The organism is Cytobacillus sp. QJM3NY_8, from assembly GCF_056173585.1.
The window spans coordinates 1-57,671 of record NZ_JBWBUY010000003.1 but is presented as its reverse complement, the minus strand read 5'-3'; the positions used below and the strand labels follow the sequence as shown (position 1 = coordinate 57,671).

Here is a 57,671-nt window from a genome sequence, read left to right as displayed (position 1 = left end):
AAAAACATGCTAATTTTAGAAAAGTTGCTTGAGTTTCATCCAGCTTTTGCAAAGCTTCTTCCGATAGAAAAATGTTCTCATAATCATTCAATTTTTCTTCAAGATTAGGGAACATTTCAATGATACGTCTGGTTGCTTTCTTCATCAAAAAACCTCCTTGTATATCATGTATACATAGTATATCACATAAAGTATACAATGTATACATGAATGAGAAAAAAAAGGGAGATTTCTCTCCCTTCTGCTACATCTGCCCTTTTTCTCTCATACTGTAGTATTCAGCTTTTGCATTGACGATAAGGTGATCCAGTACTTCTATATCTAAGATGCGTCCGCATTCCACCAATCTTTTTGTTACGGAAATATCTTCGCTGGATGGGCTTACGTTCTGACTTGGATGCTGATGCGATACGATGATGGATGCGCTGTTATTCAAGATGGCACTCTTAAAGACTTCGCGCGGCGCAACGACACTCATGTTTAGACTCCCAACATGGCAGCGATGGACGGCGATCACCTGATTCTTGGTATTCAGGCACATAACAAAGAAAACTTCACGGTCCTCATCTCCAATAAAGTTCGCTGCCACTTTCGCTCCATCTTCTGGAGAACGTACGATAAACGTCTCATCTGCTTCCACCTCTTTGATTACCTGCTTGATCTTTACTACTTCATAAACTGTTTCCATTTCCATGTTAACCTCTCCTTTCTTTGTTCGGGAACACCTGAACAATTCGCGCAAACAGACGGAAGGGTTCGCTTACGAAGAAGCGAACCCAACGCAATGGCGAATGCGGATCGCTACATAAGCACACATGAACTTATTTTCCATCATCCATCCGGTAGGAATGTTACGGTTATCATTAAAATTGAATACTGCAAATGCCTTCCTGAAGGTGCAGCTGCTGCCTGGGGGGTTGTATTTGATGAAAACGGAAAAGTAATTGAACGAAAGATTGAAGTTGGCGACAAAATCATGAAAGTAGACTTTCAAAATAAAACGCTGCTCCACTTTGATATTGGAGCCGGTACAACGGAAATCGTTGTAACAGAAGGGATTAAATTTAATCCAAAGCTTTCGGAAGGGTTAAATTATGGAGTTAAACAAACAATCTTAGAAATTATCAAACGCTGGAACCGTAATCACCCCCGTAAATCGATTGATAGCATGGCTGAATTTAACGAAATTTATTTTGATTCGGAACACCCTCGCCATAATGATTTAAAACGGGAATCACAAACGGGAATGTTACAGCTGGCACAAAGAATAAGCAGCGCCATCATTAATAAAATTGATGAATTGAAAGATGATCCGTTTGTTTTTATTTATGGCGGCGGCGCAGCTGTCTTAAAAGATTATCTACAAAAAATCCTTGATACAAAAGGACGTACAACAAATGTAACCTTCCTGGCTGAACCTATGTTTGTCAATGCACGCGGCTTGTTGGTTTATACTTGCTCTCCACGTTATGAACAGCAAAAAGAGAAGAAATTAGGTGTTACACCAAATGGCGCGAAAGCGGAATAAAATTTACAAGCCCGGAGATAGAATCAATATTTATTTAAGCCAAGATGTGACTTCCGAGTTCATGGATTGGATCAATAGTCAATCAGATTTATCAAGTTTTTTCTTATATGCGGCTCAAAAGCTGTACGATCAGACTGGGTTAATTGATGTTTCTGAAATCATACCAAGAAAGATGAATTTTAACCTTTCTTCGGCTGATAGGCCAATACCTCAAATTCCACAGAAAGCAATTCATGAACCAGTTTATGATATTGAAGAATCAGACAATGAAGGCATCTTTGAAGACGACGAACAGGAAAAAGACAAACTCTGGTCTAACATTGAAGACCTTGACGATCCATTCGCTTAATTACTAGCCCACCTTAAGGTGGGTTTTTTATTTTTTCTTAAAGGAAATTTCACTTGTCCTCTAGAACGTATAAAAGAACGTGACTAGGGAGTGAAAAGGAATGGATAATACATTCGAAAAGGCTTACACGCCAAAAGAAGTAAATATAACCTTAGAAATTAGTGATAGCGCATTAAGAAAATGGTGTCTTGCTCTGGAAAAGAACGGGTATACGTTTATAAGGAACGACCATAATCAACGGGTGTTTGTTGAAAATGATTTAGTCGTATTGCGGCATTTTCAAAATCTAGTGAAACACCATAACATGCAGCTTGAGAACGCAGCGGCACTTGTTGTTGATCGTTTTGGAAAAGGGGCGTTCGAAGTAGGAACGGGGGTCGTTCCAGTAAAAAAGGAAGAAAAACAACCTGAATTACAACATGATTTTATACGTTCTTTTGATGACAAACTGACTTAGTTATTGGAACGTGTAAAAACACAAGAAGAAGCCAATAACGAGGTATTAAATCGCCTGGGTCAGCAAGAGAATTTTAACAGGGAGTTAGTACAGCGATTGGAACAGCAGCAAAAATATATAGAAGAACGCCTGGAACAGCGGGACCGGAAGTTAATGGAATCATTAAGGGAATCACAAGAGGTAAAACAGCAGCTTCTTCAAATCGCAGCGGCACAGGTGGATGAAAAGAAAAAAGGGTTTTTTGCTCGCTTGTTTAGTAAATAAAGGAAAATGTTGTTAGCCTAAATAAATCCCGTCAAGACAAGAATCGAAACCATAACAGTTTCTTAACAAAAGAAAGGATTCTTTTCTTGTTTATTTTCAAATAATTCCACCTCATGATAAAGTAATAGAATATAAACATAGTAGGGGGATGAATAATGTCTACTACAGCACAAAAGCCGCAACAAAAAACTAAAAAACACCTCATCACGTTCAGAAACGTCTGTTTGACAAGTTTCTAAAACAATCTGTAGTGATCCATTTAACTTCAGGTGTAAAAGTTAAAGGAAAGTTAACTGAATATGATCAATACACACTTGCTGTATCTGTAAAAAATGATGAAGTGATGATTTTTAAGCATGCTATTGCTCTAATTCGTCCAGATCGAACCGAAGTAGAAGAGTGATTATTACAGAAAAAAAGACCGTAAAAGTGCAACAGACGCACACAACGGTCTTTTTTGTACATAAATCTACATAAAAGCTAACACTTAACCTTTTACCTATGAGTTAATCGTTATTATATTGTTTCTTTTTCTACTTCCAGCTTAAATACGCCGACAATCCCATTTATTGCTTTATACATAACATATAGCTTGGGAATACAGCAGCACTTGTTTTTAATCGTTTCGGAAAAGGGGCGTTCGAGGTAAGAACGGGGATCGTTCCTGAGAAAAATAAAAATAACCTGGATTACATACGATTTTATACGTTCTTTTGATAATACAAATTTATGATGGGTTGTAATTCGGATTATATGAACTAGTCACAATTAAAAAACCGCATAAATAAATCAAGCATTTGCAAAAGAGGCAAATCTTTTTTGTTCATTATTCATTTTTTAACATGAATTTTCCCCTAACACATTTCAAAAGAATTCCCCTTAATACTATGCCAATCGACTTAAGAAAATTTGTGTATCAGCATAAGTCCTGGATCATATAAATATTAACATGGAGGTGGCGTATGGCAGTAGTAAAGGCTAGTGCATCAGATATTGATCTTTTGGCAAGGTTGCTTAGAGCAGAAGCGGAAGGAGAAGGAAAATTAGGCATGTTGCTCGTTGGAAATGTTGGCATAAATCGAATCCGAGCTGATTGTTCAGATTTTAAAGGGCTAAGAACAATCCCTCAAATGATTTATCAACCTCATGCATTCGAAGCCGTACAAAAAGGTTATTTTTATCAGGCTGCAAGGGAGTCTGAGCGACGTCTTGCACGAAAAGTGATTAAAGGAGAAAGATATTGGCCGGCGAAATTTTCCTTATGGTATTTCAGGCCAACGGGAGATTGTCCGCAAACATGGTATAATCAGCCTTTTGTTGGAAGGTATAAGCTTCATTGCTTTTATGAGCCAACGGGTGAGGAATGTGAAAATGTTTACAATACATTTTAATTCCTTTGAGTCATTTATATAAATTTTATAATTATAGAAATATTCTAAACGATTGACCATTAAAAACGTGTATGAACGAATAGTATATTCATTTATAGTTAACATAAAGTAACCAAGAGGTCTTTTGTTTTGCCAACTTCCTAGAAGAACGAATTACGATTAAACAAGGTTCCGAATTGGAATTAAATGTCGTAAACGGGAGAAAAATAATGTTTTTTCAATAAGGGACCTCCAGCATTTGGTTATTCCTTCAATGAGGCCGATATTAAATACGGTTTTATCGAAGGAGAGTTAGTTTTTCTTTGACACATGCGAATGATAAACTAACTGATAATCTCGTATTCCCCTTCGATTGATTCCATATATCTTCCGAAAACAAATATTCCTCAAAATCCCTATATTGTCTGCTGCCAACAATAGAAACATCTCCTGCCCGAACATGCTCCCGAAGTTCTGTTAAAACAGCCATTTCATAGTAATGACGATTAATTGTTGTACCATCATCCTCGTATAAATGCTTTTTCCATCGTTTTGAAATAAAATCCACAGGTGAGTCATCAGGCACTTTTCGCTTTCCGGATTCGTTCATTCCTCGTATAATCTCGACAGCCTGTAAAAGTGGCTCATTTGCCTTTGTAGAATGGAATTCCAATACTCTTAATAGCGTTGGCGTATATTTTCTTAGTGAATAAAACCGTTTTTGCAGTAAGTCCAAATAATCATAGTCGGCAGGACGTGCAAGCTCCTGAGCCTCTTCTACTGAAGAGACAAAGGTATTCCATTCAATAATCGATTCTAAAACCTTAAAAACGTCTAATTTTTCCTCTCTTGCTTTAATTAATGCTTGTCCGATGTTCGTAAAGTGTATAACTTTTTCATTTAGCTTTTTACCGTTTTGTTTCTGGATTTCCTCTTGGGCCTTACGACCTTTTGATAACAAACTAAGTATTTGCCTATCATGAATTTCAAACGCTTTATCTGTTAGCTCCTGAGTAAGTTGTAATAAATAGACGGTTAATATCGAATAACGTTTATTTTCTTGAAAGTCACGGAATGCATACGGCTCGTATCTTGAACCTAAGCGAGATAGCTGTAACAGACGATTGCGATGCAAATGGCTAATTTGTACCGTTTCTAATTCCATTCCTCGTATGTATTCAAGTCGTTCTATTACTTTTAGAAATGTTTCGGGTGAAGGATGACCCGGTGGTTCCTTTAACCAACCCAATATCGTTTTATTGGATTCGGATGGATGCTGCGAAGTAATGATCTCTTCAAGCTTTCCTTTTTGTTCATTTGTAAGAGATTGACTAACAGTATTAAACAGTTTCTTTTCAGCCATTGTCCTTGCCTCCCACACCATTCTTTCAAGTGTAGTAATAGCAGGCAGTATGATTTTGTTTTTTCTTAGAAAATCTATACATTCATGTAGTAGATGTATGGCATCGCCATTTTCAAAAGCTAATTGATGAAGATGCTTAAGTGCTATTCGATATTCTCTTAGAGTAAAAGTTACAAAGTCGTATTCACTTCGAAGTTCTTTCAAATGATCCCAAAGTGTATTTTCTCTTTGAGGATAAAGACTAATCGAAGATGGAGTGGCACCGATTTGTTTCGATATATAATGTATGACTGATTCCGGGATGCTTTTGATATGAGTGTATGGCCAACCGGGATACCGAAGAACAGCTAATTGAACAGCAAACCCTAAACGGTTTTCTTCTCTCCTTCGCTTATTAACTATTTCTAAATCCCGTTTGGAAAAAGTGAAGTAGGTCCCCAATATCCATTCATCTTCAGGGATTTGCATAAAATCCTGCCTCTGTTCCAGTGTAAGCAATTCTCTACCTCTCGCAATTTTCATTCAGTATCATCCCATTTCCATAATTATTCAGTTAATTAGTTCAATTATATATCAATAGAGTGTACTCTATTGATACAAGTGTGGTAGACTGATAAAATCATAGTTAAGAGCGTCTCATAAGACTTGTCTCAAAAACGAGGTGATATTTTGCGGAAAATCGGTTATATACGTGTTAGTTCGACCAGCCAAAATCCTTCAAGGCAATTTGAGCAGCTAAATGAAATTGGAATGGATATTATATACGAAGAAAAAGTTTCTGGAGCAACAAAGGATCGCGAGCAACTTCAAAAAATGTTAGAGGATCTACAGGAAGATGACATCATTTATGTTACAGACTTAACTCGAATTACTCGTAGCACACAAGACCTATTTGAATTAATCGATAACATACGGAAAAAAAAAGCAAGCTTAAAATCACTAAAAGATACATGGCTAGATTTATCAGATGATAATCCATACAGCCAATTCTTAATTACAGTAATGGCTGGTGTTAACCAATTAGAGCGAGATCTTATTCGTATGCGACAACGTGAAGGGATTGAGTTGGCTAAGAAAGAAGGAAAGTTTAAAGGTCGGTTAAAGAAATATCATAAAAATCACGCAGGAATGAATTATGCAGTTAAGCTATATAAAGAAGGAAATATGACTGTAAATCAAATTTGCGAAATTACAAATGTGTCTAGAGCTTCATTATATAGAAAGCTATCAGAAGAGAACAAATAGTCCTTCCTGAATATCCCGAAATGGGATCCTATATCTATCAACTATTGGATAAACAAGAAAAGAAAGAAATATTAGTCAACTCCAACTTACATGATTTTATAACCACACTATATGAAATTGGTATCGATCCTACCCTACCCATAATAAAAAATGCAAATGGGGTAGCACCTTCTATAGGTGGTGTTGCATTATTCAAAGATGATAAAATTATAGGGTCTATTTCGTTGATAAACACCTTTTACTTAAAATTATTCACAAATAATAAGGCATTTTTAGGTGATATAACTGTAGAGATTGCTGCTGAGGAACTAGAGAAAAGGGTTATGGCAAAACTCAACCTTCCTAAGAGTTATAGTTATAAGATTACACTTCATCCAATAAAGTACAAAGGAAACATTGAAATAAAGAACGAAGAATTTGTTCATTTAAATGCAACGATATCCGTTTCAACATTAGAATTTCAACCCACTACTTCTTTGAGAAATAAAGATTCACTAAAAAAAATGGAGCAACTAATTAGTGAAGCCCTAAACAAAGAATTTGGATATATACTTGAGGAATTAAAAAATTTAAATACGGATCCCATTGGCATTGGAAGAAAAATAAGAAGTGTTAGAAGATATTCCCATTTAGATGATGGAGATTTAAGACTAAAATATTCAACACTAAAGATAAAACCAAATATAAAGGTGGAAATTAAGCGAACTGGATCAGTTGATTAAGATCTTTTTAGGAACAAAATCTCTATGCGACTTAACCACGACCCAAGTCTTAAAGGCTAAAGTTACCTTTAACCCTCCAAGACTCGCTACGAGTGAATGGCTAGTTCTTGCTCGACGGGAATCCCACCCGTATTTAACATCTCGTAAGAAAATTAACCTTAGTCCAAAATTGACTAAGGTTTTTAAACTTTTTACATTTTTTCGACTATGCAACAAAATTAAATATGATAGTTAACCAATATATGTTGTTCATTTTTGTAAACAAAACCTTGATAGATTCGAAAAAAAGATGTTCTCCCAAGGGATTTTAAATATCATGATTCGACTAATGGAGTATAAAAAATAGTCTTCCCTTTTTGTCATACCTCAATAGGTAATAAGAACATACATTAACCTTTTAAAATAGGGGTTACTTTGTCGATAGCTTTTTGTAACTTTTCGCTATTTAACCCATACATTTGTTTAGCCTCTTTTGATTCCGTTCCAAGAGCAAATAGTTCTAAATCGGCCTGACATTTTTTCATAGTTGAAAGAATTAAAGGTCTTTCTTGAGGAGATGGTACTTGCAACTTATCATCAAAAAGATCAACTGTTAATTCTCCAAAAGAATTAATCTGTCCAAGAAATACATTTTCAACCGTAACACCTAATTTTTCTAACTCAGTGTGTAGCCAAGCCCGATTTCGTCCAATTGTAGCTAGCGGTTCGTCCATTATGACACCATCCATAATGACAGTCTGTGGTTCTTTGATGGGAGGAACGGATAAGTTTAAATCTTTTGCTGTTAATGGTTGGTTCTCTTTTTTTAACATAACGGATAAATCTCCCGTTGCCTCTAATACAGCAAATTCTACATCAGCTACCTGATAAACATCCTTCTTACGAAGTAATTCTAACAATTCATCTGTCGTGTATCTTTCTTTTTTCAAATTATCTTCCATGATTTTTCCATCTTTGATAAATACAGTTGCTTTCCCTTCTATAAAATTACGAAAACCTTTGCTTTTTAAGGAAATTAAACCAGCGAAAAAGGGGATAGCAGCAAAGATGACTATTCCAATGACTCCGTGAAAAATATTCCGTTCAAGTCCCATAGCTACTTCTGCTCCAATACTTCCAATTGACATACCGGTGACATATTCAAAGAAAGATAGTTCAGAAATTTGCTTTTTCCCTAACCACTTTGTAATGAAAAATAAAACAACAACAAAGAATGCTGATCGTACAGCTATATCTAACCATTCAGGCACTGCTTGACACCCCCTGTAAATATAGTTTATCTAGAAACCCTTGTACTGAAGTTCCTCTCCTTCTAACTCTCCGACTCTTTTTTTTAAATCTTTTGTTACTTCGTGTACGACCATCATAGTCTCATGTAAAGTTCGCTTCGATTTATCATCAAGAGTCCGTAAGGCTAAGCTCGAAAGACTTGCTTCTACCCCTTTTAGACTGGAAAAACACTGTTTAACATCTGAACCTACTGTCATCCAAATTCTCCTTATCCTTTTGGTTTAAAAATTAAAGCTCCTAACATGCCGAAAACAATGGCAGCTGAAATACCAGAACTAGTTACTTCGAACATTCCTGTCATCACACCCACTAACCCATGTTTTTCGGCTTCTTGCATCGCACCATGTACAAGAGAATTCCCAAAGCTTGTAATAGGTACTGTTGCCCCAGCCCCAGCAAAATCAATCAAGGGTTCATATAAACCAAACCCATCTAAAATAGCACCCACCACTACAAGGGTACTTAACGTATGTCCCGGTGTAAGTTTGAATACATCAAACATAATTTGCCCAATGATACAAATCAAACCGCCTACAACAAAAGCCCAAAAAATAGATCATATTTATTATTCACCTCCGTATTCAATCGACACTGCATGGGCAATACAAGGAATGGTTTCATTTTGCTGAAAGGACAATGGTGAGAGTAAAGCACCTGTAGCTACGACTAACATTTTTTTAAATTCTCCTTTTTTCATGCGGTTTAATAAATGACCATAAACGACCGTTGCTGAACAGCCTGCACCACTTGCTCCTGCTAAAACAGGTTGTCCCTCCCGATAAATCATAAGACCACAATCTTGGTATTTTTCTTCACTAATAGGGATTCCGTGCTTTTTAAATAGATCCATGGAAACTTCCTGTCCAATCTGGCCCAGGTCCCCGGTTACAATTAAATCGTAATAAGATGGCTCAATATTTCGTTCCTTTAAATGGGCTTCAATGGTATCAACCGCAGCTGGCGCCATTGCTCCTCCCATATTAAATGGATCTGTTAAGCCCATATCAATCACACGTCCAATTGTGGCAGAAGTGACACGAGGTCCTTCCCCAGAATCACATAAAAGGGCGGCACCTGCACCAGTAACAGTCCATTGTGCAGTAGGTGGTTTTTGACCGCCGTACTCAGTTGGATAACGAAATTGTTTTTCAACAGCTGTATCATGACTAGATGCTCCTGTTAATAAATATTTCGCTCCTTTCGTATTCACAATATAAGCACCTAGAGCCAGTCCTTCCATAGACGTAGAGCAGGCACCGAATAAACCAAAATACGGAGCTCCAATTGTTCGACTAGCAAAACTTGTCGGAGTTATCTGGTTGATCAGATCCCCAGCTAGGATAAATTGAACTTGATCTTTTTGGATGCCCCCTTTTTCCATGGCTTTTTGACAGGCTTCTTCAAAAAGGACTTTATGTGCCTTTTCATAGGAATCCTGTCCAAGCCATAAATCAGCATGAAGGAGATCGAAATCTTCTGCGATCGCTCCGTTTGCTTCAAATGGTCCTCCAACTGTTCCAGTTGAAAGTATCACTGGTTTTTGTTCAAAAATCCATGTACGATGACCTGCCAGCATTATAAACCACCCCACTGGATTAAAATGGTTTTGATGAGGGCAATGACAAAAGCAGAAAAAACACCAAATAAAATAACCGCCCCTGCTAATTTAAACATGTTGCCGCCTACGCCCAGTACAAATCCTTCGGAACGATGCTCAATGGCAGGTGATATGACCGCATTGCCAAAACCAGTTACGGGTACAGCTGTTCCAGCCCCTCCAAATTGGGCCATTCGATCATATACACCAAAACCAGTAAGAAGCATCGTAATAAAAATTAACGTACCCACTGTCGGATTTCCGGCCGTTTGCTCAGTAAAATCAAAAAAATAAATGTAGAAGTCAGAAATACACTGACCGATCAGACAGATAAGACCACCAGTTATAAAGGCCTTTATACAATTTTTAACAACCGGTCTTTTAATCTCTCGTTGTTTTTGCAATTTTTGGTATTCCTGTTGCACAGGAGTAAGTTGTTTCTTTTGATTATTAGACATAACTCGATCCTTTCTCTTTATGTTTGTTCCTTCATTAGACTTTTCAGTTTATTTAAATCCTTTTTTAAGTTTTTCTCATTCGTATCGTTTTTTTTCAGTCTCTGTTCTATGTTTTCAAGTTCCCAGAACATTTTTTTATCACTCGAAACAAATACATTGTGATCTGGATACATTTTTTTTAAGTCAGATTTAACTGACTTCTCGATATTTTTTAATCGGAAACGGTTGAAATTTCTGACTTTTATCGCTACTAAAAGCTCATTATTTGTATTCACAGCCTTTACATCCGAAATTTCTTCCTTAGTGATAATCTTTTCTTTAGCATGATTGGCAACAGATTGATCAATTGGTTTACTTGTATGTACTTGTGAAATACTCAAATCATTATAATTATCTAACTGATTTTGGTTTCCGTTACACCCTGAACCCATTCCGATAAGGATTAAAATGAAAAATAATATTTTCACTTTCATGAAATCACCTCCATGTTTTACCAGTATTGGGATGCTAAAAAAGGTTGGCCTCTCAACCAACCTTTTCGCCATACTCATTATTGTTGTTTGTATTGAGGTTCTTCTTGTTCGATTTGTTGAACACGTGGTTCAACATTATCAATAACAGATTGGGTTTGTGTAGCAGCATCTTGATAAAGTTGCTTAGCTTGTTGATTATCCGTACTGAGAGCAAATGTTTCAAAGCTAGCTTGAGCGCTTTTTAATCCTGCTAAAGCTGTTTTAACGTCATTGATGACTGTCATGAATAACACCTCCTATGGTTGACATTAATATGGTGCTAAATAAAATATATATTTATTCACACTAGTGTTGCGTTAATTTAATTTGACTATTGGAAATACTTAAAATGTTCAATTTTATTATTTTGTGCAAAGAAAAAGTCCTTTATAATGGATAAGTCAGGTGGTAACCCGTCCAAATCCACTATAAAAGGACATACGCATGGACAAGATTACACGAAAAAATTCATTTGGACAATGGTTTTCACCAATAAACCTTCAATTATTTGAAGAACAGGTGAAAACGATGAAATTAGATTACTATACGAAAAAACTAACGACTGAGTCATTCCTTAAATTACTACTTTTTGCGCAACTACAAGAAATCGAAAGTCTGCATGCACTAAGCGATAGTCTATTCGATGACCAGCTTCAAAAAGGAATCGACCTTGATTCTATCAGTATTTCTCAGCTGTCACGCCGATTGAATGGGATGAATCCAGATATATTCCAAAGGCTTTTCCTTGATTTAGTATCACAAATTCATACCAAAACGTACTATACGAAACTTGTGATGCCGTTAAAAATTATTGATTCAAGCACGCTGCCACTCAATTTAACCAATCATAAATGGGCAAAATTTCGCAAAACAAAGGCGGGAGTAAAGTTGCATCTCCGTCTTGTGTTTATGGAAAAAGGTACTTCCTATCCTGAAAAAGCCGTTATGACAACTGCAAAAGAACATGACCGTGGTCAGCTTGAAATCATGGTGGATGACAAGGAATGCATGTATGTGTTTGATCGTGGCTATCTAGACTACGAGCGCTTTGATCGCATGACTGATGATGGCTACTTTTTTCTTTCCAGACTACGTAAAAATGCAGTCATACGGGAAGTTTTCGATTTTAACCTACCAGAGAAAGCGGCTGTTTTGTCAGACCAAATGGTATTGATTGGTACGACTCAAAACCGTGCTGAAAATTACTTTCGCCTTCTAAAAGTGATGGATTCAAAAGGAAATGAACTCCAGCTTATTACGAATCGTTTTGATTTGAGTGCCGAAGAAATTTCGGAGATGTACAAATCTCGCTGGGCAATTGAGCTATTTTTTAAGTGGATTAAACAACATCTCAGCATCAAAAAATTCTACGGTCAAAGCGAATGGGCAGTTCAAAATCAAGTGTTTATCGCACTGATTGTTTTTTGCCTACATGTTCTCGTACAAATCGAAACAAAAAGTAAGCGAAAAACCTTACAAATTAGCCGTTATTTAAGGGCTGCATTGTGGAAACCAGCGAATATCTGGCTTCGAAAGATTGAAGGAAAAGCCATCCCTTAAATAAACAAATTGTCGTTGTCGCACAGGTCTAATTGTAAATAAAATCCAAATGGATGGAGCCACCTTTAATAGGGTATTTACCTTTTTGGCTCTAATCAAGAAAGATGATTAAACTGAAAATTATGACATTATTTATACAACACTAGTGATCAATATTAAAAAATTCAAATATGAAATATTTTAATGTTTTTGGTAAAAATACATTTTGTAAGTAAAACTCTGCGAGAGGAAGGGTAGTGAAAATTGAAAATCACGCTTTTTTACAAAAGTGATTAAAATTCAGTTGATTTATTCATGGTTACTGTGAGTTTTAGTCCAAACATAGACATATTTGCTTTTTGTTTTAGAAATGGAGTAATAGTTGCAGGTTTGTGTTATAAATTATTTAACATACGAAAGTGGAAAATTATCAAAGGAGAATAGGAAATATGCATAAAGATTATAGTGAAATGGTTTTAGGACCAAAACCACGGGCTAGACAAAAGAATTTTTTTGTAAGTTTAGAGGAGAGTTTTAAAAATCCTATTATACATAAGGAAATTCATGGCGATAAAGTGTATGTTCCCTTAGATCTAAGTAGGATTTGGGACAGGATACATTAAAATAAGCATATTCATTTGTGTATAGCAACTTCTAGGGTAATTGAGGGACAAGGTGAAAGGACACTTTCGTTTTAGGGTAATAGAATTATCCTAAGTGTTAGAGTAGCCAATAGGGACAATGCCCCTATGTCCCACCCACATACACTCAAGGACATTTACATCAATTTAAATAAAGGGTCTCAGAATCAATAAGAAACGCATTTTTTCTATTGGCTATCATAATCATATAATCATCCCGTCTTCCAAAAATGTAAGTAGGACATATTTTTGGAATAACAAAAGTTCCAACTTCAATTTTTAGCTCCTTCTGGCTACTTCATTCCTAAAATAGATAGTAACGCTCTTCCTAAAAGAAATAATCTTTTAAAAATAAATTTCCTCAAGAAAGAAGCCTCCTTACAAAAGCACTATATAGGTCACGCTGGTAAAACTTAAATCATACATAAGCCAATCGCTGCCCAATATGCTTGAACGAAAAATCAAGATTCTCTTTTTTTATCACTCATAGTATCCCCCTCACTTCCTCATCCTCCCTTATATACCATAATATTGTCCATCATAGTTAAGAAGTTAGTGTCACTAAGTCTCCTATATTCAGGGTTTCGATTTCTTCTTTCCCCTTTTGTAAAAGACCGGGTTAATTCCCTTATGAACTGATCTAGTTCATTTAGATAGATGTTTGCTAAAATCGAACTGATGATTCCACCCTGCGGAGTCCCGCTGAATGTGTGTTGTGATATATCCATTTCTCCTATAACCGGCACGTAAGAATTTCCAGATAAGGTGGATGAATTTTTCATCTTGGATTCTTCTTTTCAGAATATCTACCAACTTGTGATGATTAATGTTATCGAAGAAGCTTTCAATATCATAATCACATATCTAATTATCACCCTCAATATAGAGCAACAAATCAAACAACCATTTGAAATCACAAGTGTTAAATATTATTGCCCCTTTTGTAAAATATGAATTAGAAAAAGCAAAAGATACGTATATGTCCATGCATTGGAGGAAGTTGCTGCAATGACCTATTTAATTGGTAAAGGTATGGACCCACAGACCACTTATATAACGAATCGAATCTTGGGAAATTAATGAAATGTTTAAAAAATGACTAGTTGATATGATCCATGCTATAGAGGAAAAACTAGTAGAAATGATTTAAAATGTTTAAAAGTATTTTTAAACTGTCAGCTCGAAAACAGTGGACTTGATGTTTATTAGGAGGACATTTCTTTTATCTGGACCTAAGGAGAATTACATAATAAATAGAGTAATGGGCAGCTTTAAAGCTGTCAATTACTCTATTTCCCACTTTTGTCATCTTCTCCTACAAGAAGCAGTTCTAAACAAACGGTGTTGAAACTTATTACTCTATACCTTTTTAAATCATTATTCATCTATATCATCTGTGTCGTTTACATCTTTAGGATCTTCAATTAGTTCTTCAGCATCAGGCACTAAATCAGCTTCATCATCTTTATTTTCATCTACATTATCTAGGTCATTTGCATCTTTAGGATCTTCAATTGGCTCTTCTGTATCAGGGTCCACATCATTTTCATCTATATTATCCGGGTCATTTACATCTTCAGGATCTTCAATTGGTTCTTCTGTATCAGGTGGTGGTGGATCATTATCCTCTTCTACATTATTACACCCCATTAACATGATGGCAGATAGAAAAACTGCTGTTAATAGTCTTAACCACTTTAGATTCATTTTTTACCGCCCTTTCTATCGTCATTTATATTCCTAAATTATTTTCTCCGTTTATTATTTTTTTATTCTAATTTTTATTCTACAGGTTATAAGCATTACCCAAGCTAAGCCTCCATTAAGTTGGACAATACAATGAGGTGAAGTTTTGGGAGTAATTAATGCTAGGGAATCAGATATTGCCTCTTTTTAGGAAGATTATTAAGAGCTGAAGGTGATAAGGAGATGTTACTGTTACTAGTTGGGAACGTTGGAATAAACAAAAAAGGATATGATGATAAGTCATATTGTTAATAAAATGAAATTAGAAACTGAATCGTACTATAAGCTTTGAAAGCTTCAAAAAGGGGGGCCTGGATTTAAGATAATAAATTTGCCATTAAAGGGGGAATTTACCAGTTCAAATGCCTAATGCAGCACATACGGAGTATTAGGAGGAGGGTTAAACAGACAAATCATATATTTACGTCTTAAATCAGCAGCCATCGAACTGGAATATACTATACGTAAAATTACATAATAAAGTTTGTTTTTCATTCGCCATTTAGTTTGCTCCAAATTCAAGTACTTAGGATTTGTAAAATTCATTCCTATCAATCGGTTGAGGGGGTTTCTCCATCCATCCGCGTTCAACTAAAATGTTAAATCCTTCCCCACCGTACTTCATTACATCCACAACGAATAGGGACCACACAGCTGCTAAATCCTTTCTCATTGTAATAGATAGAGCGTATCCGAGAGCAGAAACACCAACTTGATTTGAAGAACCAATGAAAAACATAATTAACCTTTCGGAAAATGGTAATGTTGTTGAATCGGTTACCTCCATAGTCAGGGGGGTACCCATGAAATTATAATTTTCCTTCAAAAATTTTGAAAATGCTTCTATTTGTCTTTCAGTAAGTTTTTTTCCTTTTAATAAGTAATCTTTTATTTCTTTGTCTTTCATTACCTGTATTAATCCCATTAAAAGAACTAGACCAATTGTATTTCTTTCAACTGCTGCAAAAAGTTCTCCTATTTCTAAAGTATTTAAAGGTCTTTTCTCACCAAACCATGTATTTATTAACGATGGATTGTGTTGTATAAATTCTACACTTTTTGGGTATTCCATATTTGGTGGTCTATCATTTAAACCTTTTAAACTCATAAGATTTAACGCTTTCCCATGTAATTCTGTTTCACTATATGGGGTACAGCCAACATTTCGGAAATTTTGTACGCTAAGCAAATTTCAATCTAAAAAAGCCGATATCCTTGATGGATTCGACTTTTTTTATATGGATTTCTATTTGCTCCTAATTTTTTTAATTACAAATACTAAAACTGCAAACAGTATTACAAATATTATTATTGTTTTCATTTATATTCACCTCAAAAGAAGAAGCTATATACGAAGAAAAAGTTTCTGGAGCAACAAAGGATCGCGAGCAACTTCAAAAAATGTTAGAGGATCTACAGGAAGATGACATCATTTATGTTACAGACTTAACTCGAATTACTCGTAGCACACAAGACCTATTTGAATTAATCGATAACATACGGAAAAAAAAAGCAAGCTTAAAATCACTAAAAGATACATGGCTAGATTTATCAGATGATAATCCATACAGCCAATTCTTAATTACAGTAATGGCTGGTGTTAACCAATTAGAGCGAGATCTTATTCGTATGCGACAACGTGAAGGGATTGAGTTGGCTAAGAAAGAAGGAAAGTTTAAAGGTCGGTTAAAGAAATATCATAAAAATCACGCAGGAATGAATTATGCAGTTAAGCTATATAAAGAAGGAAATATGACTGTAAATCAAATTTGCGAAATTACAAATGTGTCTAGAGCTTCATTATATAGAAAGCTATCAGAAGAGAACAAATAGTCCTTCCTTACCCCATATTCCAGAAAAGGCCATATAGTTGAATAAACAACTTTTTGTCACGTGATTTTTGATTCCATCACGAGTGATTTCTTAAAAGTTAACAACTATTTTTTGAATGAGCTGCATTTTTCAACGGAAGGATGAGGCTTCTAACCGTTAAAAGTAAACATATTCAGCTTGTGGTGCATATACTGGATTGGTCCTTTATATAGGGTAGTAAATAAGATATCTAATCCTTTATTCTTCAGAACATAAACTTTAAATTTAGGGGGAGATTAGTATTGCAAACTGCACAGCAAACAATGGTTAGTATTCCATTCCCATCAGTATGGGGTATCCATGCTGCTATAGCTGGTAAACCAATCGTTTGGGGCGTACTCAACATTAACTCTATTACAGATAACAGGGTAATTGGTACGGTTAATTTTCGTGGTACACCTATTCCTATTAGTGGATATTGGGATGAGAATACTAAACAGATAAGATTTGATTCACCTTATGCTATGTTCTCCGGTACATTAACTATCATTGATGATGCTCCAATTAGAATTCGACATTTTATTTTAAATGGACGATTTATTATGAAACCTCCTTCTTTACAAGCAGGCGAATACGGAACATGGATTGCTACAACCGATAGAGCTCTTACCGGATATCCCGTAATTAGTGGTACCTTGCCCCCTGTTGGAGTCTTTTTAACATCAAATATACTTAGTCAGCTACAGCAGAATTATGTAAGATTTTAGGTTTAAATGGAATAAATGTAAAACGAACCTCCTTTTTTGTTTTTCGATACATCTCCAACATTAAATTTCCTGTGACAAAACAAACTAATTACAAAATTATTTGAGGTGTCTCATGAGAAAAGGTTAATCTAAACAATTCCTCGTATTCCAAACGTATACTTGCTACATAGTTTGTACATGTTAAGGGAAAAACTAAGGAGGAATTTTAGTTGGAGTGGATTTTTTTTCTATACCTGTTAAATACGTTCTTTATCTTATTCATAGCAATTTGGGAAGTACGTAGGCCTGCCAAGGCATTGAATTGGATAATAATCGTCCTTCTTTTGCCAGTCATTGGTTTCTTGCTTTATCTTAGCGTATCAAACCCTCTAAGTTTATTCATCGAAAAAGATTGAACTCTTCTAAAAATGAATCTAACAAATTACCTGAGACATTCGGTGATTCAGCATCGGTAATTGCCGATGCTTTACGGCATTTCACTGTGAATGGGCTTCGAATGGGCCAAGTCCAAGTGTTTAACAATGGAATAGCAAAATATGAACAACTCCTTGAATCCCTGCAAAAAGCCCAAAAAACAATTGATCTGGAATATTTCATATATCGGAATGACCAAATTGGTAATCGCATCACAGAACTGCTAATCGAAAAAGCAGTAAATGGAGTGCAGGTTCGTTTTATGAGAGATGGCTTGGGGAGTTATAAATTCCCGCGTGAAAAAATCCGGCAGATGGTGGAAGCAGGGATAGAATGCAGGACAATATTTCCTTTACGATTTCCCTGGATTTTGTCCAATTGGAATTATCGGGATCATTGTAAGATGGCCATAATCGACGGAAAGATAGCTTTTAATGGTGGCATTAACGTAGGATATGAATATACAGGATTGAAGCCTGACGTTGGCTTCTGGCGGGATACTCATTTGCAAGTCATAGGAGAAGCATAAGCCGATTTGCTGACTGTCTTTGATGTTCATTGGGAAATCGCTGTGCCGGAACGGATAAAATCAAAAACAAATTTGAAAACAAAATCAAAGGTAACGAAAATCAATTCAATCGGCAGAGCAGATCATTCCAAATGGTCAGCCTAATTGGGATCAGAGTTGAGCACCCTTGATGATAAAGAAATGGACATATCCGCAAAAACTAGGACATTGCATAAAGCGTATATCCATACGTTGGAAAGAAACCCTGGAATTCCTACCCCAGTCATTCGGCAAGCTTACTTTATATGTATAACACAGGCGACCAAGACTATTGATTTAACAACACCCTATTTTGTACCAGAAACGGATATTATCATGGCATTAAAGACAGCAGTAGCTCGTGGTGTGCACGTAAGATTGCTGGTTCCTCGCCACATTGATCAAAAAAGCGTGGGCTATGCAAGTCGTACCTATTACGGGGAACTTATAGAAGCTGGGGTCCAAATCTACCAGTACAATAAAGGAATGTTACATGCGAAACTGATGATCATTGATGAGGAAATTGCAGAAGTAGGCGCAGCAAACTATGATATGAGAAGTTTTCGCCTGAATTATGAGGTGTGTCAAGTCGTGTACAGTGCTGATGTGGCAAGGGAACTCACAGAGCAGTTCGAGAGGGATCTTACTGATTCTGTACCATTAAGAATTGAAGACTTGTTGCAACGATCCCTGACCGAGCGCATTGTTGAACAAGGTGCTCGTCTGCTTTCTCCATTATTATAAGTTGATGTATCCTGTTTTTATTGTTCTATCTTAAATCTAGATTTAACTTTGTTTTTAATATATTTCTGACTTATTTGAAAAAAAGTCGAAAACCCGTGTATTATAAGAACTTCCAACATGGGTTTTTTCTTATTTACGATGGAATTTTATTACTAAAAAACGGTAATACTAAAAAGGCAGCTCAAAGAGTTTGAATTCAAAAATATCTGTTACCTTTTCATTTAAATATAGAGGTGATATCAATAGATAATATATTTGAAAATCTTAAGGAAATACGTTTATTAGAAGATAAGCTCTATCATTTAGAATTAAATGGTTGGCTAAAAAATGAGTTTTTAACTTGGGAATGGTGGATACTAGTCGTTTTTTTAGTTGTGCCTTGGGTTATATGGGCTAAACTTGTTAAACGAGACATTATTTTAGAAATTTTGTTATTTGGTACCATAATTATCATAACAACAACCTTATTAGATGTAGTTGGCTTACAATATAGGTTTTGGGATTATCCAATTGCATTCTACCTATTATTCCTAGGGCCTTTCCCTTTGATTTTTCAATGATACCTGTAGCTTACATGTTGTTATATCAATATTTTAGAACATGGAAAATTTTTGTAATCGCACAAATCACTATGGTACTCACATACGCCTTTATTGGTGAACCTTTTTCCGAGAGGGTCGAACTTGTGTATTATTATGAGTGGAGATACAGTTATTCATTCATATATTACATCATTGTTGGAATTGTAACTCAACTAAGTAAAATTTAAATTGGAGGAAAAAACTTTGGAAGAAGTTAATATTGGTTTACTGACGATCAAAGTCATCGTTGGTTTTGCAACTTTACTTTTTATCATTATCATAACAGGCAGAACATCCATCTATCAGTTAACCCCGTTTCACTTAGTTTTTGTGTTAGTACTTGGAGATCTTTTAGGAAATACCATTTATGAAGATAAGGTAGGGATTTTTCATTTTTTATATGCCATCGGATTGTGGACGTTTCTTATGTTTGGAATAGAGTTTATGACTCTAAAAAATAAATCGACACGTTCTCTCTTATTAGGCAATCCTAACATCATCATTCGAGATGGTGTTATGGACAGAAAGTTACTTACAAAGAACAAATTGGATGTAAATCAAGTATTGAGTATACTCCGTCAAAATAATGTCTTTTCAGTTCGCGAAGTCAAATACGGTATATTGGAAGCTAATGGGCAAATAAGTTTATTATTAAAATCCAAGTATCAAAAACCAGACAAGCAAGATCTCAATCTTCCAGAAAGTCCAGTAGACCTCCCAACATCGTTAATTATAGATGGGGAAATTTTATGGGATAATTTACATGAACTCGGATTTGATCAACAGTGGTTAGATAACCAATTAACTACCAATGGATATGATAATGTAAAGCGTATACTTTACGCAGATTGGCGAGAGAGTGAAGGCATACATGTAAGTCCTAAATAAAATTTGTTAGGATAAGAGCACATCAATTTTCTTGGTGAATATAAACTTTAGTCTTCAACAATCAGGCGCTTTAATGAAGTAACTAAAGCCTAATTTTTCACTTATAACACCGAGAAATTAGACTTTTTATATTTTGATTTCCTTAACGTTGTAAATCCGCACTTTCCTGACGCTACCCCATGTACAAAAAAAATGTTCAACCAGATATATCGTAAGTCCGAAAATAAATACAGAATTGAACTTACCAACATTATAAAAATTTCCAGGAACAGTTTAACATTTACCAAATAAACTGTTCCTAATTTTAAGTTTATTTATTATCAAAAGGTCGGAGCAGGAAATTCATCAATTTTGATACGAAGTAAACTATAAGGTTTCTGTCGTAAGTCTTTTCCATAATGAAATCTAGGCTGTCGATGTAATTGGTTCACAATGACATACAAATATTGATCCGGACCAATTGAAAAAGTATCCGGCCACAACATTCTCGGGTCATGTATGATCGTTTCCATTGTGCCATTTGGCAATATCTTGCGGATACAGTTGTGTTCATAATCTCCAGCATAAACAGTTCCCTTTGCATCAGTGATCATTCCATCAGATGCACCTTTTTCTCCCCAATACTCCACATGATAAGGTAATTCCATGTCCGGTATGCTTCTGTCTCTCAGGGCTTCTGTTGTGATCGAGAACAGATGACGACTGGTTAGTGGACAAAAAAATAATACCCTTCCATCAGGCGAAATCGCAATACCGTCAGAAGCCAGTCTAAATGGAGAAGTACTGCCATCTTTATTTCGATTCATTAATACTTTTCCTTCTACTTTCGGTATAAAATAGGGATCGGGTGAAGTTGAATTTGCCCCATTTAACCGTCTGAAGGCGTTTCCATCTGCTAAATCTACGACGATTATAGCTCCTGGTCCTGTTGAAGAAGAATCCGTTATATAAGCATACCCTGCTTTTCCAACACGAAAATCAAAACGGACATCATTCAAATAAGTTGTAGGCAGGACAACATCTTCTGTAAAGGTATATACTTTTCTTATTGTATTCGTTTCTAGATCAACAGCGACTAATTTTGCCCCCCCTTTAATAGGTTCAGAAAAATTGGGTGCAGCTGTATCTAATACCCAAAGTGTTCCCCTTCCATCAGCAACTACACTTTGGACACTGATAAAAGTCCTTGTAAAATTCTCGGGGTTAACCAAATTGGTTTGTAAATTAGGATAAGGCTGCAATTTATCCTCAACAATTTCCGCCACCGTAAATTTAACATCGTCTCCCCATTTCGGGAAGCAAATGAAAATACGACCGGTTTCTGAAACAGTAACACCTGTAGGCATAGCCCCATAAAATGGATAAACCAGTTCAAAATTACCGAAATATTTTTCACTAGGTAACATAGGTATCATCATATCCTCCTTAAGCATCAAACGGGATATCACCTATATATGATTTATATTTTTTCTAGTGCATGTTTCTTAATAAGTTTTTTTCTATAAAACATTAACCTCTATCGATTCAACAACTAAAGTCGGTCGGAAGAACAAAATCGCTAACGCGACTTAAATCACGTCCCAAGTGAAGATTATTCACTTGGGATATTTCTCGCTCGTCTCATTGTTCCGTTACAAAAAGGACAGACTACTTCTACTTCTTCATTTTCCTTTAAATCAAAATGGAACTCTTCAACCACATATTCTGGAACCTCATCTTCTTTTCCACAATCCATGCATTTAAAAATAATTATTTTCATATCCTCATTTAATCCAAATGGATCTTCTTCTAGCCATTTAAGAAAATCCTTACTCATATCATCCTGCTCTTTGTTTTTGACCAAGATTAATCCTCCTTACCGTTTTAACAGATTCTAAATCCTCCATATAATGATACAAGAATCCATAATCTGCATGCCAGATCTCCACTAGGTCCATCTCACGATGGCAATGAGGACAGATAAAAGGATCTTTATCAAAAGCTTCAATCATTCTTTGTCTATAAGTTTTTTTCTTCTTTTTTCTTTCTAATAACAACGACAGTTGTTTGGTTCTCATAAAAGCATAAAGACTCAACACTTGATTTGCCTTTTTATATGACCTTCTGCTGTACAAACCAAAACGACCAACCATTCGAAAATGCTTGGGACAAATGTGTTGTAATAGATTATATAAGAATTGATACACGGATAAGGTCTCATCAACTCGCTTTTTTGTTTGATGGTCCTCATACCAAAAATGAACAGTCTTTCCGTCGTACTTAATGATTCGATACTCTGCAATGGCCGGCCTAGCTAGGTATCTTCCAATGTATTTTGCAGCTCCTTTTGCATCTTTCATTTTTTGTTCTGCATTTACATAGAAGCCCTTTTGATACCTTTTGTATAAGTCGTTAATAAGATTATGTACCTTTGGGTTATTAGGAAACCATGATTTCAGTAAATCCATTAACACCTTTTGCCATGATTTTCTCAAGTATTCGTATGGAATAAATTCAGTCGGCACCCACTCATTACGATTATCTAAAGCTCCTTCTGTTACTAACGCATGAATATGGGGATTAAACTTTAGGTCTCTTCCAAATGTATGAATAACCGTAATAACACCAACTTTTAAGTGGCGTTTTTTACTCTTATGCTCAAAATAATATTGGAAAACCTCAGCTACCTTTTTACTCAGTTCATTTAATTTTTTTCGATCTTCAAAAAAGACTTTTCGTAATTCCTTCGGAATTGTAAATACCATATGTCGATGAGGAACATTAAAAATCATTTCCTGCTGCTTTTCAGACCTATGACCTGCAGCTTATAAAAGAAGAAAATCGCTGGTTTGTTAAGGAAATGAAAAATCAATAATTACGATAATAGGAGGGTGCAAGATTATGAATTTCGGAGAAAATATTCAAACTTGGTTTTCTACTCAAATTGGAGCTTTGTTTATGGTTATTATTGGAGCTGTCGCTATCTATTTCTTAGTAAAAAGAGAGTTTTTTAGTGTGTATTTTTAACTTAATAGACGAACATTATCAAGCCTTTTAGGCAATGACTTCCTATGGAAGCTGAGGGCTTAACACTTGTTCCAATCCAGCTAGGTGACTATACTTTCGAAACATATTGTTAGCCGTCATACGGCTTAACTTTGGTCCTTTGTTAGATAAAAATAAATAAGGACTGTCTGTATACTTATGTTTTTTTCGTAATTCCAAGTAATCTTTTAAAGCTTGAATGACTTTTTGATTTAAAAGTACAGTACGCTGTTTGTCTCCCTTACCAGAACGAATGACTAACTCTGATGATAATAAGTGTAAATCTCGACTAATCTCAATACTTAAAGCTTCACTAATCCGGCAGCCTGTAATAAACGAGTATTTAAAACAGAATCAGAAATTGAACGGTTGACTAGACAATAAAAAATTAGCTTAGATTTGATATTTGTTCGTTATTTATATATCACGCTTTCTTCTTAAATTGAATATATATGGTTGTATAAAAAAATAAACGTCCAAGTCACCCTGAATCTAAGTAAATTTCCTAAACATAGTGCATAGGATAATTTTATAAATCTGTGAAGGGAATGAGAAAGATGTACTATTTTCCTTATATTTATCCATATCCTTATTATGTTAACGTGCCAATGTATAACTATGGAAGACAGCCTGTTTACTGGACTATTCCTAATGAGATAGAGTATGCTAAACAATTAGGTTTTTTACAATCGTCAAAGGGAAGAGGTAAAATCAAGTTAAAAGATTATGGACCAGAACCGTTTGTAGTTAATATCAATGCGGCTGCAAAACAAAACAATACGTATCGTACTGCTTTATGGACAGGAAAACATTTGCAAGTTACATTGATGAGTATCAATGTTGGAGAAGATATTGGTTTGGAAATTCACCCTAACGTTGATCAATTCTTACGTATTGAACAAGGTCAAGGAATTGTTCAAATGGGCAAGAGTAAAGATAATTTAAACTTTGAAAGAAAAGTCTATGATGACTCTGCCATTATGATACCTGCTGGAACATGGCACAACGTAATCAATACAGGTAATATCCCGCTAAAACTTTACTCGATATATGCACCTCCACAACATCCACATGGTACTGTACATGTAACAAAAGTCGATGCCATGGTAGCTGAATAAAACTACTGTGAGTAATAAAAAGAGGAACGTAAAATATATTATTAGAATTGTTCTTACGAAATTAGAGAACTATTTTGTTACTATTTTATATATTTGTTATTCAATTAACCTGCTCTTATCTACAGTATCAGCGACAAAATGTTGATATAATGCACCTTATATCTTTGTGTTCATGTAGTAATAGATACACGTTTTAAGGGCTTGACTTGAGTCCCCTGTGGGTACAATTGATCCTGTGAAGGTTGTAGCAGTTTTTCCATCAGGCAACGAGCCTATCTATCACACCTACCGCGCTTTCGCTTACTGTCCTTGAAGTTTAGTCTGGAAGAAGTACACTTCCACACTAAACTTCAAGGTTGTTTCTTTCTCCAGTTACCCCTACTTTTCCTTAAATTTTTATATATAATTTTGCTATGTTTAATAAGAATAGTCGGGTTCCCGATAATAAAACGGTTTAACCAATTCAATAAACTTAACTTTGATATAAATAGATGAACGCATGTTATAACAATGATTCCAATAATCCCCTCCATCACTCCTTCTACTTTAATTGATCCAAAAGCTAAATAAGCTAAAAAAATAATGGCTCCAAAATCATAGGGGGTAAGTTGTGCTAGTGCGGATTTCCCTAAAAGTTTTACGGCTAAAATAAACACAATAAATACATGGGGTAGCGTCAGGAAAATGCGGTTATCTTAACCATCCAAAACGGATGACTTTACAGTATTCAATGTAAAGTTATCCGTTTTTTGTTTCTTTAAAGACTATTTAACCACACTAATTTTTATAGTATTTATAGTAAATAAAGAAAGGAGGAAGATTATCTGAAATTAAGAGATTGAGAGCTTTCTAGAATGAATAAAAGAACAATTTCAACAGGAGGATTTTATGAGAGTAATTACCCTTTCTACAAAAGAAGGAAAGATTCGGTACATGTTAATAGATCATAATAATGAGCCAGTCCGACCAGTTTTACATTATTTAAAGTTTAAGGACAATAGTGGGGCTTCACGTAACACCTTACGGTCGTTCTCATATCATTTAAAACTATTCTATGAATTCCTAGAACAAATAAACAAAGAATTTCGTGATATCGGAATAGATGAAATGGCGGATTTTATGCGGTGGTTACAAAACCCGCACCAGGATGTAAAGGTGTCCCCTATCTTCCCAAAACAACCAATTAGAAAAGCAAAGACAGTAAATATTATCATCAATACTGTTCTCGGATTTTATGACTACCTAATGAGACATGAGGACTATAGTATTCAGCTGACAGAACGTTTAAAGAAACAAGTATCTGGGTCCCGCAAGGGGTTTAAAAGTTTTCTGCACCATATAAACAAAAATAAATCCTTTGCATCTCATATTCTGAAACTAAAAGTGCCTAAACAACAGCCGAAAACACTTTCGAAAGATCAAATAGCATTAATTATGAATGCTTGTGTAAATATAAGGGATCAATTTTTAATACAGCTACTTTGGGAAAGCTCTATGCGTATTGGTGAAGCACTTACTTTATGGCTTGAGGATTTCGAGGTTGATGCGAGAAAAATCCATATACGTGATCGGGGTCAATTGTTTAATCTAGCTGAAATTAAGACGGTATGTAGCCCCCGAAGTATCGATGTATCTGAGGATCTAATTAATATGTACTTTGATTATATTGCTCAATTTCATACTGATGAAGTGGATACAAATCACGTTTTTATTAAGCTGTCAGGGGAAAAAAAAGGACAACCGTTAGAATATACCGATGTAGTAGCGCTGGTTCAGCGTCTGCGTGATAAAACAGGCATTTATTTCACTCCACATATGTTACGCCACACATCATTAACGGAACTAAGAAAGGCTGGCTGGAGAGATGAACATTTAATGAATCGGGCTGGCCACGCTCATATCCAAACAACAATGCAGATGTATATCCATCCTTCGGATGAAGATATTCGAAAAGACTGGGAAAAAGCTCAAGAAAGAATGAAAATCAACAAAGAAAATAAGGAGAATAACGAATGAATTTATCTATTGGATACCTACTCCCAGAAAATAAAGTTAGTGAAATAGCCAAAAAAATCTCTGGGTATTTCGAAAATGACATTTGGGATGCCGATGATGCGGCTTTTAATGATTTTAGAAAATCGGAATGGGGAAAAACTCATCGTAAAATGAATTTTTCAGTATTTCCATCTAAGCTTAAAAATGAGGTTAAGTTTTTTATTCTTACTCGTATTAAAAAAGATGATCTTCAATTGTATTCTGCAGTACACAATTATGCCCGGTCCTTTAAACAGCTGTCTATCTTTCTTAAGAAATATTATCCCAATATTAATAGTTTTGCAGATTTAGAAATAAGTAAAGCATTGATGCAATTAAGATCACATTTAAGTGAATTAGGTTTGAGCATACGAATTTATGGGAGAAGGAAGCTTTCTAATTACGAAAATCTACTTAATCGTTTATTTTTGTTTTATAAAGACTTCTATGATACAAGAGATGAATTTGATAAAGATATCTGGGATGTTAGAAATATTCCTAGTGCAAGATTTCCCGATCACGAATCAAGACATATCCTGAATTTCGAGGATATCCCTATTCCCTTTCGTCCTTTAGCAAAAAAATATTTAAAATTTAGGATCAGTCATTTATCCCTTGGCCAATGTACTCTTGACGTTAGAATATTAAAGTTATTTTTGACATTTATACATGATAAAAATCCTTCTTGGAAGGATTTAAATGCCTTAACACGGAAAGATATCGAAGATTACCTAATATTTCATAATAAGAAGTTTCATGACAAAATACAGTCAAAAAGAAGTTATTTAATCGTCCTAAATGTATTCTTGGAAACAATTGAAAAACTGCAATTCGATGAGGCACCTGCGTTGCCTGTAAATCTATTGTTATTTAAAGAAGATATCCCTAGACCGGTAAAAAAGTCTGAAAATGATATCAAATACATTCCTGAAGGGGTTCTTCAGCAAATTGAGGAAAAGCTAGAGTTCTTAAAACCATCAAAATACGTACCGATTATTGTATTACTTCGGGCAACTGGTTGGAGAATATCGGACATTCTTAATCTACGTTATGATAATTGTTTAGAACAAACACCGCAAGGATGGTACTTATGCGGAGATATTAGAAAAACACAAGTAATGAATCATCGTGTGCCAATTACAAAAGAATTAGCAGAGGTAGTAGAAGCTGTAGTAAAAGTGACTAAAGATCAAAGCAATACGATTAATAATCCTAAAAACTATTTATTTGTGCAGCTAGAAGGTATCCGAAGAGGACGACCCTATAATTATTATGACATTCGCAGAAGTTTGAAGCGCTTTACTGGAGAACAAAAAATAGTTGACGATTCAGGAAAGCCCTTTTTTATCAAAAATCATGCCTTTCGGCATACCAAGGGTGTAGAGCTTCTTAATAACGGAATGAACATATTGCATGTTCAAAAATGGATGGCACACGCTTCCCCAGAAATGACCTTGCATTATGCAAAAATTCTCGATACTACCATGCGTAATTCTTGGGAAGAAGCTACAAAACAAGGTATTTTTCGGGTTGACATTGAAAGTAAACGTCCAGTTAAAATTGAACTTTCGGATATTGAGAATGAAGATATCATTGAATGGGAATATATACGCCATAATTTAGACGCTGTGAAGATGGAGCTTGGCTATTGTATGAAACCTATTAAGCAGCCATGTCCCACTCAAGCGAACCCATGTCTGTCTTGTCGTAATTTCTGTACTACACCCGAATTCATTCCCCAATTTGAAATGGAAATTACGGAAGTTAAAAATGTAATTGAGCGAGGCAGGGCTTTAGGGCGACAAGTATGGATAGATAAGAATCAAACCACTCTAGATCAACTAGAGCCTATTCTAGAAACTTTGAAAAATGGTACAACTCATCATTTTGCCGGGAAAAAAGGTCGCGAATATATTGGAGAGGAACGCACTCATGAGAAGTAAGCATATTAGAAATACCGAAGGTGTAAAAAAACATGCCCAGATGAAAAGCCAAGAGGCGGCTCAAAAGGTAGACAAGGCTATTCAAAGTCTTATCAAAACGAAGGCTAAAATTAACTTTAATCAAGTTGCCATGGAATCAGGTGTATCTAAGGCTTTTCTCTATAACAATCAAGAAATACGGAACCGAATAGAAAGGTTACGAAAGCAGCAAGAAGGGTTAAATACACCGCAAACCATAAAACGTAATATGACGGATGCCAATAAAGATTCGCTTATCGTAGCTAAAAATAATCGAATAAAAAAACTTGAAGAAGAAAACAAACGTCTGAAGGATGAATTATTGAAATTACGTGGTATGGTCTATGACAAATTTTAAGAATAAAGAACTTTACTATTGTATCGGTTTTCCTTAGTGTGCTAATGGATGTTTGTAGAGTAAAATATAATCATTCTTTATTCTACATATAAAGTTGTAGAGAATTTATAACTATTCTCTGAAGTAATAAATTTATATGGTTGTATTATTAATACAAGGGGGTTTTATTAATGATTAAAGGATTATACGAAGCACATTTACCAGTAAGTAATTTGAAAAGGTCTATCGAATTTTATAAAGAACTTGGTTTAGAGTTTGACCACAGCGTAGAGGATAGTTTGGCATTTTTATGGATTGAAAAAAATAAAAGCTGGTTGGGCTTATGGGAAACCGATAAGGTAGAACTTGAATATCATCCTTCAATAAGACACATAGCATTTCAAGTATCGTTAGAAGGATTAAAAAATTCGGTTAGTTGGCTCAAAAGTAAAGGATGTGAACCAAGGGAGGCTTTTGGCTTTGAGCCAGTAGAACCTTTTGTAATGGCACATGATAACTATGCTCACGCTAAAATTCATTTTAATGACCCTGATGGTAATAGTTTGGAATTGATTTGTAAACTCGAAAATCCTAATAAAATAACAAAACGGATGTATTTAAGTGAGTGGGAAAAATTAAATACAAATAAATAGAAAAAGTAGTTTTTCAAGCTACCGGTGGCGTTAATTTATTTTTATAAGACATCATAAATAATCAAACTTATTTAAACCTTTACATCGAATATATGTAAATGATGTGAGAACCATTGATATTCTAATAGTTCTCACATCTAAGTTAAGATAACCGCATATTTACAACGTTAAGGAAATCAAAATATAAAAAGTCTAATTTCTCGGTGTTATAAGTGAAAAATTAGGCTTTAGTTACTTCATTAAAGCGCCTGATTGTTGAAGACTAAAGTTTATATTCACCAAGAAAATTGATGTGCTCTTATCCTAACAAATTGTAAAAAAGAGACATGAATGTTGCTTTTTTTCATACTGTATTTTGGAGGTGGAAAAATGGCAAGAGTCGCTTACCGAGATGCAGACGTTGATTTAATGGCAAGGATGATGAGAGCAGAGGCTGAAGGTGAAGGAGTACAGGGGATGCTATATGTTGGAAACGTGATTGTAAACCGTGCTGTAGCTGATTGTGCGGATTTCATGGATGTAAGGACCATTGAAGATGTTATTTTTCAAGTACAAGGGGGAAATTACTCCTTTGAAGCTGTGCAAAAAGGCAATATGTTTTATCAACGAGCAAGAGAATCTGAAAGAAGATTAGCAAGAAAGAATTTGGAATATTGGAGAGATTACCCAGTGAAATATGCTCTTTGGTACTTTAATCCATATGGTCCGTGTCCTCCAACATGGTATGGCCAACCTTTTAGTGGTCAATTTAAACAACATTGTTTTTATGAACCAGCGCCTGGAACATGTGAAAGCGTTTATAGTCGTTGAGGAAAAGATTCGAATATTTTTAAAAACTAAAACTTTTAGCAGCAAAAAAAAGGATCTTCTTACTGGAAGATCCTTTTTTCAGTGTCTATAAACATGATTATGTTAATTATAATCCCCTATAAACATGGTTTTGGTTCCCTTGATGGCATATTGACACATTGATTTTACTATACTTTTGATTGTTCATCTAGCGTCTACTTATAATGAACAAAAATTTTCTTAAGAAAAAAAGCCGCCTTAAGGCGACTAGAAATAATGTTGGTTTATAAAAAGGAGTCATTTTCTACTGCCAGGTAAGCAGCATTTAATAAAACTCTATAATTATGCCTTAGACAATTGTTTTTTCTGGTTATTATTCAATGCGTTAATGAGTTTAGTCATGAATTCAGGATTATTTACAATAAGCAACATGATTTGTTTTCTAGCTCGGGTAACAGATTGATAAAACATACGCTCCGGATCATAATAATTTGCTTTTCTTACAGCAAGACTATTTTGATCATTATAGTAAAAAGTTGAACCGACTAAAACAAGTACTTTATCAAATTCTTGTCCTAAAACTTCATGTGCATTCATTCCTCTATGCAGCTGCATCCTCTGGATTGCTTCACCATTAAATCTTTGGCCTGTATAGTCAATAATCTGCCACCCCTCGCGTTCTAGCCCTGTCGCAAAGCCTCTCGCTTGGTTAATATCGCCAAAATAATGGATAGATATATTTTCGGTGTTATTACAATACTTCATAGAATTTAAGTTAAACAAACCTTTGATAAATGCTCCAAGCTCTTTATTTGTTCTAATCTTTTTACTTAGTCCATGTAACTCACTGTTCTCCAACGACAGGAGTGTATTTATATTATTGTATCCAGATTCATAAATCGAAAGTATTTGCTTTGGATCGATAGAAAAAATGCCGACTATATTATTTTTTTGTATGTATTCAATAATATACTTTAGCTGATGGGGATACATTCTTTGAGTTTCATCAACAAAAATAAATTGAGGATTAAGGCGTTCAATCTCATTAACTTGTTTTATCGGAATAATTCTCCATTTATATTGTTGGTTTAGTGTTAAATGGCCAACATTTAAAGCTCCTGTATGAATTATAACTATATCATGTGCTTTGCTAAATTCTTTAGCTAAATCATAAAGCAATAAAGTTTTTCCAGTACCGGGTAAACCCTCTAAAATTATAAATTGTGACGAACTTTTTAGTATTTTGTCCTTAAACTCCTGTTGCTGTTTCGTCAAAAAATATAGTCCATTAATGAATCTCTCAGTATGATTGAAAGGAGAAACCAAGTAATCAGATGGGTCAAATAAATCATCTAAATTTGAATGATGTTCTAATTTTTGACTAACTAAAAGTTTTTCGAACACCTCAAAGTCAACTTGATGAAAAGTTTCATCATCTCCCAATTGATAAAAACTATTGTCTTCTGAAATATAAGTAAATAATTTTAATTTTTTACCTAAAGAAGATAAATAATATTTATTTTTGACTAACTGCTTCCGAGCATCATCTTCTTTTAAAATAGACTTTATTTCCACATTCAAAATATAATCTTGCCCAAATCTTAGGAGATCAAATTCCTTATCTATCTGAGGTATTTTATAACCCACATAAAAATATCCAAAGTGGCTATCGTCCACATTTAAATTATCAATAAAGGCAGAAATTTGATCAACCTCTTCTTTCCTCATAGTAAAATTGAAAAAACTCTGGATTCCTTCGAAAACTTCCTCCGGTAAATTTTTGTAACTACTCACTAAAGAATTTAAATCCATTGGCTTTCTCATACGTTCACCTACACCTAAATATTTTTCTGCATCTTTTTCCATTATTTATATTATAATTTATTATTTAGTAAATTAAATATAGTAAAATTCATCTTCAATAATATGGTCCCTTAATTGAATAATTGCTGGAGTTTAAGGTTCATATGAAAAACCCTGTATAACTTAATACAGGGTTCATTATTACTCCTTATTCATGAATGATTTATAACAAAAATCTTTTTTAAACTTCATATGCTCTTCATCAATGAAATTTGATCGAGTTTTTTTCTTTTTGTTGAGATTAAAAAAAGTTCGCATTCTATTGACCAATTTTGTATTTTCTTTTTCTTCCTCGACTTTCTCGTGACAAGCGATACAATTAATCTCGTAATTAACTTTATAATTCTCAACTTTAGCATACATAGATTGGATGTTTAAGTGCTTTGCTATGCAGGTTCTATGCTGACCATCTGAAAACACATAGTGATTGCAGTCTCTTGGATGCATTCTTATTGAGAAATTCGCATCTTGAAAACTGGGATTATCATAGTAGTTAATATCCAGTAATGTTTTCGCTAAAGTACGGCAAGACATTACATTGCCGTCGCCATATACATTACCCTCTTTTTCACTAATTTTCTCTGCTTCCTCTTCGCTTAAATACAAGGAACATATACCTGATCTTAATTCATAGCAATCATGGCTTGTAAAACAATAAGTAAACTTCATATCGGTTGGATTAAATTGTTTAATATCGTATCCCATTTTTATCACCTAGTTGTTATAATCGTTTTACTCGACCATTAAAGGTTTCTTCCCAGTATCCTTTTGTCATATCCTCAATAGCTACACCTTTGTTTGTTTGCGCACCAATAAATTTCCCATCCCCAACATAAATGCCGACATGACCATCTATTTTATAAGTGTCAAAAAATACTAGATCGCCAGGCTTCATTTCACTAGGAGAAACAGGTTTCCCTAAATGCTTCAGAGTTTCCGTACTAGTTGAACCTAAAGGACCTAAATTTACACCTACTTGAGTAAAGGCCCAATGAACAAAGCTGGAACAATCAAAGCGACCTCTTGCAATGTCATTTTGATTTCTTCCGCCACCAAAAACATATTCAGAGTTTCCGATCCACTTACGTCCAATATCTACAACTTCTACACCACTATGCTCCCCTGAACCACCAATAGCAACATATCCTTTTACATAAGAATCAGCAAAACCTAACACTTCTTCAACGTACCAGTCCGCATGATTATAAGCAAAAACAGCGTCACGAATGCGCCCATCAGCTGCACCGTTTGCAGCTAAGTACTTAGCTGCTGCGAAAATAGCATCTTCTAAATCATTTGGGTCAGCCTTGCCGTCTCCGTCTCCATCAACGCCATAGCCACCATACTTTGAAATGACAGAAAGGCTAGTAATTTCAGATTGTGAGATATTACCTTTCCCTAATCCACCACACGAAGGATGGCCCCATCCAACCCACGTACAAGGCATAAAGTAGAGTAAGAACCCAGCGCCTTTCCATAATTTCTATGGTAGGTTTCCGAGAACTCCTCCCCGAACCATACGTACACCTCTCGATGTATACGGCTCTCCATTTATCAATCTAGCTTCCCGTTATGCAAGTTGAGATGGCATTCCTTACAAAGTGCCATGGTTTTGCGATTACGTTCAATCATTCGCTTCTCCCATCTCTTCTTGCCTTTAAGGTCTTTTAGCTTTTTAATGTGATGTATTTCTAGTGGAAGATTTGTCTTTCCGCACCATTCACATTGGCCAGCTAAAAGTCTTTCAATTAAACTCGTTCGATTATAAATTATATTTCTTCCCGAAGGGATAACGTCTATTGTTTCTTCTTTAGAGATGAGATTTAGCTTTTTAAATCCATCATTATAGAAGAAGGAAACCTTTTTTCCTTTGGCAGTATCATATCTAACGCCAAAATGACCATTTATGTTGAATTTATTGATTATCTTTTTAACGCTTGATTTGTATTTGTTGGCGAATGTTTTATACATGCTGTATTCCATAATGTGCTTAAAACCATGCAGTTTATAGACGTTATTCGCCAATCTATAGTAATTGTACAAACCTCTTATTTCAGCGTTATACGTTGAAAGTATCTCTAAATCGTCATTTTGAAGTAGGTGCGCTCGATGAGCTGACTTCCATTTCTTTGTGTTTGGGTCTATTTTTAACGCTTTGTATTCAATCAGTTTGTTTCTCCAAACTTCATGAGGGAGTAAAAGTTCGCAACACATAGTTCTAGTACGCCGTTTATGTCCATTTGTTTCGTATTTAGTCGTTAAGTTATCATGACTGATTTTTACGTCGTACCCTAGGAATCTCGCTCTCTTTTTAGAATGAGTAATTAGCGTTTTTTCTTGTGATAATTCAATTTTTAATTCATTCTCCAGAAATTGAGTGATGTCACGCTTAATATTCCTACAGTCTACTTTACTCCCAATGACTCCTATTAGGATATCATCAGCGTATCTAACGTATTGAATTCTTTTAAAGTTATCGTCCATTGGGTCCTTGTAAGGAAGTTCCATCATGTGTTCTTTAAGTTTATTAACATGTAGTTGTGCTTCTTCTTTCTCTTCCGTTTTCATTTCGTCCCATTTCTCTTTGTATCTTGCCCTTGCTCTAGATAGTCTAGCTTCTCGAGTTCGATATTCTTTTAACCTTTTTCGACTTTTCCCTTTATCAAATTTAGTTTTATATTCTTTCATAAAGTGATCAAGTTCGTTTAGGTAAATGTTCGAGAGAATCGGACTAATGATTCCGCCTTGTGGAGCCCCGCTGTATGTTTTGTTAAAATGCCAGTCTTCTAGGTACCCAGCTCTTAGGAATTTCCATATCAGATTGATGAAGTGTTCATCATCAATTTTTCTTTTTAGTATTCCAATAAGAGTATGATGGTCAATATTATCGAAAAAGCTCTTAATATCGCCTTCAATGAACCATTTGACTCCCGTAAATCTATCTTTCACTTGAGCCAATGCGGTATGGCAACTTCTCATAGGGCGGAAACCGTGAGACATTTCGGAAAAATTCTTCTCATAGATGCTTTCAAGTATCATTCGCACAACTTCTTGTAATAGCTTATCTTCAAAAGATGGAATACCTAGAGGTCTTTTACCGCCATTCTTTTTACGGATATAGACTCGTTTAGACGGTTTAGGTTGATAACTAAAATCTTTTAGTTTTTCGATAAGTTTTTCAATACGTTCAAGACTCATACCATCAATGGTTTGCCCATCTACACCTTCTGTCATATTGCCTTCTTTGGAGTAAATCTTCGCATATGCGATAAGATAAAACTCCATGTTGTAAAGGTTTCTATAGAGCCTTTGAAATTTATAATCTTTTCGAATTGTTTGCTTCGCTAGATTGTCTAACACTACTTTTGGACTTCTCATAGAGCCTCACGCTCCTTTCCAATTTAAGTTAGACTAGATAAACTGTTCCCCTTCGCCATGTGGTAAGCTTTCCTTACCTCGGACTACTACAGGAACTCCGTTACCTTATTGGATATTCAGCACCTTTGTGCATAGCCTAACGGCTTTCCAACTTAGGTAATCACCATTTAGTACACATAAGAACAAGCACGTTGTAATGTCGGATATGACGTTCGCCCTTTTCTTCTTATTGAAGATGGTCAGCCTTAGACCACTGCACAACTGACACGCAATTAATCGGTTGTGTTATCAGAAACCAAGCCTTCAATTATCTCGCTTCCTTTGACTGTATAACGTTTATAAATACCTTCCGTTATAGGTGGACCATTAACCCCCTCGGACTGTCATTCAGGCAGTTTAGCTTTTATCCTCATTTACAACTTTTCGCCTTGCCATTCAGTCGTACTGTGGTATTTCAGTAACTTATGGCTTTCCCAGCATGCTACACTCCCCGATATTTGGTTTCCCTCACGGATAAGCTGGGTGACGACAGGTCGTTGTGGTCTAACCTGTTCCTTGCTAATGGAAATTTCTTATGTGACCTTATGGTCGCACCTGGAGGTGCCCAGTTGCTCCCACGGGCGAAATCATAGGATGAATGGTTGAAAATCGCGTTTCTACGCGATGATGGGCTGCGAGTAAATTCCAAGGCACACCGTATTCTTCTTGAGCTGCCTTATAGATTGGTATAAAAGCAGCTGGAATCTCATTTACACCGATTTCGGATATTTCTCCACCCCAGAACCCACCGCCTTCAGGCTTTGATTCTTCTCCGCTGGATGCAATGATAAGGACCATCGCGACAGCAATTCCCATACCTACGATTAATACGGCTACGGCTCCTAAAATGACTGGCCAACCTAATTTTAGAGTGACAGCTGTACCGGCTTTTTGCGCAGCTTTCTTGACAACTTGTTTTACAGCTACCTTACTAGCTGTACCAGCAGCACTCTTTAAGGCTGAACTTCCATCTGTTTCATAACTGTTATTTGGATCGTTAGTTTGGGACATTTACTCTCACATCCTCTACCTTCCATTCGCCATCCACTTGCCGAACACCGATCAAATACCAATCTTCCGTTTCTGAAATTGTGCCATCAGTTGCCTTCGCTTCACCCATCACCATTACATTCCAGCGAACAACAGAACTGCTGGAATTAACAACAGGGGTAACACTTGTTTCTTTAACAGTTAAATTGGAACGATCAAGCGGCTCTCGTCTCATGTTTCGCTTCATTTTTTCATATAAAGCATCGGTCATATAGAGTTTAGCGTTTTCTAAATATTCCTGGGGTTTCTCTGCATTGTACGTATGAAAGGCTGTAACAAATAGAACAGCAGTTGCTTTTGTTTGTTGTAAATCTTCTTTAGAAAAATTTTCGGTTTGATCGTACTTATTTACATTTTGGGATGGATCTTCTTCAGCTCCACTTGAAGTGCTTGAATCGGCTGTTTCTGCCGATTCCGTTGCATTTTGCGGTGTATTGTCCTTCGCTCCGACTTCATTTGTATTCATGCTGCGGAAAATAAATGATGATGTAAAGCCGATTACGAGAAAGACTGCTAGGATGAAGAAGAATAGTTTGATCCGGTCTGATTTGCTGTTATGAAAATCCCATCCAAACATACTCTCCCTCCTTACTCTTCATTCCTCTTAGCATTGATTTGCTGCTGAGCTTCCCATCTTGTTAAAGGTTTATCGTTTTGCTTCGCATTTTCGATGATGCGAGATACGTTGTTGTTTCGTTCTGTGATGTTATTGACCGTTCTTTCGTTATGTTCATTAGAAATTTGATTGCGGTTAACGGTTTCTTGAATATTGCGCTCTTTGCTTTCATTATTTAGTAGCTCGCGATTAACCGTTTCTTGAGACACATTCTTTTCTGTATTATTTTCAAGTGTTCTGCGCTCTGAAAGTTGGCTATCCTGCCTTTCATTAATGTTATCCTGAAGGGTTTGCTGGTTCCGCAAGTTAACATTACGTTCTGCTTGTTGACGATCGACAATCTCTACATTTTCACTTTCAGGACGCTCGATAGATGCAGCTGATTCGCGCTGTGCGTCTTTTAAAGGCTGACGATCGGCCAAAGGTGCATTGGCTACACTTCCTGTTTCTATTCGACGGCGACGCAAGTCATCAATACTCGTAACATTTTGTCCGTCTTGTTTCTCTCCTGCTTGCCCAAGCTCATGCCGACGATCCATGAGCTGATCCTTATCGGTTGGGGCGTTTTCAATATTCGCTCGGTGTTGAAGCTGATTTTTATATGCGTCTTGCCCTTCTTGAAAATCTTGATTTCCTCGTTCCGCAAGCGTTGCGGCTCCAACTTCTGAAGCTAAGCGGTCCTTTGTTTCACCCAACTGTTTTGTGCGATTAGCTAACTGCTTATCACTCGCAAGCCCAATTTTCTCTTGTGGCTTAACTCCATTATTACGATTTGCCAAAGGATGATTGCGCAGCTGGCTGTTTCTGCCCTCAAGCAAGTCTTTTCCTTGACACATCTTGGATCGTGCCTGATTATATTTCTGTTTGTAATTCTGAAGTGTCTGCCCTGTACTGCTTTGAACATTGTTTGCAGCTGTAGAAACCATACTGAACAAATCTTTTCTTTTTGCCCAAATACCGACAAAACAAATGATCTGAAGGATCATCATTCCTAAGTAACCTAAGTCTGAGGATTCTGTTGCACGGTAAAGGATTGCGGAAATACCAAACAAAATGGTAAGGAGTAAAGCAATCGCTATTTTCATCAGCTGAGCATGTATTAGCTTCATTACCCAATCTACTGCGGTTTGCTGCCAACGCGGCACAAGTGCCATTAAAAGTGGTACTGGCGCAAATAGCGCTAGTGCCAAGAAAATAAGCTGGAACAAGATGATTGAACCTGAAATCATTAGAAGGAAAATCCCGATAATGCTATTTCCGATGAACAGCAAAGGTACAAAGGCTGCACGCTGTGTAATCCCATCAATTGACATCATTGCATTATCCTTCTCATTTACCTCAACTTCCGCTTTTTCTTGTCTTTCTTGTGCTTCCAAAATTGGATCAACAGCTAAAAGGTCATTTACTCTGCCTTCATCAACCTCTGTAGTACCGTATTGCATTAGCATATACGGTTTTTTAACCATCAGATCAAACATTTGATTGCGGATTGTCGCAATCCCTTCATCTGCTGTATAAGAAGCTCCTGGATTAACGATGCTTGCGGACACACCTAGAATGTCACTTTGAAGGTTACTCGACCATTCATTCAGACCGCCTAAAACCTTTCCTGCATTTGAAAAGAAACCTAAAGAAAAAACGAAGATAATTAACGCGGATATTAAACCGCCCCATGCACGACTGCTTTCTCGCTTAACCATTCCAACATAAGCCGCCCATGTTCCCACTAAGCATAGAACAAAGGTTACTAGCAACGGCCAAAGTCCATTTGCCATAAAGCCGCCTGAGTTAAATCCTGCAATATTCTGAATTGCAGCTCCCACTTCATCAACTACACCCGATACAAAATCCAGCTCAAAAGCTTCCTGGACAATCACCATCGTAAAGTTAGCTAATAAAACATTGAGCTGCCATATCGCATTAATAATTTCCATCAATGCAATATAGATTTGCTTTCCGGCTCCATCAGCCCAATTCCACGGCATCCAATCGCCTGCCGTATCAACATAAGTGTCTAATTCGTAATGATGCTGCGGATGTTCATTATAATCAAGCTCGACTTCACCGATCGTACCTGTATCACGATCTTGAGGAACAAGGTTGTCTTGTAAGCTATCAGCTGAAACTGGAATTTGCATAGAAGTTAAAAGCAAAGCAGCGATTAATACTAATCGAATGGTTTTCTTCATTGCTCATGCAGCTCCTTGAGTATTTTCGGCTCCAAGTCAGCTACTAACTCATCAAAATTATAAACCTCTCCATACTGTGTTCTTTTCCAACCGCTATCTGTTTTAACGATCTCCATTCTATCCGTTTTAGTGCTTTTTTCTTCAGGATGCTCGTAGACTATTTCATAGAAATAGCGTTCATCATTAGCTTTCCATTCTGTTAATCTATAATTTTCAATTACTACACTATTATCCGGTTCGTCCTCTGGATCTAATGCTGTTTGCTCTTTCTGAAGCAGCTCAACCATTTTACCCTGATCTTTTTGAATATGAGCATTAACCCATTCGACTGGAATATCAGACGATCCTTGACCGTTAATTTCATTGTTGCCGCAAGCTGCGGCAACAATGATAACAGCTGTTATACCAGCAGCTAACCAAGTTTTCCTCATACATACACCTCCATTTCTGTCTCATCATCTTGCTTCTCCAAGCCCTCATGATTAGCATAATCACTTAGATATTCTTCTTCCGGCTTTTCAGCTGGGGGGCGTGTATCAAATGCGTCAAACAAGTCTTGGAATAACGCATTGATGGATACAACCCCTACACGACCTGAAATGTCTTGGAACAGACATTGTCCGTTCTGAAGTTCTCTTAATGTTGATGCGTTATATTCCGTGTTCTTCAGATTTAATAAAGAAAGAACATTTTCGATCTCTTTTGGATCCGTACTGCGGAAAGCAAATTTCATACCGATGTTGTTTTTCATTTTTTCATCCAGTAAGTCGTTGGCATTCTGTGTTACAAAATAGATACCTGCATTCATCGAACGACCTGCACGAACAAGGCGTGTCGCTAGATGGCTTCCCTGACTTGTATTTAGAACCGCCCAGGCTTCATCCAGTAATACAACTTTAAAGATGCTGCGGTTTGAATGAATGAATTTTAAGGCAAAAGATGAAATTGGAAGCATCATCGCTACAGAAAGCATTTCCGATAGATTGTATTTCTCTTGCGGTGTGTCAGGTGCTGGCAACTCAAGATTTTGGATTTGCAAAACATTTAATGCGGTTTCAAGGCTAATAGCTGCATGGTTATCTCCATCACCAAATAGCAGTTGAGCGAAGGACAATTCACTAAAAGACTTGATATGTTCCCCTAATTGTCTTGCTGTATCATCTTCGCTATTCAGCAATTCTTTCATGACCTTTGTTAAGCAAGGTTTTTCACCTTCAGCCACGTTACGGACAGCCTGTGTCAATTTAGGGAATCGTTTAGAATCATCTAAACGAACACCTGTAAGAAATGTCAGTATATCCAGCGCCAAGGTTTCAGCTTCTTTGATGTCCTCATGAATTGAGAACGGGTCTAAACGTCCTCTGTCCTCCGCTTTCGTAGAAAGCGAAATGATATTTACTTGCCCCTTTAGATCATATAGATCATCTTTCCAGTTTCCGCGCTCTCCTTTTGGATCAATTACCAAAGCTTTACCACCGGATAAAACTGATAAATAGGTAATCAGGTTAGAACTAAAAGACTTTCCTCCCCCTAATGAACCTAAAAATGCAGCTGAAAGCGCATTTGTTTTTGTTCCCCGGATTCCTTGTGCTGCACGGTTCGGCATGATATAGACTGGTTGATCTAGAATACCTGTTGTTCCAATGAAAAAGCCTTCTCCATCTCCTAATTGTTTTGTGGCTCCAAACATGCCACCCGACACGGCAGCTGGCTCCATAAAATGAATGTAGTCCTTCACATAGCGCTTTGCACCTGGAAGAAATTCATTGAAGGCAAGCCATTGATCGCCATAAGGTTGCTCGACTTGAAACATCATGTCCTGATAATGGTCTTTAATTGTATCGCAACGGCGCTTTAACTCGTCTTCATCCGTGGCCGAAACGCACAATATGATGGAGGTTTTAATTAGCGGCATCCGTGACTTCTGCAAATGAGCTTCTAGCTCATGGGCTTCCTGTCTTCCTTCAAGAATATTCAAACCTGTGTCGTTTCCTGTTTCTCTCGCATGACGATCTTGGTCTTTCAATTCTTTTTGCTTATTACGAACAGCTGATAAGGCTTTTCGATTTTCCAGTGTTTCCGTACGAATACTGATTTCTACAGGGAAATCAAGACTTTGGATAGTGTAAATCCATTCTTCGTTAGGGAACTCCATTTCATAAGGCACATTGGAAATGGTTAAAAATGCAACATGCCCTTCTTTTTCTTCCCCTTCATGAATTTGCTTCAAGATCAGGCTGCGTTTTGGTGAATCATCAACCAATCCTTCTGTCAAGCGAAGCACATCATGGTATAACGGACGACGAATACTTATTTCTCCATCCTCAAACTCCTTGTAATGGACGGAATACGTCGGACTCCAATTTTTAATGATAGGAGCTTTCCCAATTCCTCTATAGAAATTTCGGCGAATAAGCCATTGAATGGATTCCTCATTTACCGGCTCTGCCCTCAGTCGCGAATGGACTTTGTTATATACACGGCGTTCCGCTTTGCGGTAGCGCTCAATCTCATCTTCTGTGATCTCTGGTGTATCAAGGCCGGATACTTCATTTACACCGCCTATAAACTCTTTCCACGCTTCCTTTAAATCTTTCAGGAAAGAATTTTTCTTCATGTTCTCTGGCTTAGGTAGCTTTACACCGATATAAAAACGGTACTCTGTTCCCTCTTTACCAAGAAGCCTTTCAAGTTGGATAGCTGCATCATCAGTATGCTTTGCAGCTGCTTCCTTCAAAGGTCCTGACAATCGGCTTTTGAATTGCTCGTGTTTTTCTTGAATGGATTGAAAATTCGGAACAACAAGCATGTGTGTATCCAAGTTGATCTGCCAAAAGAAGGCTTTAATCTTTGTGAAAATATAGTCTTTTTCATCATCAGCTAAAAAATCATAATTGTATCCGGCAAGCTGATAGTACGCCCAGCACGTTCCGTCTTGAGTAAATACAAGGTTGCCTTCAAAGTATTTAACCGGAAATTCGATGTTCATCAGCTTCACCTTCCTTTTTGTGATAACTTAACTTGCGATAACTTACAGGGCTTGCATACTTGTAAGGCTTCTTGCTGCTGGATATTTCTTTATATCGATTGCGAAAATGTGGGCTTAGATGATATTGAATCACTCGCATAAAGAAGCGATGCGGTGCTTTTCCATCTAACAATTGTTTTGTAAAGAACCAGGAAAACAATCCCGGTAAAAAAATGTACTCAATTAACCCTAATTCAATTAAACTAAGAGGGGGGAACTGATTAAGGACCCATACTAAAATAAACCCCCCTGCAAAAAATCCTATCTGCCGATACGTCAGAGGTATCGGCAGAGGGATATCTTGAATCCCATACAAAACTTTTTCTACCTTCCACACACTGTTATAGGTTCTAAGAATTTTTGGTTTCATAGATTACGCTCCAAAAATCGTTGCCCAAAGTTTACCTCCAAGGTCTTTTACACTGTCTGGCGTGAAGACGAACACACCAACAATCATGGAAAAAATAGCAAATCCTACGAATTTAGAAAACTCGCGCTTTACCAAGAAGTAAATTGCGACAGCTCCAATGATAACCATAAACAAAGCACCAATTTGAGTAGCAAACCACGTTTGAATGTTTTCACCGAAATTCATAATCTATTACCCTCCTAAATTATTGATGATTAATTTCTTTAACAAACCAGCGATCTTCTTCTTTAGCGATTGTTAACTGATACGGATAGACAACTTGAGCTTTGGACTGATTTTCTGTAAAGATAACAGTCGCATTGACTTCATAATTGTTTTTATTTTTCCCTTCCTTAACAATGATGCTTTTCACTTCTTTAAAGGTCATGACCCCATTCATTGATTGGATCCCATCGCCTTTAACGTAATAGGTCAATTCTTCATCTGTTCCAGTTGTATAAATCTTGAAGAATGTATTTAGGAATGATTTAACTTCCTCCTGAAGCACTGAATCGTTAATCTTCCCTTCTTCACTCACACTTGCATCAGTTGTGATTTTCGGTTTTTCAGGTGCAGCTACAAAGTAAGGGACTTCGTGAACGACAAAGGATTGTCCGTCTGTCTTGACTGGAACAACAAAATACTTTTCATATGGTCCAGCCTTTTGTTCTCTTGCTTTTGGAGGCTCTTTCTTTTCTTTTTTAGCCTTTTGGACTGCTTTTGGATCAGGAGGCGTGACTTTCTTCAACTCGTGCAAGATACGTAACGTCACAAGTGCTGAATCTTCGCCCGTTTCTTCAACCTTCCAAACTTGCGATTGTGATAATTTGCTACTCCACTCTATACCTTCAAATGCTAATCCCGCTTGTTGATCTAATCCAGTCGCAAGAAAAGATGATAAACGTTCTATTCGCTTTTGCTTTGCTTCATCGGTATTTTCCCAATCAAAGTAATTGGTAGCGAAGTTTTCAGCAAATGTTTGACCACCTTCACCAGCAGCAAGGTTGACTTCTTTTGTTTTTTCTTCCTGTGGCTGTTTCTGAACAGTTGCACCAGCTCCGGCATTTCCTACTCTGACAATGGCAACGACCGACAAAAACAACACTAGTGTAAACCCAGCCCAGAAGACACCTTTTATCAGCTTTTTCCTGAATACCGTTTTCGGATATTCACGTTTTTTCATTCTAGCCCTCCTTTACTTCATCATTTCCTTCATGGCTTCTTTCCGGCGTTCTTTCTTCTTTGCTTCTTCACCAATCGCCCAAACAGCGATGCAAGCAAAGACAATTAAACCTAGAGTTGCCCATATACCATTTTCAGCATAAAAGCTTTTTACCCACCCAATTACATCGTCAGCTGCTTCCGCAAATGGCGGATACTGATTATAAGCGAATTGAAATAAGAAGTAGCCAATCAATGCTATGAGTGCAAGAATAATGAAAAATCCGACTATTCTTTTGACAAAAGATACTAACATTTCTTTGATGGGGCTGTCTGATGATGTTGAACCGCGCTTTACCTTGTAACCCAATCCATCACCCCCTTTCAATTTTTAACAGAAAAACACCTTATTCTATACGTTTGTACAGGCTATATAGTTTCTCTGGATTACTAGAATGAGCTGCCTTCCATATAGAACCGTAAGGATCAGAAATTACATCATCATAAGTAGCAAATAATAAAGCCCCTCCATTCTTCTCTAATTCTCGTGAATCAGCTTTCTTCGCATTTTGCATAAGTTGATTTCGTTCAGTATCGTTGTTGGATACAAAGAGTACACGGACAATCTTGATTGCTTCTCCAAAAACAATGTCATTTTTATAAGTGCCTTTTCTTGCATATTCGTTATAACGACGCACTTTATTTAAAGTGACATCAATTCGCTGGCGACTCCTTTCCAATTCAACAAAGAACAGAATTTCCACTTTTTGATCGTTTACTGCACGTTCCAGAATAAAAGCTCCATCTGGCCTAATAACGGTAGCCGAAGACTGCCGATCCTTCCCATGTTTATCTTTCGTAACCTCTCCATAATTCCGAAATGCGCGACGCTCGGAAAAAAACTCTTTGAATGTAAACAATTCATCTTTCCGCGAAGCATAAGCTGCTTGTATATGCGACATCCTTAGCGAATGAAAAACATAGGTTGGCGTTCGTTGTGTCCACCTTGCATCCCAATCAGCTTCCCCCAAAATTTCTTTCACTTCTTGTACACCTTTTGTATCTAATGTGTAAACCAGCCTGTCATTACCGCGAGTAGTCGCTTTAGCGACTGGAAAGGACTTGATGTACCCTTCTTCTTCTAAAGCCTTCATCTGGCGTGAAATCCACGCTCTTGAATACGATTTTCCATCTGAATGCACAAAAATGTACTTTTCAAGGTACTCTACATCAATAAATACTAGGTCATGTAACGAAACAAATAGCTGTTCCTCGATCTCTCCAATTCTTTTGACCATCAGAAAACCTCCTACACCAGCAAGTCATTAATACTAACTTCTTTTTTCTTTTCATCTGAATCCCTCTCTTCCCGATCATCAGGTTGACTTGAAATTTCATCAGCTTCTACATCCTCAATTTCAGTTGGTTCCTGTTTCTCACTTGGCGAGAAATTATCAACTATGATTTCATCTACTAATTCTACAAAATCATCTTGCTCAACCAATTCCTTGGAATTCTTATCATCGGAATTTTCTTCAAGATCTGTATCTTGCATAACTAATTCAATTGTGGGAGCTGCTTCTTTATGGGAAGAAACTTCATCTAAAAACTTTAATTCTTCCACTTTATTTACAGCATCTTTATCCGATACCAGAACTAAATCATAATCTTGAATATCTTCTTTTTGTTGATCTGAAATTTTCGTCTCCGCGTTAGATTCGAGAAACTTATTTTCATGCTCCATCGCTTCAACAATAGTGCGCTGCTTCATTTCAGAAATTGAACTTTCATAAAGTGCCGGACCAGGCGCTTTCATACGAAGCAGGAAAGGACGTGTCCGCTCGTTTCCAACTTGCATTCTCATATAGCCGTGATACGGCTCTATATTCAAATAATCGCTATCTTTCAAAGTCTCTGAAGGCATCGAACGATTGACGACTTGCGCATCTTCTGGATTACCCAACCTTAATGAAACGAACGTTCCGAAGTTCCGAAATATCGCATCTGATACTTCGGAAGGCACTTGACCTTTTAAGCCTTGCATCCCAAGAATAATGGATGTTTTATACTTCCGAAGTTCGGATGCAAAAGATTCAATAGCATCTGTGCTGTGTTCCATCAAAGTAGGCGCTTCATCCACCATCACAAAATGATAAGGTAACTTATCACGTTCCGCTGCCGGTGTATCAGCTCGACTTTTACCTGCCAGCTCCGCAAACGTCAAACACATTGAACCGATCAACTTTTTTTCATCACTTGTCAATTCTGATAAATCTAAAAGTGTGATACGTCCTTGATCCATACTTTCACGGAAACGCAATCCGTTCGTATTTGCTCGCAACATTTTTCCCATCACACCGGACAAAGTAATTTTTCGCAACTTGTTCAGCGTCGAATTAGTTTTTTGCTGTAGCTCACGATCTTGAAGTCCTTGTAAATTCGAGAAATAAAGATAAAGATCGTTTTCAATTGGATCTTCTCTGTCTAATCTTTCAAGGACACTTTCCCGATATTCAAAATCACTTAATAGCTTTTGTAAGTTGGGCAAACTAGCTTCTCCAATACGCTGCAAAGCAATACCGCCATTTAGAAAATTGTCATCTATGTTTGGTCCCCAAAAATCCTTCCAAGTTCGCTTCAAAACATCTGCAACAGTTTGAGCAATTTTATCCTCACTTGTCGCAAAGTCCACATCATACACATTGAAAGGAACATCCCCTTCTGAAAACTTAATGTATCTAACTAGATGCTGCTTCTCTGGAGGAATCCTTGCTGCAATGTCCTGGCATAAATCACCGTGCGGATCAATAACAGTACCACCTATAGAAGTTCCTGCGCCATCAAGATTAATTAAGTCCTCCACCAGGTTATACATAGCAGTGGATTTCCCCATTCCCGACATTCCAATAAAAGCAGCATGATACCGAAGCGTAGCAAGGTCAAACATGACATCATGCTTTTGCCCGTGATAAGAATGGGTACCCAGAGGAATAGCCAAATTCGGGTCAAATGAAGCATTTTTCACTTCTTTCGGTAACGGCGTATAGCGCATTTTCAATCGATTCAACTTGTTGTTTTGAACACGCTCACTAGGAAGACGCATAATAGCAGCCATTTCTTCCGTTCCTAAAACAACGCGTTTTTTCATCCTCTCCATTGGATAAATCCGATTCCGATATTCCCATCTGAACAACGAACGAATAGTTCTGAACCACCACCATTCCCGGCCTTTAAGCTGATTCAATCGTCCACTAGAAAACGTTCCAATGGAACCTTTTGCACTCTTAATAAGCAATTTAGCATCTTTCTGATCTCGACCAAATGCAACAACCTTAATTCCCAGCCTTGAAAGCGATCGTGTTGATTTCCCTTCTATAGCCGATAAATACAATTCATTATCCTTCTCAAGAGTTTCATCAGCTTCCCCTTGACGATGAAACTGCCTTACAATCCCACGAAAACTTTTTTCTGTGCAATATGCTGGCTGCACTAAGAATTGCATATGAATTTCTTGCCCGTCCTCCAAGCTATCCAAAAACTCAATTAGCTCTGCTTGTGTATCAACAACTTCATTGTGGTATGTCTTAATGGGAACAGTCCAATGACTTTCCGTGAATAGCTTAGTACCAGCATGAGGGCGAGAAAAATCAATACGGTGATCCTCAACATCTACAATCTCTACTTCAGGATGTTCTGCATAATATTTACTTTTAAACGCTTTTCCTACATGCTCATCTGGAACCCATACAAAGTAACGAATATCATCTTTTGTCGCTACAATCTCCCAACTGATCCACTCCTGCTTAACAATCCTTCTGTACCAAGGACGCTGCAAAAAACTCAACATTGTAGCCCACGCTGTTTCATCTTTAAAGTACAAAATTTTTGCATCCATCGTTGTCTTCAACTCATAAACTTTGCCCTCTTTAGGAATCAAAAACGGAAACAGATGATACCTCAAACATCCTCCCCCTCCCTATAAAACTTTCTCAATTAACATTTAAAATTCTCAATTACATATTTTCTCTTAAAACCATTTTCACCCGCAAACTTCTTACCGATCCCTGGCACTCTCTCCCAATCTCTATTCCTCATTTTCTATCACACATATTCTTTCTAATCTTGAACTACTTCTCTTGAACTTCCATTCTCACTCACTTGAACTTACTCTCTTTTCTCTTACTCTCTCTCCACTCCAACTACTCACTTACACACACACTCTACACTCTAACTCTCTACTCTCTCCTCACTCACTTACTATTCACCACCTCCCCCTTACACTACATAACATTTGAAATCAGGTAAGTGGGTTAAATATCTAAGGTCCTGCCAAATGGTCACGGATTAACGCTTCACCAATCCGTGACCATTTGGCAGGACCGGACCCCGTTCAACCACCACACTCAGTTAACTAGATGTTAAAGGTGGTGAATAGTATTATTTCATATTTATTTTAATATCTAATTTACTCTATAGTACCATATTGGTAAAAATATACACAGAGACACAAGACCCATATTTTAGGAAAAAAGAACAGACATTCGCCCTATAAAGTTAAAAGCTGCTTCGATCACCTAAACATAAATCTTTGCTCCTGGACGGAAATATAAGAGCATTCAAAGAATTTCTAAAGGAGAACCCATCCACCATCTGATCAATAAATATTTGAATTGAACCCATTTTTTTAGGCTCTTTTTTAACGTTAAACAGAACTACTTTTTAACCTTTGACAAAAGTTAAAGTAAAAACAACTACACATCCACTTCCACCAGCTGACATTGTATCTAAGTTAGGTACTTAATCACTTTATTAAAGAATAAAAAAAGTAAAGTCATTCCCCAAGACCGAACACAACCCAACACTAAAAAATAATTTATAAAAAGCGCTCCAGGAGAATATAGATATGTATTGGCAGACTGGCTCATTAATTTTAACTAGTTATCCTGATTGGGGGGGACGCTCCAGAACGGTAAAGCAGATTCATTTCATACATAAGCATTTCGACTTCTAATGATGGCATGGAAAGGGTACGTATAGACTTATTTAGTTCAGGTAAAAGCTCGGCGAATGTTAATTGAGAATTCTCCACTTGATTCTTACGTAGCAGCAACAGACTTTTAAAGAGCATAGATCGGCTAGCCACTTTCGTGATCGCTCCACGCCCTTGACCGATGGTATATTTTTTTAGTTTGCTAGAACGCTTCAGAACTTCCTTTAATGTCGAAACAGCCATCCCAAAAGATTCAGCAAGCATCTTTAAAGAACCCTCTAAAAATGGCGTTTCGGGGCTTGTCTGAACTTCTAAATAGGCTATAATATCTTCTTCCCATTCGTTATAATGAGAACGAACTCGTTCTTCACGAGGTTTTTTAAACTTATACCATCCTTCCCTTCCTGAAAATTTAGCTTGTCCATCTGTCCATAATTCAAGTAACCCCTCAACATAAGAACGTTTCGCTCCTTTATATTTACCAGAATAAGCACTTTTCAATGTACGTTCAAATTCACTTTTTGATAAAGGCTGCTCTAAATTACTATTAAATTGGTCCAGTTCATCATAAGCCTCTTCAAACGATTTCTCACTGGCATAATTGGCAATAGCCATCGTCAGAAGAGCATTGTTCCGGCTAGCTCCATGATGCCCTTTTTCAATATCCGTTGCACGGATCAATGCACGATACCAGTCTGAAGATGTTTGATCGAATGCTGAAGCATTCTTGTCAAAAACAACACGTAAGAAGGACCTGTTTTCTTGGTTTTCAAATTGTTTTGACCATGTAAGCAATTGATTCGTATTTGCCGGCTCGGCGTAGAAATCAAGGATACAATCTTCTCTTGGTATACGATAAAAACCAAACGGTACGCATCCCGTATCGATTGGAACATACTTACTTAATGCCTTTCGTATGTTTTCTGACAAGCGTTCTGCTACTCTCAAAGCCTTGTAATCTTTGTTTTTATGAATATAGAACGGAGTATCAAGGACCAAGAAGACCTGGAATCCTCTTGGAGTTTCCAAAAGGAGATTTGGGCGTGGAAGCCCCAATTCTTCACACCCTAAATAAAGTGCATACAGGTCGACGTTTTTGGTGTCGATGTCAAACCCAATGACATTGATCTGTTTAAGATTTTCACGTGAATGCCCCTTAATCACTCGATTTTTAAAATCGTAGTAGGTCCCACCTCGATAGGTGTTCGGTGTCCAGTGGGTAAGTTCGTTTCGTTTTTCAATAAGCGTTTCATAGGAGGTGACCACATACCCTTTACCCTCTAATAGCGCATCTTTTGAGGGAGAAACAAACACCACTCCGGTTGGATATACCTTTTTTGTTTCTTGCTTCTCGTAAGAAACTAAGTTTTGTATTGAGGCTCTAGAGCCCTTTTTCTTGAACACTCGTAAACTATTATGCGTCATAAATTGAAAGATATCCCATAAAGAAACGTTTTTCATTGCCTTGCCCCTCCTTTTCGAGACAAAACAAAAAGACCAGAACAAGCAGCTTTCCCCTGTTCTGGTCTTAAAAACGTCTATTATTCTACAAAATTATGTATAAAATTCCTATAACAGTTTGTTCAACCCTTAATAAGTGTTGAAATTTGCCAATTAAAATCATGCAAAAGATACAGTTTTACCCTTGCAGAAGGCATAAAATCCTGTTATTATAACTACATAATGATGTTGATCATTCAAGTTGTTGCAGCAACTTGAATTGACGTTTTCAAGTCTAGGTGGTAGCTAGCTTGAAACTTCGGAGAATGTGTTGGTAGCACATTCTCTTTTTATTTTTGTCTTTTTGTTTTTAATGATGTTTTTTATTTTGATCGTTTGGTAAAATCAATGTTTTATCTATTTTGTATGTCACAAAATTTGTATGTCACAAAAATCATATCTAATATTCTAGTAGTTACTCTATTATGTAATTCAATTCCACTATACAATATATTTTTACATTCGTCTAGCCCTAATTGTTAGGGCTTTTTTTTAGGTATTAATTGCATGCAATTCGCAAACAATATTGACAAACCGCATGCGTTTTGCATACAATTAAGAGGATGATAGAAAAATAATCCATAATTGGAGGGGTTACATTGAGTTTACGTTTAGCTTCTATTGACATTGGAAACGACGCGCTAAAGGGGTTTATGGGCGGGTTTGATCAACCACTGTACATACCGAACGTCATCGCATCCGTAGAAAATCGTGACATCATAGAAATGGAAAAAGATTCACTAAGCGGCTTACATGTAGAACTCACATCTAGCGCTTTAAAACAAAAACATGGCTATTTTGCAGTAGGAAAGTTAGCTGCGAAGTATCCAAATAATGACGAATTAACACCTGATATGGACAAATCAGATTCCGATCAACCGGTCATTATGCTGTTAACAGCTCTAGCTTATGATGCCGTTCAACATTTTCCTGAAAAAGATGGCATCATTGAAGCAACATATCTTCTTTCAACAGGTCTACCATTAGATGAAAGTAAAAAAGGAAGAGCGAAAGATTTTCGAAAAAAACTGAAAACCTCACAGCATGAAGTGAAATTCTTAAAAACTCCTAAATTTGAAGGAAAAGTCGTTCGAATTAAGTTTGAGCAAGTATTGGTTAACACAGAAGGCTTTGCTGCTTATGTGGACCTGACCACTCACGAAAATGGTTCTATAAAAAATGAAGACATTATAGGTAAAACAATTTTAATAAATGATATTGGTGGCCTATCAACGGATTCTGCCATCATTACAAGCGATTCAGAAGTGGACAATGAATTTAGCGAAGGTATCAAAGAAGGTGTTTCAACGTATTTAGACAATATCATACGTAAAGTGTATTCAAAACATAAATACAGCATTAAAAGTCGGCGTGCCTTAGTCGAAATCATTACCCATCAAAATCCAGAGGAACAATATCATATTTGGGTCAACGGGAACCGTGTTTCCATTCAAAATATCATTGATGAAGAACTGGAAACGTTGGCGAAAGAAGAATACAAACTGATTAAAAACATTTGGCGAAATGTTCCTGATATTCGTTTAGCATACCAAATCGGTGGCGGTGCTCTTGTGCTGCGTCCTTATCTTACGAGGCTTAACCAAGCTGATAAAAACTACCCTTTACGTTTTGTTTCAAAGGAAGATAGTATTTGGATGATTTCTCGTGCCTACTTTAAGATTTTATTAATGTATTGTGACAGTAAATCGATCAATACTAAAGAATTAGTGGCAACCAAAGGATAAACATGGAACAGTTCGGGCCAGGTAAAACCATTTCTTTTCGATTACCAAATGATACACCGGAACATGTCTTTCGCTATTTAAATAGAAGAAAAAAAAGACTGGGACGTAAATTCAGCAGTGAGATTGCTCCCCTTTTCGTTGATTCAATTGCTGAAAAAGCACTGCAAGGAACTCAACCTTATTCTGTATCCATTCCAATCCCGAAAGGATTATCAGACGAGCAAAAAGATTGGATCTCTCACCCTAGTACAAGAGCGCTAATCGGACAATTATTGTATCAAATGGTCAAGGAACCGGTAAAACCATTGCAATTGGATCTTCCTACACCACAAGCTTCACCAGACGATGAGTCAAAATCATCATTCAAAACAAATAAAACAATTCAAAACTTCGCCAAGAAGACGTTCTTAAATTTCGATGATGACGAAGATTAATAAAAAAACGCAAGGATCCAATAAACTCCTTGCGTTTTTTTATTGGGTGGTATCTCCTACACTGTGAACTTCTTCTCATCACATATAGACCACAGCACACACGTAGGTTACAAATAACACTAAAAACGCTGATATTTAAATATATAACAATTTCAGTTATTCTATATTCCTCTCTTCTACAAATCAATCCTATGTAGACCACATATCATAAATAGACCATATACTCTCCTCATTTCCATGAAAGTTTATACCATAAACAAAACTAAATATAAACGATCTATTATGTTATAGCTCTACTTAATCCACATATAACTCTACATATGGCAAACGCATTCTTTATTGACCATAAAATCAGGAAGAACCGCCTTAAAAAATCGAACTATTTCTCTATAAACCTATGGAAATATGTCGTTTTGAATCTAGTCTTCTAGCAATGATTGTTAAAAATCATCTCTCTATACAACCATATATTCATTAATTCATGTTTCTACTATATATCGGACACATCATATGAAGTCCTATTTTTCTTCTAAATCTAGATCACCTGGATATTTGTTTCTCAATGATTCCTGACCTTAGCATATGATATGATAGAAATGTACCTTGCTAGTATTTCATATATAGACTCCAACTTACATATAGACAACATTTTTTGAAGAGGTGAGAAGATGGAACAGTTTTGGAGGATCAGCGATTTTGCAAAAGAAATTGGAAAACATATGAATACCATTGATGGCTGGTTTAAGTCATTAGAAGAGAAGAACATTCACTATGTCAATCGTACAGAAAATGGAGAAAAAATATATGATTCATTGGATTTAAAAGTTGCTCATTATATAAAGCAACAAAGAGAGCAAAAATGGGCGCTTGATATTATCTTTGATAGTTTGTCCTCTCAGTTTGATCTTAGGCCAGCACCAAAGGAAGAGGTATCCGTTTCAACACCACATAGTGTTTATAGCATTGATTTAGAACAATTAAAAAGAGAAATACTAAGTGCAGCTGAAGAAATGGCTGCTACTCATATCAATGAAGTGAAGGAACAATATGAAGCGATTATTCAGAAATTACCGCAACCAAAGTCTCCAGAACAAGAAAGGGAAGAACGATTAGAATCGATGATTCTTCGAAGACGCGTGGAAATGAAGTTAGAAAGGGAAGCCATTGATCAATGGAAGCAGCAGCCTGAAGAATTACGTTTTAAAAAAGTTGGATTTTTCCGTAAAGAAGAGGACTGGGGGAAACGAGACGAATTTATTCGGCAGTATATTAATGAACGATTTGAGGAAAGGGTGAAAGAATCGTTTAAATAAGTGAAGGATACCTCAATGATCGAGAAAATTATACAACTGCCAGAAGCAAAATTAAACGATAATACCCTAATGGAGACAACAACGGTGAAGCTTGCAGGGTAGTTTGTGTTTTAGTTGAAGGTATAGATTATGCGTTCCTTGTTTCGCCTGAAGGAGAAAATTCTCTGTATCATGTCGCAAGAAATGGCAACATAAAAAGAAGCCGCATCGCGGCTATTTTTTATTCCTCATCTAAAAGCGCTATGATCTGGTTTAGCGCAGCTGCATTGTCACCCTTCCTGAACTTCTCTATAAAATCAATGTAGAGCAGCTCGAATACTCGCTCCAAGGTATAACCATGGCCTGGCTGCACTTCTTCCATATCGGCCAGGAGGATTTCACCTCGCAGCGCAAACTTTCGCCGCATGCGTAGCTGCAAGACTGTCATTTCTTTCTGGACTTCCCGGTGCATCATTTTAAATACATTTTTTCCTTGTTGCTGCAGCTGTTGTTCTTTTCCGGCTTTTTGATCTAGTGACGTCAACATTCTAAAAATGGCGCGCGGATCCGGATTCTTTTTTGCGTAAAGAAGGAAGTCATTATATAGAAGGTTTATTAAAACGTTTTGATCAAAAGACATTTCAGAGAGTTCCTGGATATCCTCGCAGAAAACCTCGGCCCGGAGATAAAGGTTTAATGGTACTTCTATATGCAAAAGGACCGAGCTACTTTTATTCATCCGGTGTAACATCCTGCCGATAAAATCAGAGCTGTTTATTAAGGAGAGTTCTTCTGCCATAAGATTGGCCCGGCTATATTTCCCCATCGTTGTATCCTCCCAGCTGCATTTTCTTATATGCTTCTATAAATACGCGGTGTGCTGCTTTTCTAACACTGCATTTCCACTCGGCAGCCAATTCCCCGATCTTCTGGTATATTTCATGGTCCACTTTGCAATGAACCGTATATGGCCCATCTTTGTATGTGATTTCCGGATAAACAAATATCTGCTCCAGGCCGAATAATAAAATGTCCGTTCCCAGGGCTGTTTTGGAACCGTTCCAGGAGCGCCTGGACTCAACTCTTAATTTATAATCAATTGCTTCAGTTATCGGTATCTTGATGTCGTGGAGCTTATCCGATCTTACTTTTCTTTGCTGAGGTTGCTCGCTTTTCTTCCTGGGAGTAGAGAGAACCGGGTTTAAGTGCTTTTCCTTCCTCATTACTATTCTCCTTTCAAAATAGGTTTTATCCCAGGGGTGGTTGGTCAGTCTGTCAAATGGCAACCACTTTTACGGAAGTGAAGGGGGGTATATTTGTTCCCTGGAATGGCAAGGCTGGCATTAAGTGAGGTGATTCGGAATGGCGAAAGATAAAGGCATTTCAAAAGAAATTGCAACTAAGCTCGCGAGTAAGGGATCGACTCTTTCATATGTAAAGAGCACGACTGCCAAAAAATAATTAACCGATCCTTATGGTGATTCCACCTTTTTCAATAATTCGGTGCAGCTGCGGAGCTTCTTTCCTGGTATAGTTTTGTTCCTTCCAGGCTTCTTCTTCATCTATCCCCCAGCCTGGGCAGGGGAGAGTGACGTCAGCTCTTTTGTGTTTTTCCAATATACTTTTATATTCATTGGAGTGGGCTGCAATAAATAAGGCAAGCCGGATGATCTGGTTGCGGTCTAGGTTCGTTGCTTTGAATAAATCATCTACATAAGTTTTATAAATATCCGAGTATCGGACTGTTGGCCGGTAAACCATTTTGCATTCCCCCTTTTACTAAAAGTATATTGACGTCATCTGGTCAAAATGACAGCTGGTCAAAAATAAAAAGGCCCCACAATGAACTTGTTACCGAATCAAAAACAGGGCTCTTGCAACTGGCTCAACAAATTAGCTGCTCAATCATAATAAGATTGACGACTTGAAAGATGATCCATATGTATTCAATTAATGACGGGTGCTTTAATCAGTCCAGATCGTACAGAAGTTGAAGAATATAATAAGACCGTATTGCTTTAAATTTAGAATAGAAAAATGAAACAGTAGATTTTAAAAGGAGGGTGTCCCAAATGCTATACTTTCGGGACACCCTCCTCCTTGCTGCAGCAAAAGACACTAGAAGCAAATAGAGAAGAATTCTTTAAGTTCATTGTTAAGGTCGGTCAAATATGAAAAGCACATTAGTTCAAGTTCTAATAGGAATCACACCAACATTTTGCGTAAAACATACGCTAAGCAAAAAAGTTATATAACTTTAGGAATATTTGATTTGTATTAACAAATTACTAGGATAATTTGCTTGTTTTTTATTACAAAAAAATTAATTATTTTTACTTATTTTTACTAATATTACAAAAAGATTTGTATAATTTATGGAATTCAATTGGTTATTATGTTAAATTCAGTAAACATAGTTAGTATGTTGTGACCGTCAAGTAGAATGATACAATTTTTGCTGATTAATTTGAGACACTTTGTTCACCAAAAATCGTTTTTCGATGTTTCATTCTCCAACTATCTTCATTTAAATGAACTATTTCCACTCGATGTAAGATCCGGTCCAGTATAGCTGTCGTGATGGCTTGGTCGCCCAATAGCTCACCCCATTCTTTAGGCCCTTTATTAGATGTAAGTATAATCGAGGTTTGGTTATAAAGGGTGTTAATGAGATGGAAGAACATATTAGCTTCCTGTTTATCCATTGCCATAAACATCAAATCATCAATAATAACCAAATCTGCTTCTCTTATTCGCTTCATTCTTGTTTTGGATTTCCTCGTTATTTCTTCAGTCTTTAATGCCTGAATTAAATCTCCCATAGTGGTAAAGATCACTTTATATCCCTGGTTTAAAGCTTCTATTCCTAAACCTATCGAAAGATGGGTCTTACCGACACCTGGCGGTCCTAGAAAAATGATGTTATATAGCTGCTCAATCCATGTTAAATCTTTTAACTGGTTTAACTTCTTACTGCTCAAAGACTTTTGCTCATTCACATTATACTCATCCACAGTACTATGGAAGGGAAACGTCGCCCACTTAAATCGCCTTTCCAGCTGCTTTTCATCTCTGCGTTTTTGTTCATAGGTTACTACATCTAGTAGAAACTGAGTAAAGGACAAGTCCCTTTTCTCAGCTTCTCTTATTAACTCTGGCAATCGATCAGCTGTTTCAGCTAACCGAAGGGACCTTAATTTATCTTGGACCTCCTGAAGCTGATTCAA

Annotated in this window: 56 protein-coding genes and 6 pseudogenes (1 of these 62 running past the window's edge); 24 read left to right on the top strand and 38 right to left on the bottom strand. The window is 36.6% G+C overall.

All coding sequences use genetic code 11. The features are described 5' to 3' along the window. A protein-coding gene (locus AC0VZ9_RS29005) for a hypothetical protein (RefSeq protein ID WP_475397550.1) crosses the window boundary here: on the bottom strand, nucleotides 1-145 show its 5' end (the start). It extends 362 nt beyond the left edge of the window; the window shows 145 of its 507 coding nt (coding positions 1-145); its start codon is at nucleotides 143-145; its stop codon lies off the left edge, out of view. A gap of 99 nt (nucleotides 146-244) precedes the next feature. Continuing rightward, the gene (locus AC0VZ9_RS29000) at nucleotides 245-688 is read right to left on the bottom strand and encodes a JAB domain-containing protein (protein WP_475397588.1); all 444 of its coding nucleotides are present in this window, start codon (nucleotides 686-688) and stop codon (nucleotides 245-247) included. A 96-nt stretch (nucleotides 689-784) separates the two neighbouring features. On the opposite strand from AC0VZ9_RS29000, the gene AC0VZ9_RS28995 reads away from it, so the two are divergent. The 6 genes from AC0VZ9_RS28995 to AC0VZ9_RS28970 all read left to right on the top strand — a co-directional run bounded on the left by AC0VZ9_RS28995 (nucleotide 785) and on the right by AC0VZ9_RS28970 (nucleotide 3,989). Next, complete coding sequence (locus AC0VZ9_RS28995) at nucleotides 785-1,528, top strand: hypothetical protein (protein ID WP_475397549.1); 744 nt, start codon at nucleotides 785-787, stop codon at nucleotides 1,526-1,528. Next, the gene (locus tag AC0VZ9_RS28990) at nucleotides 1,509-1,877 is read left to right on the top strand and encodes a hypothetical protein (protein WP_116354722.1); all 369 of its coding nucleotides are present in this window, start codon (nucleotides 1,509-1,511) and stop codon (nucleotides 1,875-1,877) included. The genes AC0VZ9_RS28995 and AC0VZ9_RS28990 overlap by 20 nt, the downstream gene beginning before the upstream one ends. 100 nt (nucleotides 1,878-1,977) lie before the next feature. Continuing rightward, nucleotides 1,978-2,334, top strand: coding sequence for a MerR family transcriptional regulator (locus AC0VZ9_RS28985; protein ID WP_475397548.1), 357 nt, complete (start codon nucleotides 1,978-1,980; stop codon nucleotides 2,332-2,334). 3 nt (nucleotides 2,335-2,337) lie between these two features. Further along, nucleotides 2,338-2,598, top strand: coding sequence for a DUF3967 domain-containing protein (locus AC0VZ9_RS28980; protein ID WP_475397547.1), 261 nt, complete (start codon nucleotides 2,338-2,340; stop codon nucleotides 2,596-2,598). 250 nt (nucleotides 2,599-2,848) lie between these two features. Beyond that, on the top strand, nucleotides 2,849-3,001 hold the full coding sequence (locus tag AC0VZ9_RS28975; protein ID WP_475397546.1) for an RNA chaperone Hfq: 153 nt from the start codon (nucleotides 2,849-2,851) through the stop codon (nucleotides 2,999-3,001). Between the two features lie 559 nt (nucleotides 3,002-3,560). Continuing rightward, nucleotides 3,561-3,989, top strand: a complete 429-nt coding sequence (locus AC0VZ9_RS28970) for a cell wall hydrolase (protein ID WP_061793750.1) — start codon at nucleotides 3,561-3,563, stop codon at nucleotides 3,987-3,989. A gap of 313 nt (nucleotides 3,990-4,302) precedes the next feature. On the opposite strand, the pseudogene AC0VZ9_RS28965 reads toward AC0VZ9_RS28970, so the two are convergent. Continuing rightward, a pseudogene (locus AC0VZ9_RS28965) lies at nucleotides 4,303-5,853 on the bottom strand (DUF4158 domain-containing protein); the annotation flags it as partial. A gap of 147 nt (nucleotides 5,854-6,000) precedes the next feature. Between AC0VZ9_RS28965 and AC0VZ9_RS28960 the strand changes: the two are divergent. Further along, nucleotides 6,001-6,576 (top strand): recombinase family protein, encoded by a 576-nt coding sequence (locus AC0VZ9_RS28960; protein ID WP_026677826.1) that lies wholly within the window; start codon nucleotides 6,001-6,003, stop codon nucleotides 6,574-6,576. Between the two features lie 20 nt (nucleotides 6,577-6,596). After that, nucleotides 6,597-7,298 carry a Ger(x)C family spore germination C-terminal domain-containing protein gene (locus AC0VZ9_RS28955; protein ID WP_475397545.1) on the top strand — a complete coding sequence of 234 codons (702 nt, stop codon included), beginning with the start codon at nucleotides 6,597-6,599 and terminating at the stop codon, nucleotides 7,296-7,298. Nucleotides 7,299-7,687: 389 nt separating this feature from the next. On the opposite strand, the gene AC0VZ9_RS28950 is transcribed toward AC0VZ9_RS28955, so the two are convergent. From AC0VZ9_RS28950 to AC0VZ9_RS28920, 7 genes are all read right to left on the bottom strand, one after another. Next, the gene (locus AC0VZ9_RS28950) at nucleotides 7,688-8,548 is read right to left on the bottom strand and encodes a DUF421 domain-containing protein (RefSeq protein ID WP_475397544.1); all 861 of its coding nucleotides are present in this window, start codon (nucleotides 8,546-8,548) and stop codon (nucleotides 7,688-7,690) included. 30 nt (nucleotides 8,549-8,578) lie between these two features. Then, nucleotides 8,579-8,785, bottom strand: a complete 207-nt coding sequence (locus AC0VZ9_RS28945) for a DUF1657 domain-containing protein (RefSeq protein ID WP_169189517.1) — start codon at nucleotides 8,783-8,785, stop codon at nucleotides 8,579-8,581. An 11-nt stretch (nucleotides 8,786-8,796) separates the two neighbouring features. Next, nucleotides 8,797-9,090 (bottom strand): stage V sporulation protein AE, encoded by a 294-nt coding sequence (gene spoVAE, locus AC0VZ9_RS28940; protein WP_475397587.1) that lies wholly within the window; start codon nucleotides 9,088-9,090, stop codon nucleotides 8,797-8,799. A gap of 63 nt (nucleotides 9,091-9,153) precedes the next feature. Then, on the bottom strand, nucleotides 9,154-10,164 hold the full coding sequence (gene spoVAD, locus AC0VZ9_RS28935; RefSeq protein WP_169189515.1) for a stage V sporulation protein AD: 1,011 nt from the start codon (nucleotides 10,162-10,164) through the stop codon (nucleotides 9,154-9,156). Next, a complete protein-coding gene (gene spoVAC, locus AC0VZ9_RS28930; protein WP_017695333.1) occupies nucleotides 10,164-10,643 on the bottom strand; it encodes a stage V sporulation protein AC in 480 nt (159 codons plus the stop codon). Before spoVAC ends, spoVAD begins: the two co-directional genes overlap by 1 nt. 17 nt (nucleotides 10,644-10,660) lie before the next feature. Beyond that, complete coding sequence (locus AC0VZ9_RS28925; RefSeq protein WP_160549937.1) at nucleotides 10,661-11,116, bottom strand: YhcN/YlaJ family sporulation lipoprotein; 456 nt, start codon at nucleotides 11,114-11,116, stop codon at nucleotides 10,661-10,663. Between the two features lie 77 nt (nucleotides 11,117-11,193). Then, nucleotides 11,194-11,400: a DUF1657 domain-containing protein gene (locus AC0VZ9_RS28920; protein ID WP_160549936.1), complete on the bottom strand. Its 207-nt coding sequence runs from the start codon at nucleotides 11,398-11,400 to the stop codon at nucleotides 11,194-11,196. Nucleotides 11,401-11,599: 199 nt separating this feature from the next. On the opposite strand from AC0VZ9_RS28920, the gene AC0VZ9_RS28915 reads away from it, so the two are divergent. After that, nucleotides 11,600-12,715, top strand: a complete 1,116-nt coding sequence (locus AC0VZ9_RS28915) for an IS4 family transposase (protein WP_115596674.1) — start codon at nucleotides 11,600-11,602, stop codon at nucleotides 12,713-12,715. 1,177 nt (nucleotides 12,716-13,892) lie between these two features. Here AC0VZ9_RS28915 and AC0VZ9_RS28910 read toward each other — a convergent pair. The 3 genes and pseudogenes from AC0VZ9_RS28910 to AC0VZ9_RS28900 form a co-directional block, all read right to left on the bottom strand. Beyond that, nucleotides 13,893-14,187: pseudogene (locus AC0VZ9_RS28910) on the bottom strand (reverse transcriptase/maturase family protein); the annotation flags it as partial. Between the two features lie 525 nt (nucleotides 14,188-14,712). Beyond that, nucleotides 14,713-15,042, bottom strand: a complete 330-nt coding sequence (locus tag AC0VZ9_RS28905; protein ID WP_061401039.1) for a hypothetical protein — start codon at nucleotides 15,040-15,042, stop codon at nucleotides 14,713-14,715. A gap of 565 nt (nucleotides 15,043-15,607) precedes the next feature. Further along, nucleotides 15,608-16,189 (bottom strand): DUF3231 family protein, encoded by a 582-nt coding sequence (locus tag AC0VZ9_RS28900; protein WP_475397543.1) that lies wholly within the window; start codon nucleotides 16,187-16,189, stop codon nucleotides 15,608-15,610. A gap of 233 nt (nucleotides 16,190-16,422) precedes the next feature. Between AC0VZ9_RS28900 and AC0VZ9_RS28895 the strand changes: the two are divergent. From AC0VZ9_RS28895 to AC0VZ9_RS28875, 5 genes and pseudogenes are all read left to right on the top strand, one after another. Beyond that, a pseudogene (locus AC0VZ9_RS28895) lies at nucleotides 16,423-16,914 on the top strand (recombinase family protein); the annotation flags it as partial. 281 nt (nucleotides 16,915-17,195) lie between these two features. Further along, nucleotides 17,196-17,660: a hypothetical protein gene (locus tag AC0VZ9_RS28890; RefSeq protein ID WP_475397542.1), complete on the top strand. Its 465-nt coding sequence runs from the start codon at nucleotides 17,196-17,198 to the stop codon at nucleotides 17,658-17,660. A gap of 209 nt (nucleotides 17,661-17,869) precedes the next feature. Beyond that, nucleotides 17,870-19,365 (top strand): annotated as a pseudogene (locus AC0VZ9_RS28885) (phospholipase D-like domain-containing protein). 556 nt (nucleotides 19,366-19,921) lie between these two features. Beyond that, nucleotides 19,922-20,134: a hypothetical protein gene (locus AC0VZ9_RS28880; protein WP_475397541.1), complete on the top strand. Its 213-nt coding sequence runs from the start codon at nucleotides 19,922-19,924 to the stop codon at nucleotides 20,132-20,134. A gap of 16 nt (nucleotides 20,135-20,150) precedes the next feature. Next, the gene (locus AC0VZ9_RS28875; protein WP_475397540.1) at nucleotides 20,151-20,834 is read left to right on the top strand and encodes a DUF421 domain-containing protein; all 684 of its coding nucleotides are present in this window, start codon (nucleotides 20,151-20,153) and stop codon (nucleotides 20,832-20,834) included. A 320-nt stretch (nucleotides 20,835-21,154) separates the two neighbouring features. On the opposite strand, the gene AC0VZ9_RS28870 is transcribed toward AC0VZ9_RS28875, so the two are convergent. From AC0VZ9_RS28870 to AC0VZ9_RS28860, 3 genes and pseudogenes are all read right to left on the bottom strand, one after another. Next, the gene (locus AC0VZ9_RS28870) at nucleotides 21,155-22,249 is read right to left on the bottom strand and encodes an L-dopachrome tautomerase-related protein (RefSeq protein WP_061794307.1); all 1,095 of its coding nucleotides are present in this window, start codon (nucleotides 22,247-22,249) and stop codon (nucleotides 21,155-21,157) included. Between the two features lie 176 nt (nucleotides 22,250-22,425). Further along, on the bottom strand, nucleotides 22,426-22,677 hold the full coding sequence (locus AC0VZ9_RS28865; RefSeq protein ID WP_084347554.1) for a hypothetical protein: 252 nt from the start codon (nucleotides 22,675-22,677) through the stop codon (nucleotides 22,426-22,428). Beyond that, a pseudogene (locus AC0VZ9_RS28860) lies at nucleotides 22,652-23,623 on the bottom strand (IS91 family transposase); the annotation flags it as partial. The gene AC0VZ9_RS28865 and the pseudogene AC0VZ9_RS28860, both read right to left, overlap by 26 nt. Nucleotides 23,624-23,714: 91 nt before the next feature. Between AC0VZ9_RS28860 and AC0VZ9_RS28855 the strand changes: the two are divergent. After that, nucleotides 23,715-23,840 carry a hypothetical protein gene (locus AC0VZ9_RS28855; RefSeq protein ID WP_281275712.1) on the top strand — a complete coding sequence of 42 codons (126 nt, stop codon included), beginning with the start codon at nucleotides 23,715-23,717 and terminating at the stop codon, nucleotides 23,838-23,840. A gap of 42 nt (nucleotides 23,841-23,882) precedes the next feature. Here the strand turns inward: AC0VZ9_RS28855 and AC0VZ9_RS28850 are convergent, their stop codons facing one another. Beyond that, the gene (locus AC0VZ9_RS28850; protein ID WP_126411076.1) at nucleotides 23,883-24,191 is read right to left on the bottom strand and encodes a tyrosine-type recombinase/integrase; all 309 of its coding nucleotides are present in this window, start codon (nucleotides 24,189-24,191) and stop codon (nucleotides 23,883-23,885) included. A gap of 224 nt (nucleotides 24,192-24,415) precedes the next feature. Between AC0VZ9_RS28850 and AC0VZ9_RS28845 the strand changes: the two genes are divergently transcribed. Continuing rightward, nucleotides 24,416-24,976, top strand: coding sequence for a cupin domain-containing protein (locus AC0VZ9_RS28845; RefSeq protein ID WP_126411075.1), 561 nt, complete (start codon nucleotides 24,416-24,418; stop codon nucleotides 24,974-24,976). Between the two features lie 377 nt (nucleotides 24,977-25,353). On the opposite strand, the pseudogene AC0VZ9_RS28840 reads toward AC0VZ9_RS28845, so the two are convergent. Then, nucleotides 25,354-25,662, bottom strand: a pseudogene (locus tag AC0VZ9_RS28840) (DUF421 domain-containing protein); the annotation flags it as partial. A gap of 202 nt (nucleotides 25,663-25,864) precedes the next feature. Between AC0VZ9_RS28840 and AC0VZ9_RS28835 the strand changes: the two are divergent. The 5 genes from AC0VZ9_RS28835 (at nucleotide 25,865) to AC0VZ9_RS28815 (ending at nucleotide 30,771) form a co-directional block, all read left to right on the top strand. Beyond that, entirely contained in the window at nucleotides 25,865-26,992 is a 1,128-nt protein-coding gene (locus AC0VZ9_RS28835) for a tyrosine-type recombinase/integrase (protein ID WP_159868066.1), read from the top strand. Beyond that, complete coding sequence (locus AC0VZ9_RS28830) at nucleotides 26,989-28,953, top strand: tyrosine-type recombinase/integrase (protein WP_159868063.1); 1,965 nt, start codon at nucleotides 26,989-26,991, stop codon at nucleotides 28,951-28,953. The genes AC0VZ9_RS28835 and AC0VZ9_RS28830 overlap by 4 nt, the downstream gene beginning before the upstream one ends. Beyond that, nucleotides 28,943-29,329 (top strand): DUF6262 family protein, encoded by a 387-nt coding sequence (locus AC0VZ9_RS28825; RefSeq protein WP_136381325.1) that lies wholly within the window; start codon nucleotides 28,943-28,945, stop codon nucleotides 29,327-29,329. Before AC0VZ9_RS28830 ends, AC0VZ9_RS28825 begins: the two co-directional genes overlap by 11 nt. Nucleotides 29,330-29,499: 170 nt before the next feature. After that, nucleotides 29,500-29,961 carry a VOC family protein gene (locus AC0VZ9_RS28820; RefSeq protein WP_061792571.1) on the top strand — a complete coding sequence of 154 codons (462 nt, stop codon included), beginning with the start codon at nucleotides 29,500-29,502 and terminating at the stop codon, nucleotides 29,959-29,961. A gap of 369 nt (nucleotides 29,962-30,330) precedes the next feature. After that, complete coding sequence (locus tag AC0VZ9_RS28815) at nucleotides 30,331-30,771, top strand: cell wall hydrolase (protein ID WP_475397586.1); 441 nt, start codon at nucleotides 30,331-30,333, stop codon at nucleotides 30,769-30,771. Nucleotides 30,772-31,092: 321 nt separating this feature from the next. On the opposite strand, the gene AC0VZ9_RS28810 is transcribed toward AC0VZ9_RS28815, so the two are convergent. The 16 genes from AC0VZ9_RS28810 to AC0VZ9_RS28735 all read right to left on the bottom strand — a co-directional run bounded on the left by AC0VZ9_RS28810 (nucleotide 31,093) and on the right by AC0VZ9_RS28735 (nucleotide 50,934). After that, nucleotides 31,093-32,616, bottom strand: coding sequence for a DNA/RNA helicase domain-containing protein (locus AC0VZ9_RS28810; RefSeq protein WP_475397585.1), 1,524 nt, complete (start codon nucleotides 32,614-32,616; stop codon nucleotides 31,093-31,095). Between the two features lie 138 nt (nucleotides 32,617-32,754). Beyond that, complete coding sequence (locus tag AC0VZ9_RS28805) at nucleotides 32,755-33,318, bottom strand: hypothetical protein (protein WP_475397584.1); 564 nt, start codon at nucleotides 33,316-33,318, stop codon at nucleotides 32,755-32,757. 16 nt (nucleotides 33,319-33,334) lie between these two features. Further along, nucleotides 33,335-34,060, bottom strand: a complete 726-nt coding sequence (locus AC0VZ9_RS28800) for a C40 family peptidase (protein WP_475397583.1) — start codon at nucleotides 34,058-34,060, stop codon at nucleotides 33,335-33,337. A 107-nt stretch (nucleotides 34,061-34,167) separates the two neighbouring features. Then, entirely contained in the window at nucleotides 34,168-35,991 is a 1,824-nt protein-coding gene (locus AC0VZ9_RS28795) for a reverse transcriptase/maturase family protein (protein ID WP_475397532.1), read from the bottom strand. A 582-nt stretch (nucleotides 35,992-36,573) separates the two neighbouring features. Beyond that, nucleotides 36,574-37,041, bottom strand: coding sequence for a hypothetical protein (locus AC0VZ9_RS28790; RefSeq protein ID WP_475397582.1), 468 nt, complete (start codon nucleotides 37,039-37,041; stop codon nucleotides 36,574-36,576). After that, nucleotides 37,028-37,657 (bottom strand): hypothetical protein, encoded by a 630-nt coding sequence (locus AC0VZ9_RS28785; RefSeq protein WP_475397581.1) that lies wholly within the window; start codon nucleotides 37,655-37,657, stop codon nucleotides 37,028-37,030. Before AC0VZ9_RS28785 ends, AC0VZ9_RS28790 begins: the two co-directional genes overlap by 14 nt. Nucleotides 37,658-37,668: 11 nt before the next feature. Further along, a complete protein-coding gene (locus AC0VZ9_RS28780; RefSeq protein WP_475397580.1) occupies nucleotides 37,669-39,885 on the bottom strand; it encodes a CD3337/EF1877 family mobilome membrane protein in 2,217 nt (738 codons plus the stop codon). After that, a complete protein-coding gene (locus AC0VZ9_RS28775) occupies nucleotides 39,882-40,316 on the bottom strand; it encodes a hypothetical protein (RefSeq protein WP_475397579.1) in 435 nt (144 codons plus the stop codon). The genes AC0VZ9_RS28780 and AC0VZ9_RS28775 overlap by 4 nt, the downstream gene beginning before the upstream one ends. Continuing rightward, nucleotides 40,313-42,874 carry an ATP-binding protein gene (locus tag AC0VZ9_RS28770; protein WP_475397578.1) on the bottom strand — a complete coding sequence of 854 codons (2,562 nt, stop codon included), beginning with the start codon at nucleotides 42,872-42,874 and terminating at the stop codon, nucleotides 40,313-40,315. Before AC0VZ9_RS28770 ends, AC0VZ9_RS28775 begins: the two co-directional genes overlap by 4 nt. Continuing rightward, nucleotides 42,852-43,283 carry a TcpE family conjugal transfer membrane protein gene (locus AC0VZ9_RS28765; protein ID WP_475397577.1) on the bottom strand — a complete coding sequence of 144 codons (432 nt, stop codon included), beginning with the start codon at nucleotides 43,281-43,283 and terminating at the stop codon, nucleotides 42,852-42,854. The genes AC0VZ9_RS28770 and AC0VZ9_RS28765 overlap by 23 nt, the downstream gene beginning before the upstream one ends. A 3-nt stretch (nucleotides 43,284-43,286) precedes the next feature. After that, nucleotides 43,287-43,508: a hypothetical protein gene (locus AC0VZ9_RS28760; RefSeq protein WP_475397576.1), complete on the bottom strand. Its 222-nt coding sequence runs from the start codon at nucleotides 43,506-43,508 to the stop codon at nucleotides 43,287-43,289. 19 nt (nucleotides 43,509-43,527) lie between these two features. Next, on the bottom strand, nucleotides 43,528-44,505 hold the full coding sequence (locus tag AC0VZ9_RS28755; protein WP_475397575.1) for a conjugal transfer protein: 978 nt from the start codon (nucleotides 44,503-44,505) through the stop codon (nucleotides 43,528-43,530). Nucleotides 44,506-44,517: 12 nt separating this feature from the next. Then, complete coding sequence (locus AC0VZ9_RS28750; RefSeq protein WP_475397574.1) at nucleotides 44,518-44,853, bottom strand: hypothetical protein; 336 nt, start codon at nucleotides 44,851-44,853, stop codon at nucleotides 44,518-44,520. 37 nt (nucleotides 44,854-44,890) lie between these two features. Beyond that, a complete protein-coding gene (locus AC0VZ9_RS28745) occupies nucleotides 44,891-45,781 on the bottom strand; it encodes a replication-relaxation family protein (RefSeq protein ID WP_475397573.1) in 891 nt (296 codons plus the stop codon). Nucleotides 45,782-45,792: 11 nt separating this feature from the next. Next, nucleotides 45,793-48,444: an ATP-binding protein gene (locus AC0VZ9_RS28740; protein WP_475397572.1), complete on the bottom strand. Its 2,652-nt coding sequence runs from the start codon at nucleotides 48,442-48,444 to the stop codon at nucleotides 45,793-45,795. 969 nt (nucleotides 48,445-49,413) lie between these two features. After that, complete coding sequence (locus AC0VZ9_RS28735; RefSeq protein ID WP_475397571.1) at nucleotides 49,414-50,934, bottom strand: primase C-terminal domain-containing protein; 1,521 nt, start codon at nucleotides 50,932-50,934, stop codon at nucleotides 49,414-49,416. 638 nt (nucleotides 50,935-51,572) lie between these two features. Between AC0VZ9_RS28735 and AC0VZ9_RS28730 the strand changes: the two genes are divergently transcribed. The 3 genes from AC0VZ9_RS28730 (at nucleotide 51,573) to AC0VZ9_RS28720 (ending at nucleotide 54,465) form a co-directional block, all read left to right on the top strand. Continuing rightward, nucleotides 51,573-52,718, top strand: coding sequence for an Alp7A family actin-like protein (locus tag AC0VZ9_RS28730; RefSeq protein WP_475397570.1), 1,146 nt, complete (start codon nucleotides 51,573-51,575; stop codon nucleotides 52,716-52,718). A gap of 2 nt (nucleotides 52,719-52,720) precedes the next feature. Further along, on the top strand, nucleotides 52,721-53,152 hold the full coding sequence (locus AC0VZ9_RS28725) for a hypothetical protein (RefSeq protein WP_475397569.1): 432 nt from the start codon (nucleotides 52,721-52,723) through the stop codon (nucleotides 53,150-53,152). Nucleotides 53,153-53,820: 668 nt separating this feature from the next. After that, nucleotides 53,821-54,465 (top strand): MerR family transcriptional regulator, encoded by a 645-nt coding sequence (locus AC0VZ9_RS28720; RefSeq protein WP_475397568.1) that lies wholly within the window; start codon nucleotides 53,821-53,823, stop codon nucleotides 54,463-54,465. Nucleotides 54,466-54,685: 220 nt separating this feature from the next. Here AC0VZ9_RS28720 and AC0VZ9_RS28715 read toward each other — a convergent pair whose 3' ends face one another. The 4 genes from AC0VZ9_RS28715 to istB form a co-directional block, all read right to left on the bottom strand. Beyond that, nucleotides 54,686-55,270, bottom strand: a complete 585-nt coding sequence (locus AC0VZ9_RS28715; RefSeq protein WP_475397567.1) for a hypothetical protein — start codon at nucleotides 55,268-55,270, stop codon at nucleotides 54,686-54,688. Continuing rightward, nucleotides 55,257-55,667: a hypothetical protein gene (locus AC0VZ9_RS28710; RefSeq protein WP_475397566.1), complete on the bottom strand. Its 411-nt coding sequence runs from the start codon at nucleotides 55,665-55,667 to the stop codon at nucleotides 55,257-55,259. Before AC0VZ9_RS28710 ends, AC0VZ9_RS28715 begins: the two co-directional genes overlap by 14 nt. A 238-nt stretch (nucleotides 55,668-55,905) precedes the next feature. After that, nucleotides 55,906-56,205, bottom strand: a complete 300-nt coding sequence (locus AC0VZ9_RS28705) for a hypothetical protein (protein ID WP_475397565.1) — start codon at nucleotides 56,203-56,205, stop codon at nucleotides 55,906-55,908. A gap of 701 nt (nucleotides 56,206-56,906) precedes the next feature. Further along, nucleotides 56,907-57,671 (bottom strand): IS21-like element helper ATPase IstB, encoded by a 765-nt coding sequence (istB, locus tag AC0VZ9_RS28700; protein WP_174752389.1) that lies wholly within the window; start codon nucleotides 57,669-57,671, stop codon nucleotides 56,907-56,909.

Bases quoted from the DNA above. Each gene is read 5' to 3' on its own strand.
- AC0VZ9_RS29000 (WP_475397588.1), bottom strand. From the start codon at position 688: ATGGAAACAGTTTATGAAGTAGTAAAGATCAAGCAGGTAATCAAAGAG.
- AC0VZ9_RS28995 (WP_475397549.1), top strand. From the start codon at position 785: ATGGCGAATGCGGATCGCTACATAAGCACACATGAACTTATTTTCCAT.
- AC0VZ9_RS28990 (WP_116354722.1), top strand. From the start codon at position 1,509: ATGGCGCGAAAGCGGAATAAAATTTACAAGCCCGGAGATAGAATCAAT.
- AC0VZ9_RS28985 (WP_475397548.1), top strand. From the start codon at position 1,978: ATGGATAATACATTCGAAAAGGCTTACACGCCAAAAGAAGTAAATATA.
- AC0VZ9_RS28970 (WP_061793750.1), top strand. From the start codon at position 3,561: ATGGCAGTAGTAAAGGCTAGTGCATCAGATATTGATCTTTTGGCAAGG.
- AC0VZ9_RS28955 (WP_475397545.1), top strand. From the start codon at position 6,597: ATGGGATCCTATATCTATCAACTATTGGATAAACAAGAAAAGAAAGAA.
- AC0VZ9_RS28945 (WP_169189517.1), bottom strand. From the start codon at position 8,785: ATGACAGTAGGTTCAGATGTTAAACAGTGTTTTTCCAGTCTAAAAGGG.
- spoVAE (WP_475397587.1), bottom strand. From the start codon at position 9,090: ATGTTTGATGTATTCAAACTTACACCGGGACATACGTTAAGTACCCTT.
- spoVAD (WP_169189515.1), bottom strand. From the start codon at position 10,164: ATGCTGGCAGGTCATCGTACATGGATTTTTGAACAAAAACCAGTGATA.
- spoVAC (WP_017695333.1), bottom strand. From the start codon at position 10,643: ATGTCTAATAATCAAAAGAAACAACTTACTCCTGTGCAACAGGAATAC.
- AC0VZ9_RS28925 (WP_160549937.1), bottom strand. From the start codon at position 11,116: ATGAAAGTGAAAATATTATTTTTCATTTTAATCCTTATCGGAATGGGT.
- AC0VZ9_RS28920 (WP_160549936.1), bottom strand. From the start codon at position 11,400: ATGACAGTCATCAATGACGTTAAAACAGCTTTAGCAGGATTAAAAAGC.
- AC0VZ9_RS28915 (WP_115596674.1), top strand. From the start codon at position 11,600: ATGGACAAGATTACACGAAAAAATTCATTTGGACAATGGTTTTCACCA.
- AC0VZ9_RS28905 (WP_061401039.1), bottom strand. From the start codon at position 15,042: ATGAATCTAAAGTGGTTAAGACTATTAACAGCAGTTTTTCTATCTGCC.
- AC0VZ9_RS28900 (WP_475397543.1), bottom strand. From the start codon at position 16,189: ATGAGTTTAAAAGGTTTAAATGATAGACCACCAAATATGGAATACCCA.
- AC0VZ9_RS28880 (WP_475397541.1), top strand. From the start codon at position 19,922: ATGATACCTGTAGCTTACATGTTGTTATATCAATATTTTAGAACATGG.
- AC0VZ9_RS28870 (WP_061794307.1), bottom strand. From the start codon at position 22,249: ATGATACCTATGTTACCTAGTGAAAAATATTTCGGTAATTTTGAACTG.
- AC0VZ9_RS28855 (WP_281275712.1), top strand. From the start codon at position 23,715: ATGAATTTCGGAGAAAATATTCAAACTTGGTTTTCTACTCAAATTGGA.
- AC0VZ9_RS28845 (WP_126411075.1), top strand. From the start codon at position 24,416: ATGTACTATTTTCCTTATATTTATCCATATCCTTATTATGTTAACGTG.
- AC0VZ9_RS28835 (WP_159868066.1), top strand. From the start codon at position 25,865: ATGAGAGTAATTACCCTTTCTACAAAAGAAGGAAAGATTCGGTACATG.
- AC0VZ9_RS28830 (WP_159868063.1), top strand. From the start codon at position 26,989: ATGAATTTATCTATTGGATACCTACTCCCAGAAAATAAAGTTAGTGAA.
- AC0VZ9_RS28825 (WP_136381325.1), top strand. From the start codon at position 28,943: ATGAGAAGTAAGCATATTAGAAATACCGAAGGTGTAAAAAAACATGCC.
- AC0VZ9_RS28820 (WP_061792571.1), top strand. From the start codon at position 29,500: ATGATTAAAGGATTATACGAAGCACATTTACCAGTAAGTAATTTGAAA.
- AC0VZ9_RS28815 (WP_475397586.1), top strand. From the start codon at position 30,331: ATGGCAAGAGTCGCTTACCGAGATGCAGACGTTGATTTAATGGCAAGG.
- AC0VZ9_RS28810 (WP_475397585.1), bottom strand. From the start codon at position 32,616: ATGGAAAAAGATGCAGAAAAATATTTAGGTGTAGGTGAACGTATGAGA.
- AC0VZ9_RS28805 (WP_475397584.1), bottom strand. From the start codon at position 33,318: ATGGGATACGATATTAAACAATTTAATCCAACCGATATGAAGTTTACT.
- AC0VZ9_RS28800 (WP_475397583.1), bottom strand. From the start codon at position 34,060: ATGCCTTGTACGTGGGTTGGATGGGGCCATCCTTCGTGTGGTGGATTA.
- AC0VZ9_RS28795 (WP_475397532.1), bottom strand. From the start codon at position 35,991: ATGAGAAGTCCAAAAGTAGTGTTAGACAATCTAGCGAAGCAAACAATT.
- AC0VZ9_RS28790 (WP_475397582.1), bottom strand. From the start codon at position 37,041: ATGTCCCAAACTAACGATCCAAATAACAGTTATGAAACAGATGGAAGT.
- AC0VZ9_RS28785 (WP_475397581.1), bottom strand. From the start codon at position 37,657: ATGTTTGGATGGGATTTTCATAACAGCAAATCAGACCGGATCAAACTA.
- AC0VZ9_RS28780 (WP_475397580.1), bottom strand. From the start codon at position 39,885: ATGAAGAAAACCATTCGATTAGTATTAATCGCTGCTTTGCTTTTAACT.
- AC0VZ9_RS28775 (WP_475397579.1), bottom strand. From the start codon at position 40,316: ATGAGGAAAACTTGGTTAGCTGCTGGTATAACAGCTGTTATCATTGTT.
- AC0VZ9_RS28770 (WP_475397578.1), bottom strand. From the start codon at position 42,874: ATGAACATCGAATTTCCGGTTAAATACTTTGAAGGCAACCTTGTATTT.
- AC0VZ9_RS28765 (WP_475397577.1), bottom strand. From the start codon at position 43,283: ATGAAACCAAAAATTCTTAGAACCTATAACAGTGTGTGGAAGGTAGAA.
- AC0VZ9_RS28760 (WP_475397576.1), bottom strand. From the start codon at position 43,508: ATGAATTTCGGTGAAAACATTCAAACGTGGTTTGCTACTCAAATTGGT.
- AC0VZ9_RS28755 (WP_475397575.1), bottom strand. From the start codon at position 44,505: ATGAAAAAACGTGAATATCCGAAAACGGTATTCAGGAAAAAGCTGATA.
- AC0VZ9_RS28745 (WP_475397573.1), bottom strand. From the start codon at position 45,781: ATGGTCAAAAGAATTGGAGAGATCGAGGAACAGCTATTTGTTTCGTTA.
- AC0VZ9_RS28735 (WP_475397571.1), bottom strand. From the start codon at position 50,934: ATGAAAAACGTTTCTTTATGGGATATCTTTCAATTTATGACGCATAAT.
- AC0VZ9_RS28725 (WP_475397569.1), top strand. From the start codon at position 52,721: ATGGAACAGTTCGGGCCAGGTAAAACCATTTCTTTTCGATTACCAAAT.
- AC0VZ9_RS28720 (WP_475397568.1), top strand. From the start codon at position 53,821: ATGGAACAGTTTTGGAGGATCAGCGATTTTGCAAAAGAAATTGGAAAA.
- AC0VZ9_RS28715 (WP_475397567.1), bottom strand. From the start codon at position 55,270: ATGGGGAAATATAGCCGGGCCAATCTTATGGCAGAAGAACTCTCCTTA.
- AC0VZ9_RS28710 (WP_475397566.1), bottom strand. From the start codon at position 55,667: ATGAGGAAGGAAAAGCACTTAAACCCGGTTCTCTCTACTCCCAGGAAG.
- AC0VZ9_RS28705 (WP_475397565.1), bottom strand. From the start codon at position 56,205: ATGGTTTACCGGCCAACAGTCCGATACTCGGATATTTATAAAACTTAT.